Below are 57671 nucleotides of genomic sequence, written 5' to 3'. Positions count from 1 at the left end.
TTTTTATTTCTAAACATAAACTTTCCAGAGGTACTTCCATATGTATATCCAATTTTACGATTCTTATGACTTATCTTCATTTTTTACCTTAAATTTTGTAGCATTTTTATTTAAAAATAATTTATATTATACATTCTTATTCTATATTCTGTAGTATCTTTAATTGAACTATTTTTCATTAATAACCTTTTTATAGTAGTTAATTGTATCACTTTTAATTGAACTTGTCATAGCTACTGATAATTTTATAGATTTTTTAGAAAAAGTAATAAAGTCAAATGATAAAAAAGTATTTATGATAGTAGATAACCTAAGAGTACATCATGCTAAAAAAGTAAAAGAGTGGGAAGAAGAGAATAAAGATAAAATAAAACTATTTTATCTACCACCATACTCTCCTGAATTTAACCCAGATGAATATTTAAATCAAGATTATAAAAGTAATGTACATAAAAATAGTCTGCCAAAGAATCAAAAAGAGTTAAAAGAAAATACGCAAAATTATATGGAGAGTTTACAAAAAAATCCACAAAAAGTTGCAAATTTCTTTTTACATCCTAGTGTGAAATATGCTGGCTAATTATTTATGTATTTTATTGGGGGAGTAATAACATCAATTTTTTTTATCATATATATTCCTATAATTTATTTAATTAGAAAATGTATTTAAATATAGTTTTTCTACTTTTTCTCTAGCCCAAGAAGTTTTTCTTAAAAATTTAAGACTTGAACTTATAGATGGATCAAAATTAAAACATCTAATATTATTACTCCCCCAATAAACAGAGTTAATTTTATCAACTAGCATATTTCACACTAGGATGTAAAAAGAAATTTGCAACTTTTTGTGGATTTCTTTGTAAACTCTCCATATAATTTTGTGTGTTTTCTTTCAATTCTTTTTGATTCTTTGGCAGACCATTTTTATGTACATTACTTTTATAATCTTGATTTAAATATTCATCTGGGTTAAATTCAGGAGAGTATGGTGGTAGATAAAATAGTTTTATTTTATCTTTATTCTCTTCTTCCCACTCTTTTACTTTTTTAGCATGATGTACTCTTAGGTTATCTACTATCATAAATACTTTTTTATCATTTGACTTTATTACTTTTTCTAAAAAATCTATAAAATTATCAGTAGCTATTGAATCATCATAAAGTGCAAACATTGATTTACCTGTATTAGTAATAGCACTTATCATATTAACTTTAAACTTTTTAGCTGTATGAGTTAATATTGGTTTTATTTTACTTCCTATTGGTGCATATCCTTTTAGATTACTTGGCAATGAAACACAAGCTGTTTCATCTGCCCACCAAACATCAGCATTATTTATTTTTGCTTCTTTTTTTATCTTTGGGTACTCTATTTCAAGCCAAGCTTTTGTAGCACTATCTTTTCTCTCATAAGCTCTTTTTATTGGCTTTTTAGATGTAAATTGCCATTTAGCTAAATAATCTCCAACAGTTGATATTGGCATATCAACATCAAGTTCTCTCAAAATCAATTGTTTTACTGCTTCCCTTGTCCATAGGGCAAATTTAAATTTTAGCTGTTCTGGTGTTGTATCTATTAGCATACTAATAATTCTTGATTCTTGTTCATCACTAAGGCGTTTACCACTCTTTTTTGGTCTACCTGTCTTTTGAACTTTAAGAGCTTTTTGTCCATCTTTTTTGTATTTACTATACCATCTTGAAGTTGTAATTTTTGATAAACCTAAAATACTAGCTGTCTCAATATTACTAACACCACTCTCTCTTAATTTTATTGCTCTATCCCGAAGATATTGCAATGTTTTTGAATCTACTTTTCTTGCATCATTTTTATCTAATTTTTCCATTAGAAATTGTACCAACAATATCCATAATATTAGTTTAATTTATCGGTGTAGTAATAATTTTATTCCCTAATTCATTCCAACCATAAAACTCTACTAATTTTACTAAGATAGTTTCTAATTTTAAACCATGAAGGGTTATTGGGATTGTTATTCAAGAGATTTTCCTAATGTGAAATAAGTAATACAGAAGAAGGCGTAAAAAAAAAGCTTACCACTTTACACCGATAAGATGTAAAAAGGTAAGCTTTTGGGAAAAAAACTCAAAGAGCTGGCAGCGACCTACGTTTCCACAAGGGGACCCTGCAGTATTATCGGCGATGAAGTGCTTGACTACCAGGTTCGGAATGGGGCTGGGTATTTCCACTTCTCTTTAACCACCAGCAAATTCGAGTGTTAAAAGCTTGAATAAACTCTTAACACTCAAATTGTGATTTTGAGAATCTAATGTTAAAGTCTTTATTTGTATTTCATATTTGTATCTATATTAATAAACACTAATTAAACATAATAAATATGCTTAATAAGATAGTAAACCAAAGAAAATTGTTTAAAATAAGCCAAACGTTCTATTAGTACTGGTCAGCTAAAGGGCTTACACCCATTACACATCCAGCCTATCAACCAGCTAGTCTTGCTGGGAACTTCAGGGAAAGTTCATCTTAGAGTTGGCTTCGAGCTTAGATGCTTTCAGCTCTTATCACATCCCAACGTGGCTACCCAACGATGCTCTTGGCAGAACAATTGGTACACCAGTGGTTGGTTCATCCCGGTCCTCTCGTACTAGGGACAAATCTCTTCAACTTTCCTACGCCCACGGAAGATAGGGACCGAACTGTCTCACGACGTTCTGAACCCAGCTCGCGTACCGCTTTAAATGGCGAACAGCCATACCCTTGGGACCGACTACAGCCCCAGGATGCGATGAGCCGACATCGAGGTGCCAAACCTCCCCGTCGATGTGAGCTCTTGGGGGAGATCAGCCTGTTATCCCCGGCGTACCTTTTATCCTTTGAGCGATGGCCCTTCCACGCAGAACCACCGGATCACTATGACCGACTTTCGTCTCTGTTCGACTTGTTGGTCTCACAGTCAAGCTAGTTTATGCCATTATACTCAACGATGGATTTCCAACCCATCTGAACTAACCTTTGTAAGCCTCCGTTACTATTTAGGAGGCGACCGCCCCAGTCAAACTACCCACCAGACATTGTCCTGAATGAGGTTAACTCATCGCAGTTAGTAACTCAAATATTCAAGGGTGGTATCTCAAGGATGGCTCCGACTCTACTGGCGTCTAGTCATCATAGCCTCCCACCTATCCTGCACATGAATATCCAAGCTACAGTGTCAAGCTGTAGTAAAGGTGCACGGGGTCTTTCCGTCTTTCCGCGGGTAGGAGGAATTTTCACCTCCACTACAATTTCACTGGATCCCTCTTTGAGACAGCTCCCATCTCGTTACGCCATTCATGCAGGTCAGTATTTAACTGACAAGGAATTTCGCTACCTTAGGACCGTTATAGTTACGGCCGCCGTTTACTCGGGCTTCGATCAAATGCTTCGCTTGCGCTGACATCATCAATTAACCTTCGAGCACCGGGCAGGCGTCACACCTTATACATCCACTTACGTGTTAGCAAAGTGCTGTGTTTTTGGTAAACAGTCGGGAGGGACTCTTTGTTGCAACCTCTTTAGCTTTTTGGAGCAAGTCCATATACCAAAGTAGGCACACCTTATACCGAAGATACGGTGCTAGTTTGCAGAGTTCCTTAAAGAGGGTTCTTCCACGCGCCTTAGAATACTCATCCCACCCACCTGTGTCGGTTTACGGTACGGGCAACATATAATATACTTAGTGGCTTTTCTTGGCACGACAGTATCATCGATTCTCCATCTCCTCCGAAGAGTGTCAAGAGCCTGTAAGATCTCGGTCTAACGTTAAGCGGATTTGCCTACTTAACAACCTACATCCTTCGAGCCACACTTCCATCCGTGACCTCGATTAACTCTATGCGTCCCCACATCGCGCTTATATGTTGGTATTGGAATATTAACCAATTTGCCATCGTCTACCCCTTTCGGACTCGACTTAGGACCCGACTAACCCTACGATGACGAGCATCGCGTAGGAAACCTTGGGTTTTCGGCGAACAGGATTCTCACCTGTTTTAACGCTACTCATGCCTGCATGCTCACTTCTATCCGCTCCAGCACTCCTTACCGGTATACCTTCAACGCTGAATAGAACGCTCTCCTACCACTCAATTAAAAATTGAATCTAAAGCTTCGGTGTACATCTTAGCCCCGTTATATTTTCCGCGCAGAATCACTAGACCAGTGAGCTGTTACGCTTTCTTTAAAGGATGGCTGCTTCTAAGCCAACCTCCTGGTTGTCACAGTAACTCCACATCGTTTTCCACTTAGATGTAACTTAGGGACCTTAGCTGTTAGTCTGGGTTGTTCCCCTCTTGACGACGGATTTTATCACCCACCGCCTGACTCCTGTGATTCCACATATAGTATTCATAGTTTGATAGGGTTTGGTACCGCGGTAAGCAGCCCTAGCCCATTCAGTGCTCTACCCCTATATGCTACAACACAAGGCTATACCTAAATATATTTCGGAGAGAACCAGCTATCACGAAGTTTGATTGGCCTTTCACCCCTATCCACAAGTCATCCCAAGACTTTTCAACGTCAGCGGGTTCGGTCCTCCACTGGCTCTTACACCAGCTTCAACCTGCTCATGGATAGATCACTTCGTTTCGGGTCTGCAGCATCTGACTATGTCGCCCTATTAAGACTCGCTTTCGCTACGGCTTCGCACTTGGCTTAACCTTGCCAGACACCACAACTCGCAGGCTCATTATGCAAAAGGCAGTCCATCACCCTGATAAATCATAGGGCTCTGAATGATTGTAAGCTAATGGTTTCAGGTTCTATTTCACTCTGCTCGCTGCAGTACTTTTCACCTTTCCCTCACGGTACTTGTTCACTATCGATCTGTAAGTAGTATTTAGGATTGGAGGGTGGTCCCCCCAGCTTCAGTCAAAATATCACGTGTTCCGACCTACTCAGGATACTATTAGCGTTATTGAGAATTTTAATTACAGGAGTATCACCTTCTATGCTCTAGCTTTCCAACTAATTCATCTATTCTCTTTAACTACACATTATAGTCCTACAACCCCCAATGCAAGCATTGGGTTTGTCCTAATCCGCGTTCGCTCGCCGCTACTGACGGAATCTCAATTGATTTCTCTTCCTCTGGCTACTGAGATGTTTCACTTCACCAGGTTCGCTCCCCGTAGGGTAATATAATTCTCATTATATTGGGTTGCCCCATTCAGAAATCCCCGGATCAAAGCTCTTTGGCAGCTCCCCGAGGCTTATCGCAGCCTAATACGTCTTTCATCGCCTCTTACAGTCAAGGCATCCACCATTAGCCCTTAATAGCTTATAAACGGAGTCTAAAAAAATCTTACGATTTTATTCAGGTTCCTTTTTTCTTGCCTAAAAGTTATAGTAAACTACAACTTCTAAATTTGATAATATTCTTTGGCTACTATCTTATTAAACATATTGTTCAATAATATAGTTGTGTTATCTATAGTTATATTTAATATCTCTATTAAATTTTTTAGATATGAAATTTTTTTATTTAAATTCAAATATCGCTATTCAAATTTACGAAAAAATTTTAAAGACTTTAACATTATATTTTTAAATATCATTTAGAAACCTATTTTTTTAAGTTCTAATATAAATCTTATAATCATATTATAAAACTTATATTAAAACTTTAAAAGCTCTTACACTCTTAAGTTTAATAGATGGTGGAGAATAGCGGGATCGAACCGCTGACCTCCTGCGTGCAAAGCAGGCGCTCTCCCAGCTGAGCTAATTCCCCAGATTATTTATGGTGGGCCTATCAGGACTTGAACCTGAGACCTCACGATTATCAGTCGAGCGCTCTAGCCAGCTGAGCTATAGGCCCCTTCACCTATTTTTTCAAATAATCTTTATAAACCGAACATATTATCTTAAATCTTCTTTGTTCTTCTGAATAGTTAAGAAACAAATCTTAACTTATTTCTCTGAAAGGAGGTGATCCAACCGCAGGTTCTCCTACGGTTACCTTGTTACGACTTCACCCCAGTCGCTGAATCCACTGTGGAAGGTAGCTACTTTAGCATCCCCGCTTCGAATGAGTTCAACTCCCATGGTGTGACGGGCGGTGAGTACAAGACCCGGGAACGTATTCACCGTAGCATAGCTGATCTACGATTACTAGCGATTCCAACTTCATGTAGTCGAGTTGCAGACTACAATCCGAACTGGGAGATATTTTATAAGATTTGCTCCACGTCACCGTATTGCGGCTCATTGTATATCCCATTGTAGCACGTGTGTAGCCCTGGACGTAAGGGCCATGATGACTTGACGTCGTCCTCACCTTCCTCCTACTTGCGTAGGCAGTCTCCTTAGAGTTCTCAGCCGAACTGTTAGCAACTAAGGACGAGGGTTGCGCTCGTTGCGGGACTTAACCCAACATCTCACGACACGAGCTGACGACAGCCGTGCAGCACCTGTATATAAGTTTCTGCAAGCAGACACCAATCTATCTCTAGAAAGTTCTTACTATGTCAAGTCCAGGTAAGGTTCTTCGTGTATCGTCGAATTAAACCACATGCTCCACCGCTTGTGCGGGTCCCCGTCTATTCCTTTGAGTTTTAATCTTGCGACCGTACTCCCCAGGCGGTACACTTAATGTGTTAACTGCATTACTGCAAGATCAAGTCTCACAACAACTAGTGTACATCGTTTAGGGCGTGGACTACCAGGGTATCTAATCCTGTTTGCTCCCCACGCTTTCGCATCTCAGCGTCAATAATGTTCCAGTAGATCGCCTTCGCAATCGGTATTCCTTCTGATCTCTACGGATTTTACCCCTACACCAGAAATTCCATCTACCTCTCCCACATTCTAGACTAACAGTTTTCAAAGCAGTTCTATAGTTAAGCTATAGGATTTCACTTCAAACTTATTAATCCGCCTACATGCTCTTTACGCCCAGTGATTCCGAGTAACGCTTGCACCCCCCGTATTACCGCGGCTGCTGGCACGGAGTTAGCCGGTGCTTATTCATATAATACCGTCATTATCTTCTTATATAAAAGGAGTTTACGCACCGAAATGTGTCATCCTCCACGCGGCGTTGCTGCATCAGACTTTCGTCCATTGTGCAATATTCCCCACTGCTGCCTCCCGTAGGAGTCTGGACCGTGTCTCAGTTCCAGTGTGACTGATCATCCTCTCAAACCAGTTATGCGTCATAGTCTTGGTAGGCCATTACCCCACCAACTAACTGATACAATACAGGCTAATCTCTTACCAATAAATCTTTCCCTTACTAACTTTAGTTAGTAAGGAGTATAAGGTATTAGCAAACGTTTCCATTTGTTATCCCTTAGTAAGAGGCATATTACCTATACATTACTCACCCGTGCGCCACTTAGCTGACAATTATAGCAAGCTATAACCCGTTCTCGTTCGACTTGCATGTGTTAAGCACGCCGCCAGCGTTCACTCTGAGCCAGGATCAAACTCTCCATAAATTATTGATTAATCTAATTAATCATTATGTAGTGTATGAAACTGACATTTTTGTTTTTTATTACTAAATTACAAAATTATCACTCAAATTTATAGACAAGAATTTGACTTCTTGTTCATTATTTTTTTGTATTGAATATTTAAGATTAACATATTCGGTTTACAAAGATTATTATCTTTACAAACTTACTTCATTTTTTAAAGATCTTAACTTAACCTCTCTCGGTCAAATTGGACGGGAATTATAATAGGATTTTTCTCAGTTGTCAAGAGCTATACGCTTAAATGTCGCTTAAATTTTGGAAATTGTTCTTATTTACCTTTTATTTACCAATTTTATATACTATAATATCTAACTTAATAAGATTTATTAAGTAAAAAAGGTTATAAAACTATAATATAAAAAGGAAGGGAAATGTACAACAGAGATTATTTAACTAATAAATCGTCTGAATATTCACAAGAATCATCTCAAGCATATTTAATGAGCTTTTTAAAAGCTACTTATCAATTGTTTGCTGGTTCACTTTTAGCTGCTACTGCTGGTTCATATATAGGGCTTGGTATGGTTAATATTTTAATGGGTCCTATGAAATGGGTTTTATTTGCAATTGAAATTGCTTTAATATGGTTTGTAATTCCAAGAGTTAAACACACTCCAGGTGTAAACTTAGCTGTTTTATTTGTATTTACATTTATTACAGGTCTTACAATTGCTCCTCTTTTAGCATCAATTTTTGCAATGGCTGATGGAGCTGCTATCGTTGGTCAAGCATTTTTAATGACATCTATTGCATTTGGTGCTATATCTATGTTTGCTATGACAACTAAAAGAGATTTTAGCTCTATGGGTAAATTTTTATTCATTGCTTTAATTATTATGATTGTTGCTGGTATTTCAAATATCTTTATTCAATCATCAATGATGCAATTAATGATCGCTAGTGCTGGAGCTTTAATTTTCTCTGCATTTATTTTGTATGATACACAAAATATAATCAAAGGACATTATGATTCTCCTGTTGAAGCTGCTCTATCTTTATATTTAGACTTCTTCAACTTATTTATATCACTTCTTCAAATTCTTGGTATAGCTAAGAATAATGAATAAGGAATAAAGAGGCTATAACAGTCTCTTTATTTAATAAAATATATGAATAATAACACTTACAGAATAATAGATGCAAACCTTAATAGATTAAGAGAAGGAATTAGAGTTGTAGAGGATGTTTTTAGATATATCTATAATGATAAAGAACTTTCTACAAAATTAAAAAATCTAAGACACCTTTCAAGAGTTGAAAATTTTTATGAAATTTTAGCTTCAAGAGATGTTCAGAATGATGTTCTAAGACAATCAATTAAAAGTGAACAAAATAGAGATGATTTAAACTCAATTTTAATAGCAAATTTTAAAAGAGCACAAGAAAGTGCAAGAGTTTTAGAAGAGTTATTGAAACTTTATTCAATCAAAGATAGTGAAAACTTTAAATATATAAGATATGAACTTTATAATTTAGAAATTGTTTTAACAAAAATAACTTCAAATTCTAAATAGTTTATATTGTACTCTTTATAAAGCTTTTTAGCTTTCTCATATGGTAGTTCACTACTTCCACTAACACCTGATTTTTTTATATAATCAAAAAGTTCTTTTTTGTTAGAGAATTCTAACTTATATAGTATTGTTTCAAATTCACATTTAAAATAAGTAGAAAATGCTTCTTTAATACTATTTTCATCTAAAATAGGAGATTTTGTAGCTGTAATATTTTGAATTGTTTTAAAAGTATTTGATGTAAAAAGTACTGCATTTATCTCTTTCGTTATTTTTGATAAATTTTCTACTACTTTTTTTAAATCTCTTGACCACTGCAAAGCAGAAGATGATATAACCATATCAAAATTTTTATCTTTTATTTCATTAAAAAATTCAACACTATCAAAATTAAAACACTTAATTTCAAGATTTTTTACTTTTGGATGAAGATTACACATCTCTTGAGAACCATCTATTGCCAAATATTTATCGAATTCCCAATTTACATTTGCAAAAATTTGCCCACTTCCACAACCTAATTCTAAAATTCTCTTTGGTTTTGATTTTAACTCTCTAACCAATGACTTTGCGCAAATTTGTTGAATAATATTATAAGACTTATATTCATTAGCATATTTTGAGAATTGATTTCTTTGTTGCATTTATCTCTTCGATTTAAAATTTTAAGTTTTATTTTAGCTAGTTTTTAATAAGCATTCGATAAAATAGAAACCATTTTTTAAAAAGGAATATAGATAATGACATCTACACTTTTAATAGTTCAATTTGTTTTAGCAGTACTTATTGTAATCGTAGTGCTTCTTCAAAAAAGCTCAAGTATGGGATTGGGAGCATATAGTGGAAGTAATGAATCACTTTTTGGAGCAAAAGGTCCTGCTAATTTTTTAACAAAAGCAACTATGTTTTTAGGATTAATCTTTGTATTAAATACTCTTTTCTTAGGGTACACATATAATCAAGAGAGAAATAAAAGTGCTATTGATTCAGTAAAACAAGAGTCTTTAATACCGGCTAGCCCAGTAACTCCTGCTCAATCTGCACCAACAGCTCCAGTTGCACCAACAACTGAAAATAAAGCTCCTGAGAGTAAATAATTAAAATAATATGAAGTATTTATTACTTCTTTTCTTTTTACCTTTGTATCTACTAGCAGATGCAAAGGTTTTTGTTTATCATAGATTCAATGATTCAGAACATCAAAGCACTAACACTAGCTTACAAGAATTAAAAACACAATTTGAATATTTTAAAAAACACAATTATGAAGTTGTAGCTTTAGGAAAAATTCTAAATAAACTAAAAAATGGAGAAGAAATTCCTTCAAATTGGGTTGCTTTAACTATTGACGATGCATATAAAAGTTTTTACGAAAATGGTTTAAATCTTTTCAAAGAATATGCTTATCCATTTACACTTTTTGTATATATTGAAGCAACAAATAGCAAATACAATGACTTTATGACTTGGGATGAACTAAGGGAAGCAAAAAAATATGGGGATGTAGAACTTCATTCTTATTCACATAAATCCTTAGTTAAACTTTCAAATCAGGAGATTATAGAAGATACTAAAAAAGCTATTGAAATTTTTGAAAAGAATATGGGATATAAAGCAAAAATTTATTCTTATCCTTTTGGTGAATATGATGATAGAGTACAAAGTGAGATAGAAAAATTTGATTTTATCTCTATACTAGATCAAAATAATGGTTCAATAAATTCAAAAAGCAATATTTTTGATATAAATAGAATAGCCTTAGTTGGAAATGTAGATATAAAAGAGAAAATAAAATATAAAACTTTAGAAGTTGAATGGATTGAACCAAAAGAATATCCTAAAAATGGTATTTTACAAACTATAAAAGCTAGGGTTAATCCTGAGATTAAAGAAGCTAAAGTATTTGTCTCAACTTACAATTGGCAAGATGTAAAAGTAAATAATGGTATAATAGAAGTTAAATTAAATAAGAAGTTGAATTTAAATAGAAGTAGAGTTGCTATAAGCACTGATTACTACACTATTTCCAACAAATTACTAATCAAATAAAGGAGAATTTTTTATGTTGAATGAAGTTTATTCACAAACAAAAGAGCAAATGGAGAAATCTATTGAATCTTTAAAAAGAGATTACAAAACTTTACGAACTGGTAAGGTAAGTGTAAATATTTTAGATAACATCAAGGTTGATTACTATGGAACAATGACTGACTTATCTCAAGTTGGTTCTGTATTAGCAACTGATGCTACAACTATTACAATTAGTCCTTGGGAAAAAAATCTTTTAGGAACTATTGAAAAAGCTATTCAAACTGCGAATATTGGTGTAAATCCAAATAACAATGGTGAAGTAATTAAACTATTTTTCCCTCCAATGACAGTTGAGCAAAGACAAGAAACTGCAAAGCAAGCTAAAATTATGACAGATAACGCAAAAGTAGCAATTAGAAATATTAGACAAAATGCTAACACAAAAATTAAAAATATGCTAAAAGATAAAGAAATCACTGAAGATGATAACAAAAAAGCACAAGATGAGATTCAAAAAATCACTGATGGTTTTGTAGCAAAAGCTGATGAAACTTTAAAATCAAAAGAGAAAGAAATTTTAACGGTATAAATATGAATATAGAACAAATATATAAAGATGCTAGTGCTTTACTTGAAGGGCATTTTAAACTAAGCAGCGGTAACCATTCAAGATTTTATTTACAAAGTGCAAAAGTTTTAGAAGATCCAAAAACTGCAAAAGTTTTAGCTGAAGCACTGGCTTTAGAGATTAAAAAATCTGGTATTAAAATTGATGCTGTTTGTGCACCTGCACTTGGTGGATTAATTGCTGGATTTGCACTTGCAACAGCTTTAGATGTAAGATTTATCTTTGCAGAAAGAGCTGATGGAGAAATGACAATTAGAAGAGGTTTTGAAGTAAAATCTGGTGAGAAATATCTAGTTTGTGAAGATATTATAACAACTGGAGGAAGTGCTTTAGAAGCTGCTAGAGAAATTGTAAAAGGTGGAGGAGAAGTTGTTGCTTATGCAGCTCTTGCAAATAGAGGTTTCTGCCAAAGAGTTGGAAGTTCTATTGAAAGAAAAGATAACTGTAAATTACCACTTGATAAACCGCTTTTTGCACTTGAAGATTTTGCATTTGAAATGTATAGTCCTGAAGATTGTCCTATGTGTAAAGAAGGAAGTATAGCTATTAAACCTGGAAGTAGAGGGAACTAATGGCTAAATGGAGAGATGTAAAACAAAATAGAGGGAATGAAGATAAAACTAACTCTAACACAGTTTTACAAAACTCTTCAAAATATATGTCTTCGAAACTATCTTCAAGATTCAAAGCTTTTTTAACAGATACTTTTTTAATTACGACTCCAATTTTGTACATAGTTATCTATCTTGTTATGGGTAGTGGTCAAGAATTTGCTGAGAATAGAACTCTTGGTTGGGGAATTATATTTGCTATTCATTTTATAATCATTGCTATTTTTTGGCTAAAAAACGGTCAAACTCCTGGATTAAAAGCTTATGATTTAAAACTTGTAGATAACAAATCATTAGCTAGAATTTCTGTTTTACAAGTAATTATTAGATATGCGGCTACATTAGCTTCTGTAATTTCAATATTCTTTATGTTTACCCCTTATATAAATAAAGAAAGAAAAACTTTCCAAGATATACTATCAAACACAAAAATTATAGACTCCTAAATGCTATTTTTTAATCTATCTGCATTTTACTTTTTCTATTTTGCAGCAACTGGAATTTATGTAATATTTTTACCGAAAGTTCTAAATGATATTGGATATTCATATTTTGATATTGGAATAGTACTAGCAATTGCCCCTCTTATGAGATTTGCAGTACCTTTTTTATTTTTAAAACATATCAAACTTGATAATAAGATATTTATAGTTGCTTTAATAACTTCAATCGTTGGTGTTTCATGCTTTTATCTAACACTTGAACACTTCTTCTTGTTTTTGTTAAACAATGCAATATTAGCAGCTGCTTTATCACTTATTTTACCTTACCTAGAAGTAATTGCCATATCAAACTTAGGAAAAGAAGGATATGGAAAATCAAGACTTTTTGGTTCTATTGGTTTCATGGCTATTGCTATTGTTTTAGCAAAAGTTTTAACTTCTAGCTTTATTGCTATTCATTTTTATTTAGTTGTAATTGTTTTAACTGCTATTTTTTCTATAGTCCTTTTAAAATATGAAGTAAAAAATGAAATTGAAACTCCAGATAATAAGAAATTCTCATTTTTTAAATATTTCCCATTTTGGTTAGCTCTATTTTTTATGCAATTTAGTTTTGGAGGGTTTTATAATTTTTTTACAATATATGAAACTGACCATGGAATGAGTCTTGAGATGACATCATATTTATGGGCTTTTGGTGTTATTTGTGAAATTTTAATGCTCTATTTTCAAGCCCCTATATTAAAAAAGAATTTAGAAAACTTAATAAAAATTTGTTTAGCAATAACAGCATTTAGATGGTATTTATTATATCTTTATCCTAATTCTCTTGAGATTGCTTTCTTCACTCAAAGTTTACATGCATTTTCGTTTGGATTATTTCACACAGCATCAATTATGTATTTATACAGTTTATATGAGAATAAAAAATTGGCTCAACAATTTATGTATGGTTTTGCATATGGATTAGGCGGTTTTTTAGGAGCATTAGTTGCTGGTAAAACTTACGGAGAGAATCTATTTTTATACAGTGCAATATTCGCAATGCTTGCCTTTATTGCAATGTATTTTATAAAAAAAGATAATTAAACCAAAGAATTATATTTATCTTATATCCACTTACTCTTTTTAAATATAAAAAACTGAAATGTAACAACAAATAATAAAACTATAGTAAAAATATAAAATGCATTTTCATTTTCTGCACCTGGAATTCCACCAACATTTATACCTAAAAGTCCAGTTAAAAATGTCAGAGGTAAAAAAATTGCAGAGATTATAGCCATAATATACATTTTACTATTTAGTTCTTGGCTAAGATTATTTACAAGTTCATCTTGAATTAACATAATTTTATCTCTAATAGTATCCAACTCTTCAATATGTCTTATTAATTGGTCATTCGTTTCTCTTAACTCTATCTTTTGATATTCATTTAACCATGAAATTTTTTCGTTATAAAGTTTTATTAAAGCTTCTTTTTGTGGACTAAGATATCTTTTTAATATAATAATTTCTCTTCTAATATTTAGAATTTCAACTCTTTGATTCTTTTTTATAGATTCTAAGATGCTATCTTCTAATAAATCACTTCTATCATGAATTTTATCTATAACACTATCAATTCTATCAATCATTTTGTATGTAAGTTCAACTAAAAATTCTGAAGGACTTTTTATTCCAACTCCTTTTTTTAACTCGTCAATCATCTCAATAACTGATAAAATAGTTCTTCTACTTGTACTTATTATCATATTTTCTGATATATACAATCTTATAGATTTCATATCTTCTGGTTTTGAATTAGGATCTAAATTTACACCTCTTAAAGCAAGAAGTAAATTATCACCTAAAACTATTGTTCTAGGTCTAGTCTCATCAACCAATAATGCATCAACAGCTATATTATCTATACCACTCTTTGTACTAATCCACTCTATTGCTTCTGCTTTTGTATAGTTAAAATGTAACCACAAAAGGTTATCATGTTTCTTATAATTATCAATTTCATTAAAAGCTATCTCTTTAGCAGACCCCTCTTTATCTAGTACAAACCCTATAAAATCTATATTTTTCATCCACTATCCTATTGTGTATACTATCTCTTTTTTTAATTTCTGTTCTTTAATTTCAACAATACTCAAATTTTCTATTTGTAAATTTAATAATTGTTCAAATGTTTTTATATTTTTTAAAGCAAGTAGTTTTAAAATCTCTCCCCTATAAGCTTTTGCAAAATGACTTACAACTTTTCCTTCTTTTATAAATTTCATTGTTAAGTAAGGCTTTTTTATAGTATAAAATTTTTCGTAAAATCCAGCTCTTAAATCTAATATATCTTCATCTAGAAGATAATTATCTAAGGTTTGGCTAAAATTATCACTATAAAACTTATCAATTTTTAGATTTTCAAAACTTTCACCCTGTTTTAACTTATAATCTGGAATCTTATCATCAGCTTTAATAACCCCAAAAATATTAGAAAATATTAGTGTATTTTCATCTATATATTTTTGTGCAGATACTTCCAAACTATTATAATTTAAATAATCATAAGCAACTCCTTCATATCTTTGAATTGCTTTCATTATTGGACTTTTAAAAATATCTTGTTTATATTTTTCAATTACTTCAATTTTTTTTGTTCCAAAAAGTTTTTCCAAATCATTATTTGAAGCATTTTTTAAATAATTATTGTATTTTTCTAAAATTTCTAATCTTTTTTCAAAAAGTTCTGGAAATATAAAACTATTTTTATCAATACACTTAATATCCCCTCCGCCAATTTTTGTCTCACTTGGAGAAAAAAGTATCTTCATTATTATCCTTAAATCTATTCTACTTACAAACCTTATATAATAAAGGTTTACGAAAACTTATTATACAATTTAAGGTATAAAACGTCTATTTTAACTATACTAAAAGCCTACTATTAAAAAGAATTAATACATCTTCAAATCTAAAACTTTTAGTAAATACTATCTATATTGGAACAATATGAAAAAATTTAATTTAAAACAATACATTTTTATAATCCTTGGTTCTTTTTGTTTATCATTTGGAACAGTAACTTTTTTATCTCCAAATGAGATTATTACAGGTGGAGGAATTGGTATATCTTTATTGCTCCATACAGTATTTCCATCTATTACTTTAGGTATTTTTATGGCTATGGTTAGCATTCCTTTTTTAATACTTTCATATATATATTTTGGAAAATACTATTTATTTAAAACTTTTATTGTTGTTATTTTACTATCAAGTTTTACAGATATTTTAAAAGAAGTTATAAAAATTAATGCAATTACACATGATATTTTATTAGCTGCAATTTTTGGTGGAATATTTATTGGTTTAGGTATTGGATTAATTATAAAAGGTAGAGCTTCAACAGGAAGCACATCAGTTATTGGAGAAATCGTTGCAAAGAAAACAAAGTTTAAAGCAGCAGAAGTTTTACTAGCTATTGATGCAATAATAATGTTTGCATCAATTTTTGTTTACAATGATATTGATAAATCTCTTTATAGCTTACTAAGTGTTTATGTAGGAATGAAAGTTCTTGATGTTTTACTTACAGGAAGACCTTCTAAAAAAATAGTAAATATACTATCAACTAATATTGAAGTTTTAAAAGAACAAATAAGAGAGAGAATTGAAGAGCATGGAACAATTCTAAGTGGGATTGGATTGCATCAGGGACAACAAAAAACTGTAATATATGTTGCAGTTGATGTAAGTAAAATTGAACTTTTAAGAGAATTAATTAGAAAATATGATCCAGATGGTTTTATGATTATTGCAGAAGCTTCAGAATTCTTAGGAAGAGAGAATAGTATTTAAATAATACTATTCTAATTGTCTAAAAACTCTCCATCTACATATAACCATAAACCATTCTCCTTTATAAATCTACTTTTTTCTATAAAAGATACATCTTTTTTATTTTGATAAAGTGTTGCTTTAAATGTAACAAAACTTTCTATATCTGCATCTATAAAATCTAAAATTTCTAATTTATCAAAAATTGTATCTGATGAAAAAAGCTCTATTTCCTTTTTCCAAATTTCAGTATTTATGGAGTAATCAATATTATCTTTATGTGTTGTTTTTATAATATAATCACTCTTTTTAAAAGCATATGCACTAAATCTAGATTTCATAAGTTCTAAAGCATTTGATGGATTTTTTATATTATCATGAAAAATTTTACAGCACTTCTTATATTTTATTAAACTTCCACAAGGACAAAGAGAATTCACGGTAAGTTTCAAAATCTTCCTTTAATTTTTGAAAGATTTTATCATAAATTTACAAACTAAAGAGATTTCACTTTAGTTTGTAATTAAAAGATTAGAATTTAAGTTTATTTTGAAGTTTACTATCTAAATCATTTACTTTGTCATCTATTTTTTTATTTACTTGTTTAGATGGCTCTTCTTTTAATTCAGTAGCTTTTTTTGATATATAATCTTTTTCTTTTACATCATTTTGAACATTTTCAACTACACCATCTCCAAAACCTTTTATATTTTTTAAATCTTCAGGTTTTGAAATTTTATTTAATTTTCTATATTCAATAATCTGTTCAGCTTTTTTCTCACCAATACCTTTTATACTCATAAGCTCTTCTTTAGAAGCAGTTTGAAGGTTAACTGCACCAAATAATAAACTACCACTTAAAGCCATAATAGCTAAAATATTTCTCATTTACACTCCTTAAAAATAATGTAAAAAATTATATTATAACTTTATAATTTTAGTAAGAGGTAATAAATTTTTTTAATTCTTCATGTTTTAGTATTTTTATAGAACCTTTTTCATTTTCAATAATTTCTGCTTTTTTAAGTTTTGCTAACTGTCTTGAAAATGTTTCTGGTGTTATATTTAAAATTTGTGCGATTTTTACTTGCCTTAAATTTTTTAGTATCTCTTCATTTTCATATAAAAATTTAGCAATTTTTTCCATACTATTTAGTGTTATGTTGTAATTTATGAAATTTTCTAAAAATTTTATTTTTTTTGTAAGTGATTTTATAAAAAACATTGTAATTTCTGGTTTTAATAAGAATTCTTCCTTGAATTTTTTGTAATCAATCAATAACACATCTGAATCTGTTTCAAATGCACAATTTGCTAAAAAATTTATCTCCTCATAATTTACTATTTCTGCTATTAATGATGGTCCCATTAAATTATGAATTACAACTTCATTATCTTTAAAATCGTGAGTGTATAGCTTAACAATCCCTCTAATTAATAAATGTAAATATTTCGATTCTTCACCTTTGTAAAATAATATTTCGCCCTTTTTATAACTTTTTTTAAAACTTATATCTTTTAACCTTTTTAAATCTTCTTCTTTCAAAAAACTAAAAAAAGCATAATCATCATTTCGTTTAGCTCCTGATGTCATTTTTTCTCCTTCATTGATATTTATCAATTTTATATTAATGATTGTATGTAAATATGCTATAAAATAAAGTAAAAGAAACAAAATGACAAATGATAAATTTGAAATTGAGATAAATACGCTCAAAAAATTTTATGAATTATACTGTAGAGATAAACATACAAATCAAGAATCAAAATTAGAACTTTTAAATTACAAAAATCAAAAGTACTTCTTATTATTAAGTTTATGTACGGAGTGTTATAAGGCTATATCTTACTCATTTAATAAATTAAAAGATTGTCCTCATGATATAAAACCAAGATGTAGAGCTTGCCCTACTCCCTGCTATGAAAAAGAAAAATGGAAAGAAATTGCAAAAGTTATGAAATATTCAGCTATTAAATTATCTCTTGGAAAAATAAAATCAAGAGTTATGAATCTGTTTAATTAAGTTACCAAATAATTTCTTTTTTATTCAATGTTTTTAAAATATCATTCGTTTTTGAGAAGTGTTTGCAACCAAAAAATCCTCTATATGCACTAAGTGGACTTGGATGAGCTGATGAGAGTATATGATGTCTATTTTTATCTATTAAATTGCTTTTTTTAATTGCTGGGCTACCCCACAATAAAAATACAATATCATTACAATTCTGACTGATATATTTAATAATATTGTCTGTAAATATTTCCCATCCTAATTTCTGATGACTTCCAGCTTTTGACTCTTGAACAGTTAAAACAGTATTTAAAAGTAATACACCTTGCTCTGCCCAAGTTGTTAAATCTCCATTTTCACAAACAGATTTTCTTCTTAAATCACTTTCTATCTCTTTTAAAATATTTTGCATTGATGGTGGATTTTTTATATTTGAAGGTGTCGAAAAAGCTAATCCTTGAGCTTGACCAACTCCATGATAAGGATCTTGTCCTAAAATTACTACTTTTAAATTATCTAACTTTGTTAAAGTAAATGCTTTAAAGATATTTTCTTTTTCTGGAAACACTATTGTTTCCTCATATTTTTTATCTATTTCATTTTTTAAATTTTTATAATAATCTTTTTGCTTTTCTAAAGCTATTACTTCTTCCCAAGTCATTTTTATCCTTTTAAATAAAAAAAGCTAAGGCTATAAAAACCTTAGCTTTAAAATATATCGTAAATTCTAAAATTATAAAACTGGAGATTTTATAACCATCATTTTTTGATTTTGCATTTCTGCCATAGAATCAGGAATTCCACCTAAACCTAAACCAGAAGTTTTAGCTCCACCAAATGGCATCCAGTCAACTCTAAATGCTGTATGATCATTTACCATAACTGCTGTTGCATTTAAGCTTTTAACTGCTATTAATGCTGTATCAATATTTTTTGTAAATACTGCTGCTTGGAAAGAAACATCTAATTGATTTGCTCTTGAAATTGCTTCATCTAACGTTTTATATGAATATACAACTACAACTGGTCCAAAAATCTCTTTTTGAGAAATAATCGCATCATCAGATGGGTTAAGAATAACAGTTGGTTGGAAACATGAATCAGAAATTCTTTTTCCACCAGTTAAAATTTTTCCACCTTTAGTAACTGCTTCATTAACCCACTCTTCAACTCTATTTACTTCATTGTGATTAATTAATGGTCCAACTTCAGTTTTAGGGTCTAATTGATTTCCTACAACTAATTTTGAAGCTTTTTCAGCAATTTTAGAAGCTACTAAATCTGTTATTGATTCGTGTACAAAAATTCTTTGAACTGATACACAAACTTGACCTGCATGGTAGAATCCACCTTTTACAAGATCTGGAATCATGCTTTCTATATCTGCATCTGGCTCAACAATTACAGGAGCAACTCCACCATGCTCTAGTGCACTTCTTGTTCCTGGTGATGATTTTGAATTTAAGTACCAACCAACTGGACCTGAACCAATAAATGTAAAGAATGCTGTTTTTGGAGAAGTTACTAATAACTCACCTGCATTTCTATCACAAACAACTGCTTGCGCCCAACCTTTTGGCAAACCTGCTTCTTCTAAAATTTCTACTAGTCTAATTGCACTCATTGGAGTTTGAGTTGCTGGTCTAATAATAACTGGACAACCAACAGCAATTGCAGGAATTACTTGGTGAACTGCTAAGTTAAATGGGTGGTTAAATGCAGAAATTGCAGCAACAACACCTATTGGTTCTTTCATTGTATACGCCATTCTATTTGCAGAACTTACAGTATGACCCATAGCAATTTCATGTCCTTCTTGTAATCCAATTTGCTCAATAGCAATTTTAATTCCATTTATAGCTCTTTGAATTTCAACTTTTGAATCAATATATGGTTTCCCACCTTCGCTTGCACAAAGAATTGTAAGCTCTTCAACTTGAGAAGACATAATTTTCATTACATTTTCTAAAATCTCAATTCTTTTATATTTTGGTAACCAATTAGCTCTATCTAAAAAAGTTTTATGTGCTAAATCTATAGCTGCCTCAACTTCTTCGTAACTGTTAAATTTTACAGTTCCAACTACTTTTCCATCAAATGGTGATGTAACTTCAATAGTACTCATTATATTTTCTCCTTTGAATGTTTTAAATTAAAAAAGGGGCTTTAAATTTAAAGCCCCTTTGAAATGATATTTTTAATTATATCATACAAGTTTTTTGAGGTAATAACTCATTTAAAATTGCATGATTTAAAGAGTAATCAACAGCAAGATCAATTAAATGAACTCCTTTACCATTAACACATTCTTTTAATGTTTTTTCAAATTCTTCTACTGATTTTGGTCTATAACCTTTAGCTCCGTAAGATTCAGCATATTTAACAAAATCAGGATTTCCAAGATCTAGTCCAAATGACTCAAATCCCATACCAGTTTGTTTCCATTTAATCATTCCGTATGCATTGTCATTTAAAATGATTACTGTTAAATCAAGACCTAATCTTACTGCAGTTTCCATCTCTTGAGAATTCATCATGAATCCACCATCACCACAAACACTTACAACTTTTTTATTTGGGTTAATCATTTTAGCCATCATTCCTGAAGGTAATCCTGCTCCCATTGTTGCTAATGCATTATCTAATAATAATGTATTTGGTCTAGCACATCTATAGTTTCTTGCAAACCAGATTTTGTAAACACCGTTATCTAAAGTTACAATATCTTCAGCATCTAAAGTTTGTCTAATTGCTCTTACTGCTCTTTGTGGTAAAATTGGGAATCTATTATCACCAAAATATTTAGATAATCTTGTTCTAATTTCATCTGCTAATCTTGTATAGTAATCAAAATCCCAGTGAGCTTGAACAGTGATTTTATCTGTTAATTTTTTAATATTTCCAGCTATATCACCAACAACGTCCATTTGTGGGAAATACGTATCATCTACTTCTGATGGGAAGAAGTTAACGTGCATAACTTTTGTTGCACCCTCTTTGTTTGACATAAAGAATGGTGGTTTTTCAATAACATCATGTCCAACATTAATAATTAAGTCTGCTCTATCAATAGCACAGTGAACAAAATCGTCTTTTGATAATGCAGCAGCACTTAAACACATTGGGTGGTTTTCATCAACAACACCTTTACCCATTTGAGTAGAAAAGAATGCCATACCAGTTTTATTTACGAAATCTGTTAATGTAGTTCCGATTCTTGTTCTATTAGCTCCAGCTCCAATTAATAATAATGGTCTTTTTGCTTTTTCAATCATAGCAACTGCTTCAGCAATTACTTCATCAACAGCAACAGGATATTTTACATTGTGTACTGGATAAATAGTTGTATCTGCATCTACGTGCTCATCTGCAATATCTTCAGGTAATTCAATATGAACAGCACCTGGTCTTTCAGTTGTAGCAATTTTAAAAGCATCTCTTACAACAGAAGGAATGTTGTGTGCATTTACAATTTGTTTTGCAAATTTAGTCATTGGTCTCATCATTCTAACGATATCAACGATTTGGAATCTACCTTGTTTAGATTTTTTGATTGGTTTTTGACCTGTAATCATCATCATTGGCATTCCACCAAGTTGTGCATAAGCAGCACTTGTAGCAAAATTTGTAGCTCCAGGGCCAAGAGTTGATAAACAAACTCCAACTTTTCCTGTTAATCTTCCATAAGTTGCAGCCATAAATCCTGCACCTTGCTCATGTCTTGTTAATATAAGTTTGATTTTTGATTTTCTCATAGCTTCTAAGAAATCTAAGTTCTCTTCACCTGGAACACCAAAAATGTACTCTACACCTTCGTTTTCTAATGCTTTTATAAATAAATCTGATGCATTCATCTTTTTTTACTCCGTTTATTATGTTTTACTAAATGACTATATTCAAAATATGTAAATTTTGTAATTTTAAATACAAATATTTATCATATTCGATAAACATTTGATATTATAACCATATTCAAACTATACTTTATATAATATTAATTTTATTTTGCAAACTGCTCTTTTTTAGTTAACAAAAAGTTACACTTTTTAAATATGTCCCAATTAATGGCTTTTCTTTTCTACACATAGATAAACTATTTTGTTACGTAACATCCCATAATTTGATTTTGAAGATTTTATTATTTTTCGATAAACTACATAAAAAAGGATAAAAATGAAAGATAAAATTAGTTTGATTTTTGATTTAGATGGAACCTTGTTAAACTCTATAGAAGATATTGCAATTTGTATGAATGAAGTTTTGAAAAGTTTAAATCTAAAATCATATGAAATTGATGAATATAAATATTTTGTTGGTCATGGTATTGATATATTAGTTGATAATGTACTAAAAGACAATACTTCACTTAAAGATGAAGTTTCAAAAAGATTCAAAGATTTATATGAAGATAATCTTCAAACAAATACAAAACCATATGATGGAATTATAGAACTTTTGGATGAGCTAGTAAAAATGAACTGTAATTTAGCAGTTTTATCAAACAAGCCTCACGAAATGACAAGAAAATATGTGAGAGAGATTTTCGGAAATTATCCATTTATTGAAGTACATGGGCAAAAAGATGACATTCCAAAAAAACCTCATCCTGTAGCAGCTATAAATATAGCAAAAGCTTTAAACTCTGAGTATGAAAAAATCTATTTTGTTGGAGATACAAAAGTAGATATGCAAACTGCAAAATCTGCAAATATGAAATCTATCGGAGTTTTATGGGGATTCAGAAATGAAAAAGAGCTAAAAGAACATGGTGCAGACTTTATTGTTTCAACTCCATTAGAAATCTTAGAAATTATAAAAAAATATTGACAAATAGATTTTTTGGTTATATAATGATTTCGCAACATTTTATTAAAAAGGATTAAATTATGTCAAGCGTAGTAAAACAATTAAAACAAATTCAAGCCGATGCAAATGCACTATATATAAAAATTCACAATTATCATTGGAATGTAAAAGGTATGGATTTTCATCCTGTCCACTCATACACTGAGGGACTTTATAATGAAATGTCGGTTTTATATGATGATGCAGCGGAAAGAGCAATCATCTTAGGAGAGAAACCTTATTTAACTATGCAAGAATTAATTGATGCTACAAAAATTGAAACTGAAACTGCTGATAGTTTCAAATCAAAAGAGATTGTAGAAAAAATTGTAAAAGATTTTAATTATCTTTTAAACTCTTTCAAAATGTTAAGTGATTTAGCTTCAAACTCTGGAGATAAAGGAACTGAAGCTTTTGCAGATGAAAAAGTTGCAAAACTTGAAAAAGATTTATGGATGCTAAATAGCATGCTTAAATAAATAAAAAGAGGAGTTATTATCCTCTTTTTGTTACAATCTTCCAAATTATATTAAACTATTTTAAATCCACTTTATTTAGTCATTCCAAAGAGTATCAATGAAAAAATCTATTAACCATGTATATTTAATTATATTAATTTCTGTTTTATCCTCTGTTGCACCTATGGGAGTTGATACTTACTTACCATCTATTCCTGAAATTGCAAAATATTTTGATGTAAATATACATAAAATTGAACTATCTTTATCAATTTTTTTGATAGGTTTTGCAGTAGGACAAATTTTTGGTGGACCAATATCTGATAGATATGGAAGAAGAATCGGTTCTATTGTTGGACTTATTGGTTATGCATTTTTTAGTTTCTTAATAATTTTTAGTTCAAATATATATGAATTATGGGTTTATAGATTTTTAGAAGCATTTTTTGGAGGAATCACTGTTGTAAATGCAGCTGCAGCTGTAAGAGATAGATTTAAAGGACAGGAAGCTGCAAAAGTATTTTCTTTAATTGGAATAGTAAGAAGTTTAGCCCCACTTTTAGCACCTGTATTTGGTGCAGCAATTATTCACTTTTTCCCTTGGGAAGGTATCTTTATATTTCTTACAATTTATGCCCTACTAGTTGCTTTTTTTGTTTATAAAGATTTACCCGAAAGCTTTACAAAAACAGAACAAAATATCATTGAATCATATAAAATAGTTCTTTCAAACTTTACAGCATTAAAAGCTATGTTTGTTTTAGCACTTAGTTTTGGAGGTTTTTTTATTATCATCTCAAGAACTTCATTTATATACATTGAATATTTTAAAATATCAACTGACCTATTTCCATTGTTTTTTGGGATAAATTTCATTATTTTAATGCTCATGATAAAAGTAAATGTAAATTTACTAAAAAAATATAAAGCTCTCGATATAACAAAATTTGCATTACTATTTCAAATAATAGTTGGGATAATTTTCTTATTAGTTCATAAAAATATAACTCTAACTTTTGTAGTAATAATAATTGCATCTTACATGAGTATGATGGCGTTTATTTTTGGTAACTGCATGGCTATGGCTCTTGAACATTTCTCAAAAAATGCTGGAGTTGCTAGTGGAGTTATTGGAGTGTTACAATTTGGTCTTGGAGCGATGATATCTTCTATTGCTTTAAACTTTGAAGATAGTGGTTTTTTTGTGATTGCTTTTAGTATTACAATAATTTCTATTGTAAATTTTCTGATTTTAAAAACATATAGAGCTTGATTTAGATATCAAGCTCAAAAAACTCTTCACAAACTTTTTGATATTTTGCTACTGAACAAGAAATTTTTACAGCATTTGGATAGTCTTTAAACTCTTGTAAAAATAATTTTTTTAATTTATCAACTTCTGCTGTTCTAAATATAAAAAAACCTAAAATTTCATTTTTTCTTTCACCAGCTTTTTCTATTCCAAAACTATCAAACTTCCAATTTACACCTCTTGAAAAGAAAAAAACTTCACTAATTCTTTTTTCAAGTTCATCTCTAACATTTTGATTAAACTCTTTTAAATGTATATAAAATGCAACATTACAATTATATTCAGATTGCACCAAATTATCTAATATTTTATTCATTTTCTACCTTAAGCATTTATTTATTGTTATGTTATCAATATTTGGCTACAATCTTTCTTGTATGAATGCTAACACTGGATTTTGGCATGTTAAATTTTTTAAAATCGAGATTCTCTTTAAGAGGAACCGTACTATCACTTTTTTTTGTTATTGCCTTATTCTTAATATCCGTTGTAGGTATTCAATTATTCTATTTTAGTAAAAAAATATCTCTTGAAATTGTTGATTTAAAACTTCATGGACTAACTCAAAATATTTCTAATGCTATTCAAAATGATGAAAATTCAAATTTTGACACAATAAATATGTTAAGTTTAATGAATGACAAGGCTTCTAATTTAGATTTATATGTAAATGTTCTCAAATCTCACCCTTATATTTATGGTATTTATTCAGGATATGAAGATGGAAGTTTTTTTCAAGTTATAAACCTAAATGCTCATGAATCATTAAAATCTTTTTACAATGCAAAAGAAGAAGATAGATGGTTAAAAATAGAAATACAAAAAAATAGCAAAAATAAAAAAGAGATAGTCTTATTAGATAAAGATTTAAATGTAAACTCTACAAAAATTGAAGAAACTAATTTTGTTCCAAAACAAAGACCTTGGTATAAAGATGCCTTAGTCTCTAACTCGCCAATTAAAACGGATCCTTATAAATTTTATAGTGTTGAGTCTATGGGATTTACTTATGCAAAGAAATTTAATGGTAATAATGTAATAGCATTAGATCTACTTAGTAATTATTTTGGCCATATATCTACAGATCACATTGAAAATAATTATATGGATTTATTTTTATTTAATGAAGATGGATTAGTTATCTATTCTTTAAATAATAATTTATCAATTTTTAACGAATTTTATAAATTAAATAAAAATTTTGATAAATTTCATGAAGCACAAATCATAAAGCTAAATGAAAAGAAATATATAGTTCAAATAAATAAAATTAAATCAGATTATGAGTATAGTTATATTGCAATATTCTGTGAATATGATAAAACTATAAATAATTATGGAAATCAAAGTTTATCACTAATTTTTATTTTTGGATTAACTACATTAGTTATTTTTCCTATAATAATCTTATTTTCAAATATGATTATTAATCCTATATATGAACTTGTTAGTCAAATTAATAAAATAAAAGATAGAAGATATGAAGGAATAGTTGATATAAAAGCTTCAACTCTTGAAGTAAATCTTCTATCAACAGCTTTTAGCCAAATGGCAAAATCAATTCATAAATATCAAAACTATTTAGAAAAAATTGTTGAAGAAAGAACAAAAGAATTAAAAAAGAAAAATGATGAATTAGAAAAATTATCTATCACAGATAAATTAACAAATCTTTATAATCGTACGAAACTTGATGAAGTTTTAAATGCAGAATTTAATAGAAGTAAAAGATACGATTTAAATTTTTCTGTAATTATGCTGGATATTGATTTCTTTAAAAAAGTTAATGATAACTTTGGGCATCAAGTGGGAGATGATGTTTTAATTGAAGTATCAAGAATTGTAAAAAGCTATATTAGAATTACAGATACTCTAGGTCGTTGGGGAGGAGAAGAGTTTTTAATTATTTGCTCAAATACAGATGCAAAAGGTGCAAAAATTTTAGCTTCAAATATAAATCAAGCTGTAAAAATCCATAAATTCTCAAGTTACCCTAATAAATTAACAGTTAGCCTAGGAGTTGCCACTTATTATAATAATTTAGTAAAACCAGAAGATATAATTTCAAAAGCAGATAAAGCTCTATATGAAGCAAAAAATAGTGGTAGAGACAAAGTTGTAGTATTTAATAACTATCTTTAATATTAAAATTTGGTTAATAAAGTTATCATAAAATACACAAATTTTTTATTTAAGGTAAATTAATTGAAATCTGTTAAGACTACTTTTTTACTGTTTTTTATAACACTTTTTCTAAGTTCATGTGAACAAAAAGATCAGACAAATACAAAACCTAAAAATCAAATACCTATTGAAGTTGGATTTATAAATCCTAAAAAAGAGCCCGTAAATTTAGAAATAGAACTTATAGGAAGAGTAAAAGCAAAAGAGCTAGCTCTAATTCGTCCACAAATTAGTGGAATTATAGAAAAACAACTATTTGCTGATGGAAGCTTTGTAAAAGAAGGTGATGTTTTATATAAAATTGAGAATTCTACATACAAAGCAAATGTAAACCAAGCACAAGCTCTTTTAAGTAGTGCAAAAGCAAACCTAATGAGTAGTGAAGCAAAAAGTAAAAGAGCCGATGAGCTTCTAAAATTTGATGGGATTTCAAAACAAGAATATGATGATATAAAAGCCTCTTATATGCAAGCAAAAGCTTTAGTTGAACAAAGAGTTGCTGAACTTGAAAGTGCGAAAATAGATTTAAATAGATGTGAAATAAAAGCACCAATTAGTGGATTTATTGGTATTTCTAATGTAACTGTTGGTGCATTAGTAAATGCAAATCAAACACAAGAACTAGTAAATATAAGAGATACTAAAACTGTTTTTGTAGATTTAACTCAATCTTATAATGAAATATTAAATTTAAAAAATATTATAAACTTACAAGATAATATTGAAGTAACTTTGAGTTTTGACAACGGTTTTGTTTATCCAATAAAAGGAAAACTTGAAGCTAGAGAATTAAATGTTGATGAAAGTAGCCAAACAGTAATTTTAAGAGCTATATTTGAAAATCCAAATAATCTTTTACTATCAGGAATGATGACAAAAGCAACTTTACAAAGCCAAAAAAAAGTTGATGCTTTTTTAATACCTCAACAAGCTGTATTAAGAGACCAAAAAGGAAATCCTATAATTACGCTTATCACAAATGAGAATAAAACTATTCAAAAAGTGATAAAAATACAAAGAGCTATAAATAACAAATGGTTAGTTCTTGAAGGATTGGACCCTAATGACAAAATAATTGTCGAAGGATTAAATAAAATAAATAGTAGAAGTGTAGTTATCCCTAAAGATTTAAGTACACAGTATAAAGATTAGAAAATGATTGCTAAGTTTTTTATTTTTCGTCCAATTTTTGCTTGGGTAATTTCGCTTATTATTATGATAAGTGGAGTTATAAGTCTCTATATTTTACCAATTGAGCAATACCCTGATATTGTTCCACCTCAGATAAATATAAATGCTTCTTATTCAGGAGCAGATGCTAAAACTGTTGAAAATAGTGTAACTCAAATAATAGAACAACAATTAACTGGACTTGATGGCATGCTATATTTTTCTTCTAGTTCTAGTTCATCAGGAAATTCAAGAATAAAAATAACTTTTAGTCAAGAAGTAGATGCTGATATTGCACAAGTTCAAGTTCAAAATAAAGTAAATCAAATCCTATCAAGACTTCCTGAAGATGTGCAAAGACAAGGAGTAAGAGTATTTAAATCTCAAAGTGACTTTTTGATGATGGCAAGTATTTATGATTCAAATAATCTTGCTGATAAAACAGATATTAGTGACTTTTTAGTAAGTAACCTTCAAGATAGTATTTCAAGGATTGAAGGTGTTGGAGATGTTCAAGTTTATGGTGGACAATATGCTATGAGAATATGGTTAGACCCATATAAACTTGAAAAATATAATTTAATTCCAAAAGATATTGAAAATGCTATAAATGCTCAAAATTCTCAAGCAAGTGCAGGAAGACTTGGAGCAATGCCAACAGTTGATAATCAACAACTATCTGTAACAGTAACAGCTAGAAGTATGTTCCAATCTGTGCCTGAATTTGAAAATATTGTTCTAAAATCAAATTTAGATGGAAGTAGTGTAAAAATAAAAGATGTAGCAAGAGTTGAAATAGGTGCTCAAAACTACAATAATGTTACAGCATTAAATGGTTACCCATCTTCTGGTATATCTATTCAACTTGCAAGTGGAGCAAATGCTGTTGCAACTTCAAATAGAGTAAAAGAGTTTCTAAAAGAAGCTGAAAACATACTACCTGAGGGTTATAAAATTGCCTATCCTAGAGATACAACTCATTTCATAAAAGCATCAATAAATGAAGTTGTAAAAACTTTAATTGAAGCAATTATTCTTGTAATTCTTGTAATGTTTTTATTTTTAAAAAATCTAAGAGCCACAATAATTCCTGCAATTGCAGTACCTGTTGTTCTTTTAGGAACTTTTGCAATTTTAAATATATTTGGTTACACAATAAACACTCTTACTATGTTTGCTTTAGTTTTAGCCATAGGACTTTTGGTTGATGATGCTATTGTTGTCGTTGAAAATGTTGAAAGAAATATGAGTGAAAAAGGTTTAGATGCAAGAGAAGCAACTATTCTTTCAATGAATGAGGTAACAGGTGCACTAATAGGAATAACAACTGTTTTATCTGTAGTATTTTTACCTATGGCATTTTTTAGTGGATCAACAGGAATAATTTACAGACAATTTTCAATTACAATTATTTCATCTATGATTTTATCTGTAATTGTTGCTCTTACTTTAACTCCTGCTTTATGTGCAACTATTTTAAAACCTCATAAAGAAAAAACTAGTGGTTTTATCTTCTGGTTTGATACTAAATTTGAGAACTTCACACAAAAATATAAAAATCTAGTTCAAAAAACTTTAATCGTACCAAAAAGATGGGTAATGTTCTATCTAATAATAGTTATATCTTCTGCATATATATTTATAAAACTTCCAACTAGCTTTTTACCAAAAGAGGATCAAGGAAGTTTAATGGTTCAATATACCCTTCCTGTTGGAGCAGTTGCTTCAAGAACTGTTGATGTAGCAGATATTGTTAGAGACTATTTTATGACAGAAGAGAGTGCTGCTTTAAATACTATATTTACAATTTCTGGGTTTAGTAGTAGAAGTAGTGGACAAAATGTTGGAACTGCTTATGTATCATTAAAGAATTGGGATTTTAGAGATAAAAATAACCATGTTGATAAAATAAGTCAAAGAGCCACAAAAGCTTTTAATGACCCAAACAGTAAATATTTCGTAAGAGATGCTAGAGTATTTACTATAAATCCTAGTGTTATTCAAGGTTTAGGTTCAAGCGATGGTTTCGAATTTCAATTACTTGCTAGTTCAAATCTATCAAGAGAAGAGTTAAGAGAAGCAAAAGATAAAATAATCGAAGAAGCTACTAAAAATCCAAAAATAAACTCTGTTAGAGCCGATGGAACAGAAGAATCTCCTCAACTAAAAATATCTTATGATACAAATAAAGCTTTAGCTTTAGGGATTAATCTAAAAGATATAGATACAACACTTAGTGCTGCTTGGGGTGGAACTTATGTTAATGACTATATTGATAAAACTAGAATAAAAAGAGTTTATATTCAAGGTGATGCGCCATTTAGAACAGCTCCTGAAGATTTGTATAAATGGAAAGTTAGAAACAGCAATGGTTCAATGACTCCATTTAGTGAATTTAGCTCTTTTTCTTGGGTTTATTCTCCAGAAGAACTTACTAGATTTAACGGTTTCATGTCTTATGAAATTCAAGGAAGTGCTGCGGCTGGAATTAGTTCTGGGGATGCTATGAATGAAATGGATAAAATATCAACTAATGTAAATAGTGGACTAATGCATGCATATAGTGGAGCTTCATACCAAGAAAAACTTGCAAGTAATCAAAGTTTGATTTTATACTCTATTTCTATTTTAGTTGTATTTTTATGCCTTGCTGCACTTTATGAAAGTTGGAGTGTACCTTTCTCTGTTCTTTTAGTAGTACCTTTAGGAGTTTTTGGAGCTGTTTTAAGTATATATTTTAGAGATTTAAGTAACGATGTATATTTCCAAGTTGCTCTCTTAGCAGTTATGGGACTTGCTTCAAAAAATGCAATTTTGATTGTTGAATTTATAAATAGTGCATATAAAGATGGTATGAATTTAATTGAAGCTGCAATTACTGGAGCAAAATTAAGATTAAGACCAATTGTTATGACTTCTTTAGCATTTATTGCAGGAATCATTCCTCTTGCTATATCCTCAGGAGCTGGAGCAAATAGTAGAATTGCAATTGGAACAGCAATTTTAGGTGGAACTATAAGTGCTACCATACTTGCTATATTTTTTGTACCATTATTCTTTGTAATAATTAAAAAGATATTTTCAAAAGAGGTGAAAAATGTTTAAAAAATCCCTAAGTCTTACATTTTTTACTCTTTTTTTCAGTTCTTGTGTATCAATGGCACCTAATTTAGAACTAAGTAATGATGACTCTATTCCAAAGAATTTTAAAAATTATCAACAAATAGATGAAAAATCAGATATTAGTTTAGATAGTTTTTTAATTGATGAAAACTTAAAATCTATTGTAAATCTTGCTTTAGAAAATAATAAAGATTTAAGAATTGCTCTTTTAAGAGTTGAAGAATCAAAATCTCTTTATAGGATTGAAGAATCAAATTTGTATCCCAAAATAGATGCAAATGGTAGTTTTTCTAGAGACAAAAAAGAAGAAATTATAAAAAACAACTATAAAGCATCGGTTGGAACAGTTTTTGAACTTGATTTATTTGGGAAAAATAGAAGTTTAAATGACGCAGCAAAAAATAGTTTTTTTGCTACTCAATATGCTTTAAACTCTACAAAACTAGCTTTAATTTCACAAACAATAAACTCTTATTTAAGTTTAGCTTCGAATCTTGAAAATCTTAATTTACAAAAAGAGATAAACAAAAATTTAAGTAGTGTTTATGAGCTTACTCAAAAGAAATTTAATGCAGGAGTTATAAATAAAGAGGATCTACTATCTAGTCTTGCTATCTTAAAAGAGAGTGAAAATCAAATTATAGTTTATGAAAATCTTGTCCAAATAGATATAAATTCTCTTGAATTACTAATTGGTTCAAATTTAAATGAAAACTTAATTCCAAAAAATCTAAAAAAAGATGATAGTTATTTAGCTCTTTTAAAATCTGGAATTAACTCTGATATTCTTTTAAGTAGACCAGATATTAAAGAACTTGAATATAAATTAAGAGCAAAGAATGCAAATATTGGTGCAGCACGTGCTACTTTTTTTCCTAGTATTAGTCTAACTGCAAATACTGGATTTGCAAGTTCAAGTTTAAATAACCTATTCTCAAATCCAAATAGTTTCTGGCAGTTAAGTCCTTCTATAAATATTCCAATATTCAATGCTGGTGAAAATAGTGCAAAACTAGATTTGAGTAAAACTCAAAAAGAGATAGCATTAAATGAGTATCAAAAAGGTATTCAAACAGCCTTTAAAGAGGTAAATGATGCTTTAATTGTAAGAAAAAATATATACACTAAATTAGAAAATCAAAAAGAACTTACAACTACTGTTGAAGATGCTTATAAAATTGCGTTAAACTCTTATAAAATTGGTTACGGAAGTTATTTAAATATGTTAATTGCTCAAAAAGCTTACATTAATTCTCAAAAAGCTTTAGTACAAACTTACTTAGAAGAGTTAGAAAATAGAGTTGAGATTTTTAAAACTTTAGGTGGGAATATAGATTAAGTGGGATTTAAATCCCACTTCAACGAAATCTTAAAAAGATTCCCATTCGTCATCGTTTGATGATTTTGACTTTATTGGTTCAACTTTTTTTGAAGTTACTTTATTCTTTACTTCAATTTCACCATTAGAATCGTTTCTTTTAGTATCTGTTTTTAAAACTTTCTTAGATTGTGAAATAATCTCATTTTTACCATCAAAGTTTTTCTCCATTACATCATCTACTATATGTTTAGAAATATTATCTGTATCCATTGCTATTTCATGAGTTCTTGATGCAATTACAGCATTTTGTTGAGTTTGTTGGTCAAGCATTGTTACTGCATCATTAATTTGAGAAATTCCACTTTGTTGCTCTTTTGAAGCATTCGAAATTTCAACTATCATTGAAGCAGATTTTTCAATGTTATTCAATAAATCTTCATAACCTTTTATCATATCATCTGAAATATTTTTCCCTTCTTGTGCTTTTTGTGTTGCAATTTCAACAATGTTCTTAATCTCTTTTGCAGCTTCAGCACTTCTACTTGCTAGATTTCTAACCTCTTGAGCAACAACAGCAAATCCTTTTCCAGCCTCACCAGCAGTTGCTGCTTCAACAGCAGCATTAAGTGAAAGAATATTTGTTTGGAATGCAATTTGATCAATTACAGTTATTGCCTCGTTTATATTTGTTACTTGATTTGTAATTTCATCCATAGCAACAGCCGTATTTCTAGCCATTCCTTGGCCTTTTTTAGCAGAATCACTAACTTGTGCTGAATAATCTTGCATTTTCATGACATTATTTGTGTTATTTACAACTGTACTTGTTATCTCTTCAAGTGCAGCTGCTGTCTCTTCAAGACTTGCTGCTGCTTCATTTGCACTTGTATTTAATTTATTTACATTTTCTATCAATATTTTTGAAGAGTCTTCTAATTTAACTCCATTTATTAAATTATCTTTTAACATCAATGTAATTGCTTTTTGAAGAGTGTTAATTCCTGTAATCATCTTTTCAAGAACACCATCTGCTTCATCATCTTTTCCAAGATTTAAAACTGGTCTATAATCATAATTTGCATAAGATGCTAATACTTCATTTATTTGAACAAATCTCGCTTTTGTATGACTTATCATTTCATTTAATTCATCTTTAAATTCATTTAATGAGGAATTTGGAGTTGACTTATCTATAGTTTGAGAATACCACCCATTTCGTACTCTCACCATTACCATTTTCGCTTCGGCTATTAATTCATTGTCTTTTACTATAGTATCTTTTACTATATTGATATTTTCATTAATAAGTCTTGCCATATCACCAAACTCATCTTTCGCACCATCATCTAAAGTAAGAACATTATTAGTTTTTCTATTTAAAAAGCCAAAAAAGCTTAATAAACCTTCTTTAACATTTACTAAAGATTTCATAATACTATTTGAAATAAATACAGATATTCCTATAAATACTATAATCGAAATTATTCCAATTAAAGCTAACTCTGTACTCAAAAAATTCATAGCTTCTTCTTTTGTTTTATTCACATCACTATTTAAAGATATGATAGAATCTTGAAGTTTCTGTGCAACTTCAACCATATGAGATATAGTATCTTTTAGATTTGTAGTTTTATCTTTTATCATAATCTCTGATATATACTCAAAACCTTTAACATACTCATTTATCATTGCTATTGAATCATCTGCAACTTTTTTATTTCTGTCAGATTGAAATAAATCTTTTAAAGTAAGCATTTGATTACTTAATTTTTTAAATTCATTTATAACTATTGCTTTTTTATCTTGAGTAGAATCTTGCATAAATTGGTATACAGTAATTCTTGCCTCTAGAAGTATTTTAACGCTATCTTGCGTTTTTATAGCTATTTGTGTTCTTTCTTCTATATATTTCATAGAAGTTAAATAACTAACAGCGACAATGATTGAAATTATTACAACCAAGATGGGAAAAACTAAAAGCTTAGTTTTTGTACTAAGATTTTTAAACATTTTATGTTTCCTTTTATTATTTTATTTGTGCTATCATCAGTTATTATTTTATTTAATTAGATATTAACTTTTCATAAATTATTTGAAATAATCAGTAGTTTATAAATTATATTTATACTTAAAAAGTTATTTTATTTGATTGCGATATGTTTTCCTGCCAAATATCCGCTTGCCCATGCAAAGTGAAGATTGTATCCTCCCCTATTTCCAACAATATCTAAAACTTCTCCAGCAAAATATAAATTCTTTACTATTTTACTTTCATAAGTTTTATTATCTATTTCTGGTGTTCTAACTCCTCCACCACTTGCTTCTGCATGTGAGAAACCTTGTGTATCAATAACTTTTAATCGCCAAGAGTTTAATTGATGTGATAATGCTTTTATTTGTTTCATATTTATATCACTTGATTTTGTATCTTTATCTATTTTACAAATATCCAATAATACTGGAGCTATTTTGTTTGATACAAGTCCTGTTAATATATCTATTGCTTTTTGATTACTTAGTGTTTTAAATAAAGTTTGAATTTGATTTGCTAAATCATTTACATTTATCTTTGGAAAGAAATTTATTCTTAGTTCTACATCAGAAAAATTAGTTAATGCCAAAACTGCTCTTTGAGAGATATCTAATATTGCAAACCCAGAAACTCCATAAGCTGTAAATAACACATCTCCAAATATTTCTTGTTCAAAGTTACCATTTACATATAAACTTACATTACACTCTTTTTTTACACCTTGAAGCTTTCCGTTATATGTATTTTGTGTTTGAAGTCCAACCAAAGAAGGATATGTTGGATTAAAAGTATGTCCAAAATTTGAAGCAATTTCTAAACCTTTTTCACTTGAGTTTAGTTGTGGAGCAGCACCTAAACCAGAAGTAATTACAACTTTATCATAATCTTTAAACTCTTTTTCTTTACAAATAACTATAAATTTATTATCTATTTTTTTTATATCATCTATAAAATGTTCATAATAAATATTAACTTTGAAATCCTCCAAAGCTAAAGATAAAAGATTTGTTACAGATTTTGCTTCATTTGACAAAGGATATACTTTTCCACTCTCTTTCTCATCCAATAACAACCCTATACTTTTACAAAACTTTTCAAAGACTTTAAAATCAAACTCTTTTAATGCAAAATCAACAAAAGATGGATTTTCTCCTAAATAATTTTTTGAAGAAATAGAACTATTTGAGATATTACATCTTCCATTTCCACTTGCTAATATCTTTTTTCCTACAGTTTTGTTTGCATCAAATATATCTATGTCTAAATTTTTATTTACTCTTTTAGCTGTAATTGCAGCCATTATTCCTGCTGCTCCTGCTCCAATAATTGCTATTTTCAAAATCTTCCTTTAATAAAAAATTGCAAACCAAATAGTTGGTTCATCTAAAGATGTAAATTTCACTCTATGTTTTTGCATAGCTTCTATATTTAAACAATCACCCTTTTTTAACTCTACTTCAAAATCTTCAAATTCCAAAATTGCATTACCACTTAAAAGCAAAATGTATTCATTTTCTACTTGTTCATACCAAAAATCTTCAGGAGATTTTTGCCCATTTGAAACAATTCTTTCTACTCTTATGCTCTCATTTTTGAAGATTTGGAAAAAATTCTCTTCATTTTTATCGATGATTACTTTATCAAAAATATTATATTTTTTCAACAATTTCTTTCTCGTTTACTGATTTTATGGTATTCTATCAGAATCTTACTTAACTAGTATTACAAAGTTGATTAAATATATCAACTTTAACTACAACGCCTATAAATAGTATATTTATATAAATTTGATTAAAAGACTTGACATTTCAAAAAAAATTGTTTATAATTCCAATATATTTAAACTTGATTAATTTATAAAGGATTTAAAAATGCAAAAAGATACAATTGCTATCCACACAGGATATGATAAAAAAAATGGAAATGGAGAGATGGCTGTTCCAATTTCTCAAACAACAGCTTATGCATTTAGAGATAGCGAGCATGCAGCAAATCTATTTGCACTAAAAGAACTTGGATCAATCTATACAAGATTAAACAATCCAACAACTGATATTTTAGAACAAAGATATGCTCAACTTGAAAATGGAGCTGCTGCTATAGCAACTTCTAGTGGAGCTGCTGCTATTTTTTATGCAGTTGCAAACGTTGCTGAAGCTGGAGATAATATTTTAATCTCTGACAAACTTTATGGTGGAAGTGTGACACTTTTTCACTTCACATTAAAAAGATTTGGAATTAGTGTAAAAGTATTTAATAGTGATGATGCTTCTAATCTAGAAGAGTTAGTTGATGATAAAACAAAAGCTATTTTCTTTGAATCATTATCAAACCCACAAATAGCAATTCCAGCTATTGAAAAAATTGTTGAAGTTGCAAAAAAATATGGAATTATCACAATTTGTGACAATACAGTTGCAACAGCTTCTTTATTCAATCCAATTTCATGGGGAGTTGATGTAGTTGTTCACTCTACAAGCAAATATACAAGTGGAAATGGAACAGCTCTTGGTGGAGTTATAGTTGAAAGAGATAATTTAGCAGAATTTTTCAAAACAAATAGCGCTAGATATCCACAATTTACAACTCCAGATGCATCATATCATGGATTAGTATATACAGAAGTTCCTCTTCCAAACTTTTGTTTAAGAGTTAGATTATCTCTCTTAAGAGATATTGGAGCTACTCCAGCACCATTTAACTCATGGCTTTTAATTCAAAGTTTAGAGACATTAAGTCTAAGAGTTGAGAAACATTCACAAAATGCTCTAAAAGTTGCTGAGTTTTTAAAATCTCACAAAAAAGTGAAAAATGTTGCTTATCCTGGATTAAAAGATGACAAATATTATGCAAAAGCACAAAAATATTTCAAAGGTGGTTTAGCAAGTGGTCTTATCTCTTTTGAAGTAGAGAGTTTTGAAGAAGCTAAAAAAGTTATTGATAGTGTAAAACTGTTTAGCGTTGTTGTAAATATTGGGGATAGTAAATCTTTAATTACACATCCTGCATCTACGACTCACTCTCAAATGAATGCAGAAGAGTTGAAGAAAGCAGGTGTAAATCCAGTTACAGTTAGACTTTCAATTGGTTTAGAAGATACAGCTGATTTAATTGAAGATTTAAATCAGGCGTTAAATTAAGGTTATGAAATGCCTTTAATTTCAACAAAGGGAGTTTATGGTTTGGCAGCTATGTATGAACTTAGCCGCCATAATGATGAAACTCCCATGCAAATAAAAGATATTTCGGCAAATGCATCTATTCCGCAAAATTACTTAGAGCAGCTGTTAAGTAAACTTAGACGTGCTGAATTGGTAACTAGTATAAGAGGTGCAAGGGGTGGTTATCTTTTGGCTAAAAAACCAGAAGATATAAAAATAGTAGAGATTTTAGTTGCTCTTGAAGATGATATAAAAATAGTCGATTCAAAGGTTGATAACCCTATATTAGATCTATTTTTTGATGAATCAAAAGAGAAGATGAAAAAGATTTTTGATTTAAGCTTATCAAATTTAGATGAGTATCAAAACAAATACAATGAATTTTTACATTATAATATTTAAATAAAATTTGAAAGGGAAAATATGAATTTTGCAAACAATATAACAGAATTAGTAGGAAATACTCCATTAGTTAAACTTCAAGATGCAAGTGATGCAAGTGGAGCAACAGTTTTAGGAAAATGTGAATTTATGAATCCAAGTCACTCTGTAAAAGATAGAATTGGAACAAATATGATAAAAGTAGCTTTAAGAGATGGTCTTATAAATAAAGATTCAACTTTAATTGAGCCAACAAGTGGAAATACTGGTATTGCTTTAGCATCTGTTAGTGCAGCATTAGGATTAAAATTAATTCTTGTAATGCCAGCATCTATGAGTATAGAAAGAAGAAGACTTTTACAAGCTTTAGGAGCGAAATTAGTTCTTACTCCAGCTGAAAAAGGTATGAAAGGTGCTATTGAAAAAGCAAATGAATTAAAAGAGCAAACGCCAAATTCAATAATTTTACAACAGTTCCAAAATCAAGCGAATCCAGAAATTCACAAAACAACAACTGCTAAAGAGATTTTAAAAGATACAGATGGAAAAGTTGATTTCTTTGTTGCAGGTGTTGGAACTGGTGGTACTTTAACAGGTGTTGGAGAAGTATTAAAAGCTCATAATCCAAATATTAAAATAATTGCTGTTGAGCCTGAAGCATCTCCTGTTTTAAGTGGTGGAGCTCCTGGTCCTCATAAAATTCAAGGAATCGGAGCTGGATTTGTACCAGATGTTTTAAATACAAAAATTTATGATGAAGTTATCAAAATTGCAAATGATGATGCAATTGAAAGTTCAAGAGCATTAGCAAAAACTGAAGGTCTTCTTGTTGGAGTTTCAGCAGGTGCAAATGCATTAGCAGCAAAAATAATTGCTTCTAGACCAGAGAACGAAGGTAAAACAATAGTTACAATTTTATGTGATACAGGTGAGAGATATTTAAGCTCTGGTTTATATGACTATATAGAAGAATAATTCTTCTATATGGCTTGAATTTAGGAAATTTATGCACGAAAAACCATATAGGTCGGTTGTAAAAACAATATCATGGCGAACAGTTGGAACACTAGATACAATAATAGTATCTTACTTTGTAACTGGAAATTTAGTTATGGCGGCTTCAATTGGATCAATTGAAGTTATTACAAAAATGATTTTATACTATTTTCATGAAAGAGCTTGGAATAGATTAAAATTTGGAACTGTAAAACAAGTAGAAAACGATTATCAAATTTAAGGTATTTTATGAGTATAGAAATAGTAAAAAATATTGAAGAAAAAATTTTATCTTTAAATACAACTGATTTAATCAAATATATATTAGAAAATTACAAAAATGTAGCATTAAGCTCTAGTTTAGGTGTTGAAGATCAAGTTTTAACTGATATGATTTTTAAAGTAAATAAAAATAGTAGAGTATTTACTCTTGATACAGGTAGACTTCATAGTGAAACTTATAAAGTTATGGATGAGACAAATTTAAAATATGGTGTGAAACTAGAAGTTTTTTTTCCAAAATTTGATGATGTTGAAAAACTGTATATTACTCAAGGAGTAAATGGTCATTTTGAAAGTATTGATAATAGAAAAAACTGTTGCAATATTAGAAAAATTGAACCTCTAAAAAGAGCTCTTAAAAATGTTGATATCTGGATAACAGGACTTAGAGCATCACAAAGTATCACTAGAACTAATCTTCCAGTTATTGAATGGGATGAAAATTTTAAAGTAATCAAATTAAATCCTCTTATAAATTGGAATGAAGATGATGTTTGGGAATACATAAGAGCAAATAAAGTTCCTTACAACAAACTTCATGATCAAGGATATCCAAGTATTGGATGTGAACCTTGCACAAGAGCTATAAAAGCTGGTGAAGATATAAGAGCTGGACGTTGGTGGTGGGAAGACCCAGAACATAAAGAGTGTGGTCTTCATAAAAAATAACTCTTCTTAGAGTTTCCAAATTATTAAATAAAGAAGGAAAAATGTTAGATACAAAACAATTAACGCATTTAAAACAGCTTGAAGCTGAATCAATTCACATTATTAGAGAAGTTGTTGCAGAGTTTGATAATCCTGTAATGATGTATAGTGTTGGAAAAGATTCTGCTGTTATGTTACACCTTGCTATTAAAGCTTTTGCTCCTGCAAAATTACCATTTCCCCTACTTCACGTAGATACTTTATGGAAATTTAAAGAGATGATTGCTTTTAGAGACCAAAGAGCTAAAGAAGAAGGTTTTGAACTTTTAGTTCACACAAATCCAGATGGAATTGCTCAAGGAATTGGACCTTTTACACATGGTAGTGCTGTTCACACAGATATTATGAAAACTCAAGGTTTAAAACAAGCGTTAAATAAATATAAATTTGATGCTGTTTTTGGAGGAGCTAGAAGAGATGAAGAGAAATCTAGAGCAAAAGAGAGAATCTATTCTTTTAGAGATAAGAATCATAGATGGGATCCAAAAAATCAAAGACCAGAACTTTGGAATATCTACAATGCAAGAGTTCACAAAGATGAAAGTATTAGGGTTTTCCCACTTTCAAATTGGACAGAACTTGATATTTGGCAATATATCTATTTAGAACAAATACCTATAGTTCCTCTATATTTTGCAGCAAAAAGACCAGTAGTTGAAAAAGATGGTGTAAAAATCATGGTGGATGATGAAAGAATGCCAATTGGTCCAGAAGATGTTATAAAAGAAGAGATGGTTAGATTTAGAACTTTAGGATGTTACCCACTAACAGGAGCTGTAAATTCAACTGCAACAACTCTTGAAGAGATAATTGAAGAGATGCTTTTAAGTAAAACAAGTGAAAGACAAGGAAGAGTTATAGACAATGACAGTGCTGGGTCTATGGAGAAGAAAAAAATAGAAGGGTATTTTTAAAATGGAAAAAATTGACGATATAAAAGCTTATTTAAAAGAGCATGAGAATAAACAACTTCTTAGATTTATTACTTGTGGAAATGTTGATGATGGAAAATCTACTTTAATTGGAAGACTTCTTCATGATTCAAAAATGATTTTTGAAGATCAACTAGCAAGTATAAAAAAAGATAGTAAAAAAAATAATACAACAGACAATGAATTTGATTTATCTTTACTTGTAGATGGTCTTCAAAGTGAAAGAGAACAAGGTATCACTATTGATGTTGCATATAGATATTTTTCAACAGATAAAAGAAAATTTATCATAGCTGATACTCCAGGACATGAGCAATATACAAGAAATATGGCAACGGGAGCTAGTACTGCAAACTTAGCAATTATTCTAATAGATGCTAGATATGGAGTTCAAACTCAAACTAAAAGACACTCTTTTATTAATAAACTATTAGGTATTAAACATATCGTTGTAGCAGTTAATAAAATGGACTTAATGGATTTTAGAGAAGATATTTTTAACAAAATTAAAGAAGATTATTTAAAATTTGCAAAAGAACTAGGTCTTACAAATAATATTACATTAATTCCATTATCTGCACTAAATGGTGATAATGTTGTTGAAAGAAGTGATAAATCTCCTTGGTATACAGGTGAAACTTTAATGCAACATTTAGAAAATGTTCAAATTGATAGTGATAGAGATTTAACACATTTTAGATTTCCAGTTCAATATGTAAATAGACCAAATCTTGATTTTAGAGGATTTTGTGGAACAATCGCAAGTGGAGTTATAAAAGTTGGAGATGAAATTACAGTTCTTCCTTCTAAAAAAAGCTCTAAAATAAAAGAGATTGTAACTTATGAAGGAAATTTACCTTATGCCTACGCAGAACAAGCAGTTACTCTAACGCTAGAAGATGAGATAGATATTAGTCGTGGTGATGTAATTGTTAAAAGTGATGAACAAGCAGATGAAGCAAACAATTTTGATGTTGATTTAGTATGGCTTAGTGAAGATCCTTTAATAAAAGGGAAACAATATTTTATAAAAAGAGCAACTACAACAACAGTTGGAACAATTAGTCAATTTTATTATAAAACAGATGTAAACACATTGGAAAGAAGTGCAACAAATACTTTAAATTTAAATGAAATTGCTAGAGCGAAACTTGATTTAGAACAAATAGTTGCTTATGATTCTTATGATAAAATAAAAACGATGGGTAGCTTTATTATTATTGATAGAGTAACAAATAATACTGTAGGTGCTGGAATGATTAGAGCAAAATCAAGTGATCAAAGCAAAAAAGATAGTTCTTATAGTGCTTTTGAGATTGAATTTAATGCTCTTGTTAGAAAACATTTTCCACACTGGGAGTGCAAAGAGATTTTTTAAAGGTTTTTTATGTCGCATAAATTAAATATAGAAAAAATAAAAAGTGATAAATCAAGCAATGATATTATTGCTGATATTTTTTACTATTGTGTTACAGCTGAAAGAGTTGATTTAGAGGATTTAGAAAGATTTAAATGGCATGGTATTTATGCTCAAGATGAAGAACAATCATTTTTTGCTCTTAAAGTTCCTCTAAATTTAGGGGAACTAAATCTAGTACAATTAAAAGCTATTTTAAATATATTAAATGAGTTTAACATTGATGAAATAAGTTTTAAAGAAGGTCAAAAATTAGAGTTTAGAAATCTAAAACTTTTCTCTCTTCCAAAAATTTTCAATCTTCTAAAAGAGGTTGAATTATCAAGCTTTTTTGAATCAGGACATAGTATAAAAAAAGTTATTACGTGTCCTGTTAATGGTTTAGATAGTACTCAACTATTTGATGTTGAAGATATTGCAAACAAATTAAATGATACCTTTGTAGGAAATAAGAACTTTTTTAATCTTCCAAACTCTTTACAATTTGCAATAAGTGGTTATAGAGAGGGTTGTGATGCTGGTTTTTTACCAGATGTTAGTTTTAATGCAACAAAAAATCTAAAAGATAAAATAGTATTTGAAGTAAAAATTTTAAATACTTGTATTGGAAATATAACAAGTTCACAAATAATTCCAACAGCTAGAGCTATAGCAAATATTTATAAAGATTTTGGACAAAGAGAAGATATAAAATTCAGTGATTTTAAAAGCTTTTTAGATGAAATTGAACTTGTAAATTTTTATAATATTTTATCATCTATGTTAGATTTTAAAATTCAAGATTCTTGTTTTATAAATACAAATATAGAACCAAAGAAACCTAGAATGGGAATAAATGAAAGTCTAATTGAAGGTTTTTCATACATTGGATTAAAATCAAAAGATGCAAAATTATCAAAAAATGATTTAGAAAAATTAGTTTTTAATTTAAAGCGTTATGGTGCTTCAAAAATAAAAATTACACATAAATCAAATATTATAATTCTTGATGCTCCTACAAAAAATAGTCAAGATTTAGCTTCAAATCTAAAAGATATAGGATTAATTCTTTAATCTATATCTTTTGGCTCAAACTTCTTAGCCATTAACAGTAAAACAGCCCCTCCAACAACTATAACAGCCGTTAAAATAAGAGAATAATCATAATTTCCATATTTCTCAATGAAATATACACTATATAATGGAGCAATTACCTGCCCTATTCCATAGGAAGATGTCATAGCTCCCATTAGAACTACAGGATTTCCTTTTGATAACTGTCCACCTAAATTCATAAAAAGTGCTACTAGACCAATAAATGTTCCACCATATAAAACTCCACTCAATAAATTTAGATACATATTTGTTGAAAAAACTGGAATTAAAATACCAACTGCTTGAAGTAATAATGCAATTATTATTATATTAGAACTTCCAAATCTATGTGCTAAAAACATCCAAATAATACAAGAAGGTATTCCAGCAACTCCAACTAAAGTCCAAGTAATACTACCATACCCTTCTAACCCTGGAAGATTATTTATAATATCTGGCAAGAATGAGGCTTGAACAACAAATCCAACTCCTTCAGCAAAATATGCCATAATTAATATTATTACAAATGGTGTAAAAATAGAAAAATCAAATTTAGTTTTTACTGCTTTTTGTTTTACCTCTTTATCAAAAGATAAAATATACATACTATAAAACGATAATATTATTGCAAAAATTGCTAGTACACTCCAAGAATCTCTCCAAGTATTACCTAAGCTCATTACAAATGTTGCAATTAAATCTGTTGTTAAAATTGAAAATCCAATACCACTAAAATGAATCCCCATAGCTTTTGTTTTACTTTTTATTGTAAGTTTTTGCATAACAATTGCTGTTCCTACAATCAAACACATAGCCCCTGCAAAACCTGCTAATACTCTTGATATTGACCAAAGTGTATTATCATCGCTATAAGCCAAAATAAAAGTAGTAAGAATTGCTAAAACAATTCCAAATCTATATAGATAAACTTTTATATTTATATCTTTTATAAATATTGAAAATATAGATCCACTTAAATATCCAGCAAAATTTAAAGAAGCTAAAATCCCTACAAATTTAATACTCAAATAATCATCAAGCATAGCAGGAATTAAACCTGTAAAAGCAAATCTAGCAACTCCTAAACCAATTATTATAGAAAAAATACCAGCTATTAAAATAGCTACATTATTATTTCTATCAAAAAGTTTCAACATTATCTCATCCTCGTCAAAATTTCGTTATCATATCACTAAAGGTTATTTTGTGTCAAATAATTAATAATGATATGTGATATAAGGAAAAATGATATGGATTTAAATTTATTAAAAGTTTTTGTAAATGTTGCTAATAAAAAAAGTATCTCTATGGCTGCAAGTGAATTAAAATGTGCTCAATCAAATGTAACTTCAAGAATAAAACAACTTGAAAAAAATCTTGGGGTTGAACTATTTTTTAGAGTTCCAAAGGGAGTAATTTTAACTAAAGAGGGCGAAAAACTTTATCCTCAAGCTCTTGAATTAATTCACAAAATGCAAAATTGTATTGATTCTATTTCTAATAATAGTGTTGAGATAAGTTCATTAAAAATTGGTTCAACAGATTGTAATGCAGCTGTTAGAATTTCTCCATTTTTATTAAAATTACATCAAGATTTTCCAAATATGCACTTAGAATTATTTACAGGAACAACAAAAGATATCTATGAATTAGTACTTGATTACAAAGTTGATATTGCATTTATAAGTGGTGAGCCAACAAATGATTCTTTGATAGTATTAAAAAAGTTCGAGGAAGAAATAGCCATTTTAGAACCTCAAAAAGACGATTCACCAAATGTAGCACTAACTTTTAAAGAGGGTTGTGTTTATGATGAATTTTTAAAAAGTTATTATCAACAAAAAAATATTTTTGTAGAAAAGAGTTTACCTTTTGGGAATTTAGAAACTATTCTTTCTTGTATAAAAGTGGGAATGGGAAAATCTTTACTTCCTATGAGTATAGTGAAAAAAATGGGATATGACAAAGATATAAAAGTAACTATCCTACCAAAAGATGAAGCTTATATTCCAACTTGTTTAGTTTGTAGAGCGGACAATATTCCAAAAATCAGTGATTATTTAAAAAGTTTACAGATAGATTAATAAGCGATGAGTATAGTTGTTTTAGTTAAACTTCTGCTGTAAGTTTTATACTCATCGGTTATTAATTGTTTGTGATTATAGCAATTTTTTATTTATTTACTATTAGTTTTACTATTTAATATATAAATTTTAAGAGGAATGTAACTTTTAGTAGAATTTATAAAATAAATCCTACTAAAATTGTCAATATCCCTAAAATAAATAAAATAATTGAAGACTCTTTTGCATTATCTTTTCCAAACCATATTGTGTAAACGGCTTTTAAAATATTATTACTTCCAGCAGCAATTATAACAGCAGATGCAACTGCAAAACTATCAATATTATATTTTCCTGCTAATAATGATAAAACAAATGGATCAATATCTGTAAAACCAATTATTAAAGATAAAATGTTTAAACCTGTAGCTCCAAAGTTATCAACTACAAAATTTGTAATCATCATAGTTACTATAAACAAAAATGAAAATAAAAATGCTGTTCCCAACTCTAAAGGATTTGAATCAGCTAATTCTATTTTATTTGGAGAACTTATAGCTTTTTTATAATAAACAAATACTATTATCAAGCATAAAATAGAAAATGCCAAAAATGGAAATAGAATTATTTTAAAAACTTCTATATTAAAAATAGCTGCAATTACTATTAATCTAAGATACATCATCAAAGTTGCACCAATTATCGAAGCTGTAAAAATTTTATTTTCTTGTAACGTTTGAGACTTCTTTGATAAAACTACTGTTACAGCAGTTGAAGAATATAATCCTCCCAATATTCCTGTTAAAAGCATACCTTTTGATGGAAAAATATATTTTTGAACCAAATAACTAATATATGAAATTGTAGAGATAACAACCACTGTAAACCATATCTTATATAAAGATATTCCTAGATATGGAATATTATTATCTTTTGGAAGAAGTGGTAAAACAACAGCTGAAAGTAAAACTATTTTTCCTAAAGTCTCTAATTCATAAATATTAACTTTTAGATTAAAACTTAAAAGTTTATTTTTTGCATTTAATAAAAATATAACCATCACAAAAATTAATGATGCCAACCAAAGTGGATATAGATTTACAAGAGGACCAAAGCTATAAACAATCATTGAAACCAAATACAAAATTATGCTAGTTTTGTCACTTTCAAGTAATTTCTTAAATAATAGGGTGTAAAGAATAGTTATTGCTATAAAACCAGCTATAAAAACTGAAAAGTTTTCTGGCTCTATTTCATAAAAAATAAAACCAACAATACCTAAAAAAGCATATGTCCTAGTTGTTCCAAAAAACATTTTGTCATCATTTTCATGAAATTTAGCCAAATAAGCTCTAACTTCAAGACCTATTAAAAAACTAAAAACTATTGTCGGTATAAAATACGTTAAAAGATCATTTAAATTCAAATAGCTTCCTTGTCTATAATTAATTTCATAATAATATAATAAATTTAAGAAATTTCATAAACTGCAAAAATAAATATTATATCATTATATATTAAGGTATATAAAGCTAGAATTTTTATTGCTATATATTAAAAATACAACCATAAAAAGGTCTTCTAGAATGTCTATTTCAGCTAATTTAACTTTAGAATTATTTAATAAACCATTTCTACTTGAAAAAAGAATTGATTTGCTAATTGCTATAAAAAAATTTGGCTCAATTAATAAAGCAGCAAAAGAAGTTCCTCTTAGCTATAAAGCTGCTTGGGAAGCTATTGAAGATATGAATAATCTATCAAATACTCCAATAGTAATAAAAGAGACTGGAGGAACTGGTGGTGGAGGAACAAAACTTACAAAATATGGAGAAAATCTTTTAAATACATACTTAATATTGAAAGAAGAACAAAAAAAGTTTTTGGAAAACCTAAACCGAATTACAGATATAAATAGTGGAACTCTAAAAACAATTAGGAGATTGTCTATGCAACTTAGTGCTAGAAACCAAATTATTGGAAAAATTGTAGATATAAATCTTGGAAGCGTTAATGCTCAAATCTCTTTAGAACTTAAAAATGATAAAAAATTAGTATCTATTATCACTTTAAACTCTGTAGAAAATCTTGACTTAAAAATAGGTGATGAAGTTGTTGCTTTAATTAAATCAAGTAATGTTCTAATATCAACGGATACAAATATAAAAATTAGTGCCAGAAACAGTTTAAGAGGTAAAATAGAGTCCATAAATAAAGGAGATGTAAATTCTGAAGTTATTATAGATATTCTAAATGGTGATAAGGTGGTTACTGTGTTAACAACTAACTCTTTAGAAGATTTAGGACTTGAAGTTGGACTTGAAGTAGATGCAATAATAAAAGCATCTGATATTATGATTGGTAAATAAGAGAAAAAACAATTATGATTGCAAGAGTTAAAAATATAAAATCTATTGATAATCTAAATATTGTAGAGTTTGATTTCAACGATACAATACTAAAAATGATGAGTTTAGAATTGAATAAAGATATTGTTGTTGGAACAAAAGTTGAGTTATCGGTAAAACCAACAAATGTAATAATATCAAAAAAACCAATTGAAAATATTAGCTTATCAAACCAAACTCTTGCAAAAATTGTAGATATCAACGATGGTGAACTTTTAAGTAGTATAACTTTAAATACAAATGATTGCTACCTAGAAAGTATAATTACTAAAGATTCTTTTTTACGATTAAATCTTCAAAAAAATGATTATGTAAATATCTTAATAAAAGCTAGTGATTTATCAATTTTAAGAGTTTTAAATGATTGATTACTTACTAAATATAGACTTTACACCATTTTTATTATCATTCAAATTAGCATTTATCACTACTTTAATTTTATTTATTCTATGTTTACCACTTGCATGGTATTTGTCTCAAACAAAATCAAAATTAAAACCTTTTTTAGAAGCTCTTTGTACAATGCCTCTTGTCGTTCCTCCTACTGTTTTAGGATTTTATCTTCTTTGGGGATTATCTCATAACTCAATTGTTGGTCAATTTTTCCAAGAACAATTTGGAATAAGTTTAGTTTTCAATTTTTATGGAATTATTATTGCTAGCTGTATTTACAGTCTTCCTTTTATGGTTCAACCTCTACAAAGTGGATTTGAAAGTCTAAATAAAAATATGCTTGAAGCTAGCTATATTAGCGGAAAAGGTAAATTTAAAACTATTTTATTAATTGCATTACCAAATATAAAACCTTCTTTATTAACAGCTCTAATCATAACTTTTGCACATACTGTTGGAGAGTTTGGAGTTGTATTAATGATTGGTGGAAGTATCCCAAATGAGACAAGAGTTGCAGCAATTGCAATTTATGAATTTGTTGAAATAATGGATTATAAAAATGCCCATATATACAGTTTGATTATGATAATTCTTAGTTTCTTAACTCTACTTTGTGTATATATTTTCAATAATAAACAAAAAAAGATAGGTTTTTCTAAATGATAAATTTAAATATAAAAAAAGAGCTTCATGGTTCGAATGGAAAAATGAATTTAGATATTAATTTATCTTTGGAAAATCAAGAATTTGTAGCATTAAGTGGAATTAGTGGAAGCGGTAAAACTACAATTTTAAGAGTTTTAGCTGGCCTTGAAGAAGCTAGTGGAAAAATAGTTGTAGATAATGAGATTTGGTTAGATGAAAAAATCTCAATGCCCATTCAAAAAAGAGATATTGGATTTGTGTTTCAAGATTATGCTCTTTTCCCAAATTTAAATATATTTGATAATTTACTTTATGTAAAAAAAGATAAAGAACTTGCAAAATATCTTTTGAATGTAACAGATTTATATGAACTTAAAAATAGATATCCAGACTCTTTAAGTGGTGGTCAAAAACAACGTGTTAGTTTATGTAGAGCTTTAATGAAAAAACCAAAAATACTTCTTATGGATGAACCTCTTTCAGCTCTTGATCCAAATATGCGAAATAAACTTCAAAATGAAATATTAACTCTACATAAAGAGTTTAAAACTACTACAATTATGATAAGCCATGATCCAAGTGAAATATATAAATTAGCATCAAGAGTTTTAGTTCTCTCAAATGGTAAAATTACCAACGATGGAACACCTAAGGAGATTCTTTTAAAGACTCAAGGTAGCCAGAAATTTAGTTTTGAAGGTGAACTACTTGATATTATAAAAGTTGATGTTATATATATAGCAATTGTTGCAATAGGTCAGCAAATTGTTGAAATTGTAATATCAAATAATGAAGCAAAAAATCTAATTGTAGGACAAAAAGTAAATGTTAGTACAAAAGCATTTACTCCAATTATAAAAGCTATATAAAGGAAATAAAATGCCTCTAATAAAAACAAACTTGGATAAACTAGATTTTTCAAAGCTATATAAACAACAGATGAAAAAATCTACTTTTAAAAGCAAAAGTAGTACCGATTGGGATAAAAAAGCAAAAGAGTTTAATCAAAATATAAAAACTAGTTCATATACAAAAGATTTTATAGAAAAAATTGATATTATTGATTGTGAAACTTTACTTGATATTGGAAGCGGACCAGCAACTATTAGCTTAGCATTAGCAAATAAGTTAAAAGTAGTTTATGCTCTTGATTATTCAAGTTATATGTTAGACCTAGCAAAAGAAAACGCAAAAGAACAAAATATTGAAAATTTAGTAACCATTCATAAATCATGGTATGATAATTGGGAAGATGTTCCAAAAGCTGATATAGTAGTTGCTAGTAGATCTATGGAAGTTAAGAATATAAAAAAAGCTCTAAAAAAATTAAATGAAAAAGCAAATAAAAGAGTTTATATAACTACAAAACTTGGTGGTAGTTTTATAGATAAAGAGATATTAACTCAAATTAAAAGAGATATTATTCCACGACCTGATTATATCTACATTTTAAATACTCTTCATAGTATGGGAATTTTTGCAAAAGTTGATTTTATAAAAACAAATAATAAAAGATTTAAAACTTTAAATGAAGATGATTTTATTCAAAGATTAAAATGGAGTTTAGAGAAAATATCAAAAAAAGAAGAAAAGAATCTAAGAGAATATTTTAATTCAACTTATAGATTTAAAGAAAAAAATGAATATTTAACTTGGGCATTTATATCTTGGGATATTGAAAAATAGAAATTTAAATTATTAAAACTATAAAAAAATATCTTGAAAATTTTGAAATGATAACTAAAATAAGAAATTTTCTAAAATTGTATTTCAAAACACCTGCTATAAAAGTAATTGGATCACCAATTATTGGTAACCATGCAAATAAAATAGAAATTGAACCAAATTTATCAAAATATTTTTTTGAACTATCTATATATTTTTGTTTTACAAGTTTTTTTTCTATTAAATACTCTTCTCCTTTTAATCCCAAATAATAGTTAAAAACTGAACCTAAAACATTTCCAAAAGTTGCAACAAATAAAAGAATATAAATATTTAACCCTTCTTTAATATTGTAAATTAGTAATGCTTCACTTCCAAGTGGAAGTAAAGTTGCAGAAGCAAATGCTGAAATAAAAAGTATTAAATATGACATATCTCTCTTTTTTATAATAGATTAATTTTATCTTAGTTATAATCAAAATTCTTAAAAGTAGCATTGAGAACACAAAGGTGTTTTGAATGCTCCTTTTTAGACCCTTTCAAGTTCTACTAAAGACAACGCCCCAGGATGGGAACATAGCAAGGCACCTTTTTTAGGGTTGTGATTGGGTATCTGAAGAGGAGTACTTAGCTAATATTCCTATTTAAATTAAATCCTCAAAACTATCATTTAAAATCAAAAGTTTTTTATCTATTTTATTATAAATAAATCTTTTATCACCTTTTTTTATTGCATTAAAAATAATACTTTTTATCTCTATTTCACTTTTATTAGCTCTTTTTAAAATAGCAAAAAATTCTTTTATTGTAATAAATTCACTACTTTTTTCACATTCTTTTTTATCTTCAATTTGTGGCTTATATATAGCTCTCATTTCATTAAATGCACTTTGAAGAAGTTTAATTTCACTATTAAAAACTTCGATTATTCTTTTTTGATTTTTTTCAAGTCTTTCTATTTCAGAAATATATTGTCTTCTCATCCATTTTATTGACTTTTTTAATAGAGAAATTTGTTCATCTTTTGATTCAAGAATTTTATCAAAACTACTTTGTATATTAATTGTATTTTGAGTGATTTGATTTGTATTAAACTGTGGTTTTTCATCAGTTATATATACAAAAACTTTTCCATCTTGTTTTACTGATTTTAGTTGATTTTTTTTTATACGATAGTGTATACCTTGTAAAGAAAGGCCTAAAATTTCGGCTGCTTCAGCTGTACTAACCAATCTTTCCAAGTTTACTCTCGCTTATATTTTAGAACTATCTATTTCGATAATTGTATGAACATTTCCTCTAGGTTTAAAATCAGCTATAACTTTAAGCCATTTTGGTTCTAATTTGTTAAATAGTGTATCAAATATTTCATTTGCAGAATTTTCATGAGAAATATATCTATTCATAAAAGAGTTAATATATATTTTTAAAGCTTTTAATTCTATAACTCTTTTATTTGGAATATATTGAATTTTGATTGTTGCAAAATCTGGATAACCACTTCTTGGGCATTTTGCCATAAATTCAGGTAATTCAATATCTATTGTATAATTTTTTTCATGCTCATTTGGCCAAAAATTTTCAGAATTATTTATATCAAATTCTAAAATTTCTTTTTCACCATATTTTATTTCCATTATTTTCTTCTCCTTTTATACATCAAGATGTTCAACATCTTTAGCATGCGACTCAATATAATTTCTTCTAGGTTCTACTTCATCACCCATAAATAGTGTAAATGTATCACTAGCTGTTTCTGCATCTTCAATTTTAACTCTTAAAAGCCTTCTATTCTCAGGAGTCATTGTTGTTTCCCAAAGTTGTTCTGGGTTCATCTCTCCAAGACCTTTATATCTTTGAATATATGCACCTTTTTTTGCAAGACTTTCAATTTCTTCAAGAAGTTCAATTAAATCTTTTCCTTCAAATAGTGTTAAATCTCTCTCTTTTAATTTATTAAAAATAAATGTAGATTCACTAAAATATGGAGATGCAAAAAGTTCATCATCAATAATTAACTCTTCTAAACCTTCATTTGTTTGAACAAAAAGCTGAATTTTATCTTCTGTTAAAGTTTTAGAAAGTATGTTATAACCTTTTGCTTCTAAAAATTCTTTTACTTTTTCATATAAAGTGCTAAATTCTAAATTTACTAAATCACTATTTTCAATTAAATGTTTTAATACTTCAAGTAAAGAGTATCTTTTTCCTAACTGTTCAAGCATAGATCTATATCTTGCAACTTGTTTGAATAGATCTAATAAGTCATTATATCCCATTCCCTCAAATTCAAAATTTTCAAGACCATTTTCAATTAAATATGCAGATAATGCTCCATTATCTTTTAAATATATTTCATTTTTACCTTTTTTATATCTATATAAAGGTGGTTGAGCAATATATAAATACCCTTTTTCAACAACTGGTCTTAAGAATCTAAAGAAGAAAGTTAAAAGCAGTGTTTGAATATGACTACCATCAACGTCGGCATCGGTCATAATGATGATTTTATGATATCTAATTTTTTCTTCATCAAAATCTTCACCAATTCCACATCCTAAAGCTGTAATAATATTTCTAATCTCATCTGATTTTAAAATTTTATCAAGTCTAGATTTTTCAACATTTAAAATTTTACCTTTTAAAGGTAAGATTGCTTGATAAACTCTATCTCTTCCTTGTTTTGCAGAACCTCCTGCAGAGTCACCCTCAACTAAATATAATTCTTTAATTGTTGGATCTTTACTTTGACAATCTGCAAGTTTTCCAGGAAGTGTTCCTACACTCATTGAATCTTTTTTTCTAGTCAATTCTCTTGCTTTTTTAGCAGCCTCTCTACCTCTTGCTGCCATTAAAGCTTTTTCCATTACTGCACGTGCATGTGTTGGATTTTCTTCAAAATATTTATCTAAATTATCACTTGTAAGTTTTTGTGCGATTGGTCTTACATAAGAACTTCCTAATTTTCCTTTTGTTTGACCTTCAAATTGAGGTTCTGGAACTTTTACAGAAACAACTGCAATAAGACCTTCTCTTACATCATCACCTGTAATTTTTGCATCTTTTTCTCTAGCTGCTGCATTTTCACTTAAATATTTTGAAATACTTCTTGTAAGTCCTGCTTTAAATCCAGCTTCATGAGTTCCCCCATCTATTGTTCTAATATTATTTACAAAAGATAAAGTTTTTTCAATGTATGTATCGTTATACATCATAGCAATGTCAACTTCAACACCATCAACTTTGTCACTAAAATGCATAACTTCACATAAAGCTGTTTCTTTATTTAAATCAGCAACAAATTGTTTGATACCACCTTCAAAATGGTAAACTTCTTTGATTTTTGCTGCTTCATCTTCTAATGTTATAGAAATAATTGGATTTAAATATGCAACTTCTTTGAATCTTTTTTTAAGAATATTAAATTCATATTTTGTAACTTCAAAAATTGAATCATCAACTAAAAACTCTATAGTCGTTCCAGTTTTTCTAGGACTATCTCCAATTACTTCTAAAGTTCCTTGTGGAATTCCTTCTTTAAACTCTTGATAATGAATTTTTCCTTCTCTATAAACTGTCATTTTTAAATGTTTAGATAAAGCATTTACAACTGAAACACCAACTCCGTGAAGTCCTCCAGAAACTTTATATGTATCTTTATCAAATTTTCCACCAGCATGTAAAACTGTAAGAGCAACAGTTGCAGCACTTATTCCTTCAGTTGGGTGAATTGCAGTAGGAATACCTCTTCCATCATCTTCAATTTTTGCCCATCCATCTTTTGTTAAAGTTACTTTAATATTTTTACAAAATCCAGCCATTGCTTCATCTATTGAGTTATCAACAACTTCATAAATTAAGTGATGAAGACCGTTTGTATTTGTATCACCTATATACATTCCAGGTCTTTTTCTAACTGCTTCAAGACCTTTTAAAACTTTAATATTACTAGCACCATACTCTTGTTGTGACATTTTTATAAATCCTTATTTATTATTATTTTTCTAAAACTATTGGCATTACAACTGTATAAAATTTATCATCTTCTAAATAAAATGGTAAATTCGATTCATTGAATCCTATTTTTATTTTTTCACTATTTGATGTACTTAAAAAATCAAGTAAATATTTTGCATTAACAGCTAAATAAAACTCATTAGGAATATTTATATCAATATCTATTTGAGTTGTAGCTACACTATCTTCATCTAATGATTCAAAAATTATATATTTTGGGTTAAATGTAATTTTTATATTTGAAAATAATGAAGTTACAAGTTTAATTGATTCTATCAAAATGTTTTTTGGTAATGGAAAACTATATTTTAGTGTTGAAGGAATAATTCTTTCATAATCAGGGAATTTTCCATTTATTAATTTAGTAAAGAATTTTGTATTGTTATTTGAAACAATTAAATTTGTTTGATCACAATAAATTTTTGCATTATCTAAAAATAGTTTTTGAATTTCTATAATAGCTTTTTTTGGAATAATTAATTGCATTTCATCATTAGAAATATTTTCTAAATAAGATAGTGCTAATCTTCTTGTATCTGTAGAAACGAAGTTTATTTTTTGACTTTTGATATCTAATAAAGCACCATTTAATTCAAATTTTGGATTGTTATTGTCTATTGAAGGAGTTATTTTTTTAATAGAGTTTATGAAATTTATAGTAGAAATTGATAATTCTTTTAAATTTTCATATTTATTTATATTTGGATATTCATTAGCATCATAAGTTGGTAATTTAAATACAGATTTATTTTGTTTTATTATAAGATTATTTGAATCAGCTTCTAAAGTAATGTTTTCATTTTTTAATCTTTTAATAATTCCTAATAGATTATTACCATTAACTGTTGTTTTTCCATTTTCTATATCAGAGATATTTTCTACAGTAGTTTCTAATCCAATTTCATAATCAGTTGCTTTTACAATTAATTTATTATCTTTTGTTTCTAAATATACATGTGATGTTATTGCACTAGAATCTTTTTTTTCTAAAAAAGGTTGCATTGAAGCTATAACATTTTCAAGTATATTTTTTGTAATTACAAACTTCATTTTTTCTCCTATGTTTTTGTTTATTTTTAGTAAAAGTAGTAGGTGTATGTGAAAAGATGAAAATATAGTTTAAAGCCTTGTAAAATCGAAACTTTACTCAGTGATTAAACTTATGTTTATATTCACATCTTTTCACATAACAGTTTAAAACTTCTACTCCTTATTTATAATTTTATTCTTTAAATTTTGAATTACAAGTTTAAAATTCTCGTCTTGTTCCATTAATTCATTTGCTTTTTTTATATTGTGAGAAATTGAACTATGATCTTTCATTCCAAGTACTTTTGCAATGTCTGGCATAGAATTGTGTGTTAATTCTCTCACAAGATAAATAACAACTCTTCTTGCATTTGCAACAGCAGCTGTTCTTTTTTTTGATTTTATGTCACTAGGTTTTATATTTAATTCACTAGAAACTATATTTATAATATCAGGAAGTTTGATATTTTCTTTGTTTTCTTTAATTTGTTCTTTTAAAAGACCTTGAACCATTGCTAAATTTATTTCTTGATTTAATAAAGATGCACTAGCATTTATTCTAATGATAACACCCTCTATTTCTCTTATTGAATTATCTAAAGATGTAGCAATAAAATTAATAATCTCTTTACTTAATTTGATTCCATTTAAGTCAGATTTTTTTTCAATAATAGCTATTTTTGTTTCAAGACCAGGGATTTGTACATCAGCTGTTAATCCCCATTCAAATCTTGATCTTAATCTATCAACAAGTCCAGCAATTTGTGAAGGTAATCTATCACTTGTCATTACTATTTGTTTTTTAGCATTATGAAGTTCATTAAATGTGTGGAAAAACTCTTCTTGAGTTTGTTCTTTACCACTTAAAAATTGAACGTCATCTATTAGTAGAACATCACAATTTCTATATTTAGCACGGAAATGTTCCATGTTTTTATTTTTTATAGAAAAAGTAAAATCGTTCATAAATTGTTCAATAGTAACATATATAACAGTTTTACCTTTTTCTAGCGCATGGTTTCCAATTGCTTGTAAAAGGTGAGTTTTACCAAGACCAGTTCCCCCATAAATAAATAGTGGGTTATATTGAATACCTGGTTTATTGGCAACAGCTAGTGAAGCATTATATGCCATTTGATTTGATGGTCCAACAACAAATGAATCAAAAGTGTAAGATGGATTTAAAATAGTACTTTCTGAAGTTTCATTTTCAACTTGTTCTTTTAAAATCTCTTTTTTAGTTTTTTTTTCACCAGCTAGTCTTATCTCAATTTTTGGTTTTGAACCATTGTATATTTCAAAGCAGTGTTGGATTAAATCTGTAAATTTACTTTTTATCCATGAAGCTATATATTTATTATTTACTTCAAAAATAGCAATATTCTCATCTGATGATACTTTTTTATAAACTAATTGTTTTAAGTATCTATCATAATCGCTTTTATTTGACTCTTTTTGAATAATTGTTAAAAAATCTTTGCTTGTCAT

General features: G+C 28.8%; 56 protein-coding genes, 2 tRNA genes, 3 rRNA genes and 1 pseudogene (1 of these 62 running past the window's edge). 32 read left to right on the top strand and 30 right to left on the bottom strand.

Annotated features, from left to right (window positions below; translation table 11 throughout):
* A protein-coding gene (locus ACBT_RS00310; protein WP_024776272.1) for a TnsA endonuclease N-terminal domain-containing protein crosses the window boundary here: on the bottom strand, positions 1-80 show its start. 430 nt of this gene lie to the left of the window's left edge; 80 of the gene's 510 nt are visible here — the first part of the coding sequence; the start codon lies at positions 78-80; the stop codon falls past the left edge of the window.
* A gap of 122 nt (positions 81-202) precedes the next feature.
* Here ACBT_RS00310 and ACBT_RS00305 point away from each other — a divergent pair, with 122 nt between their 5' ends.
* Positions 203-580, top strand: a complete 378-nt coding sequence (locus tag ACBT_RS00305) for a transposase (RefSeq protein ID WP_084031379.1) — start codon at positions 203-205, stop codon at positions 578-580.
* A gap of 69 nt (positions 581-649) precedes the next feature.
* On the opposite strand, the gene ACBT_RS00300 is transcribed toward ACBT_RS00305, so the two are convergent.
* The 8 genes from ACBT_RS00300 to ACBT_RS00265 form a co-directional block, all read right to left on the bottom strand.
* The gene (locus tag ACBT_RS00300) at positions 650-808 is read right to left on the bottom strand and encodes a VF530 family DNA-binding protein (RefSeq protein ID WP_084031380.1); all 159 of its coding nucleotides are present in this window, start codon (positions 806-808) and stop codon (positions 650-652) included.
* Positions 798-1847 (bottom strand): IS630 family transposase, encoded by a 1050-nt coding sequence (locus tag ACBT_RS00295; RefSeq protein ID WP_151029452.1) that lies wholly within the window; start codon positions 1845-1847, stop codon positions 798-800. Before ACBT_RS00295 ends, ACBT_RS00300 begins: the two co-directional genes overlap by 11 nt.
* Positions 1848-1881: 34 nt before the next feature.
* Positions 1882-1986, bottom strand: coding sequence for a VF530 family DNA-binding protein (locus ACBT_RS11845; protein ID WP_407647539.1), 105 nt, complete (start codon positions 1984-1986; stop codon positions 1882-1884).
* 127 nt (positions 1987-2113) lie between these two features.
* Positions 2114-2229: ribosomal RNA gene (rrf, locus tag ACBT_RS00285) — 5S ribosomal RNA — on the bottom strand.
* A gap of 166 nt (positions 2230-2395) precedes the next feature.
* Positions 2396-5309 (bottom strand): 23S ribosomal RNA (locus tag ACBT_RS00280).
* A gap of 371 nt (positions 5310-5680) precedes the next feature.
* Positions 5681-5756, bottom strand: a tRNA-Ala gene (locus tag ACBT_RS00275).
* Positions 5757-5766: 10 nt separating this feature from the next.
* Positions 5767-5843 (bottom strand) — tRNA-Ile (locus ACBT_RS00270).
* A gap of 103 nt (positions 5844-5946) precedes the next feature.
* A 16S ribosomal RNA gene (locus ACBT_RS00265) occupies positions 5947-7464 on the bottom strand.
* The 16S, 23S and 5S rRNA genes sit together here with 2 tRNA genes alongside, the layout of an rRNA operon.
* Before the next feature lie 413 nt (positions 7465-7877).
* Between ACBT_RS00265 and ACBT_RS00260 the strand changes: the two genes are divergently transcribed.
* Both ACBT_RS00260 and ACBT_RS00255 read left to right on the top strand, forming a co-directional pair.
* Positions 7878-8573 (top strand): Bax inhibitor-1/YccA family protein, encoded by a 696-nt coding sequence (locus tag ACBT_RS00260; protein ID WP_024775720.1) that lies wholly within the window; start codon positions 7878-7880, stop codon positions 8571-8573.
* Positions 8574-8615: 42 nt separating this feature from the next.
* Positions 8616-9020: a hypothetical protein gene (locus tag ACBT_RS00255; protein ID WP_024775721.1), complete on the top strand. Its 405-nt coding sequence runs from the start codon at positions 8616-8618 to the stop codon at positions 9018-9020.
* Here ACBT_RS00255 and ACBT_RS00250 read toward each other — a convergent pair.
* Positions 8972-9664 carry a methyltransferase gene (locus tag ACBT_RS00250; RefSeq protein ID WP_024775722.1) on the bottom strand — a complete coding sequence of 231 codons (693 nt, stop codon included), beginning with the start codon at positions 9662-9664 and terminating at the stop codon, positions 8972-8974. The two genes, ACBT_RS00255 and ACBT_RS00250, sit on opposite strands and share 49 nt — an antisense overlap.
* 96 nt (positions 9665-9760) lie before the next feature.
* Here ACBT_RS00250 and secG point away from each other — a divergent pair.
* The 6 genes and pseudogenes from secG to ACBT_RS00220 all read left to right on the top strand — a co-directional run.
* Positions 9761-10108 (top strand): annotated as a pseudogene (gene secG, locus ACBT_RS00245) (preprotein translocase subunit SecG); the annotation flags it as partial.
* 19 nt (positions 10109-10127) lie between these two features.
* Positions 10128-11069, top strand: coding sequence for a polysaccharide deacetylase family protein (locus ACBT_RS00240; RefSeq protein WP_024775724.1), 942 nt, complete (start codon positions 10128-10130; stop codon positions 11067-11069).
* Between the two features lie 13 nt (positions 11070-11082).
* Entirely contained in the window at positions 11083-11640 is a 558-nt protein-coding gene (frr, locus tag ACBT_RS00235) for a ribosome recycling factor (protein ID WP_024775725.1), read from the top strand.
* Positions 11641-11642: 2 nt separating this feature from the next.
* Positions 11643-12251, top strand: coding sequence for an orotate phosphoribosyltransferase (gene pyrE / locus ACBT_RS00230; protein WP_024775726.1), 609 nt, complete (start codon positions 11643-11645; stop codon positions 12249-12251).
* Positions 12251-12736 carry an RDD family protein gene (locus ACBT_RS00225; RefSeq protein WP_024775727.1) on the top strand — a complete coding sequence of 162 codons (486 nt, stop codon included), beginning with the start codon at positions 12251-12253 and terminating at the stop codon, positions 12734-12736. The genes pyrE and ACBT_RS00225 overlap by 1 nt, the downstream gene beginning before the upstream one ends.
* Positions 12737-13822, top strand: a complete 1086-nt coding sequence (locus ACBT_RS00220; RefSeq protein ID WP_024775728.1) for an MFS transporter — start codon at positions 12737-12739, stop codon at positions 13820-13822.
* Positions 13823-13842: 20 nt separating this feature from the next.
* Here the strand turns inward: ACBT_RS00220 and ACBT_RS00215 are convergent, their stop codons facing one another.
* Entirely contained in the window at positions 13843-14811 is a 969-nt protein-coding gene (locus tag ACBT_RS00215) for a zinc transporter ZntB (RefSeq protein ID WP_024775729.1), read from the bottom strand.
* A 3-nt stretch (positions 14812-14814) separates the two neighbouring features.
* Entirely contained in the window at positions 14815-15552 is a 738-nt protein-coding gene (locus ACBT_RS00210) for a YaaA family protein (protein WP_024775730.1), read from the bottom strand.
* Between the two features lie 178 nt (positions 15553-15730).
* Here ACBT_RS00210 and ACBT_RS00205 point away from each other — a divergent pair, with 178 nt between their 5' ends.
* The gene (locus ACBT_RS00205; protein WP_024775731.1) at positions 15731-16576 is read left to right on the top strand and encodes a YitT family protein; all 846 of its coding nucleotides are present in this window, start codon (positions 15731-15733) and stop codon (positions 16574-16576) included.
* Positions 16577-16587: 11 nt separating this feature from the next.
* On the opposite strand, the gene ACBT_RS00200 is transcribed toward ACBT_RS00205, so the two are convergent.
* The 3 genes from ACBT_RS00200 to ACBT_RS00190 all read right to left on the bottom strand — a co-directional run bounded on the left by ACBT_RS00200 (position 16588) and on the right by ACBT_RS00190 (position 18149).
* Positions 16588-17007, bottom strand: a complete 420-nt coding sequence (locus ACBT_RS00200; protein ID WP_024775732.1) for a YchJ family protein — start codon at positions 17005-17007, stop codon at positions 16588-16590.
* A 79-nt stretch (positions 17008-17086) separates the two neighbouring features.
* Positions 17087-17443, bottom strand: coding sequence for a ComEA family DNA-binding protein (locus ACBT_RS00195; RefSeq protein WP_024775733.1), 357 nt, complete (start codon positions 17441-17443; stop codon positions 17087-17089).
* A 49-nt stretch (positions 17444-17492) separates the two neighbouring features.
* Positions 17493-18149: a Crp/Fnr family transcriptional regulator gene (locus tag ACBT_RS00190; RefSeq protein WP_024775734.1), complete on the bottom strand. Its 657-nt coding sequence runs from the start codon at positions 18147-18149 to the stop codon at positions 17493-17495.
* A gap of 82 nt (positions 18150-18231) precedes the next feature.
* Between ACBT_RS00190 and ACBT_RS00185 the strand changes: the two genes are divergently transcribed.
* On the top strand, positions 18232-18579 hold the full coding sequence (locus tag ACBT_RS00185; protein WP_024775735.1) for a nitrous oxide-stimulated promoter family protein: 348 nt from the start codon (positions 18232-18234) through the stop codon (positions 18577-18579).
* Between the two features lies 1 nt (position 18580).
* On the opposite strand, the gene ung is transcribed toward ACBT_RS00185, so the two are convergent.
* The 3 genes from ung to ACBT_RS00170 form a co-directional block, all read right to left on the bottom strand.
* Positions 18581-19228, bottom strand: a complete 648-nt coding sequence (gene ung / locus ACBT_RS00180) for a uracil-DNA glycosylase (protein WP_024775736.1) — start codon at positions 19226-19228, stop codon at positions 18581-18583.
* Positions 19229-19300: 72 nt separating this feature from the next.
* Positions 19301-20692: an aldehyde dehydrogenase family protein gene (locus tag ACBT_RS00175; protein WP_024775737.1), complete on the bottom strand. Its 1392-nt coding sequence runs from the start codon at positions 20690-20692 to the stop codon at positions 19301-19303.
* A 76-nt stretch (positions 20693-20768) separates the two neighbouring features.
* Complete coding sequence (locus tag ACBT_RS00170) at positions 20769-22421, bottom strand: acetolactate synthase large subunit (RefSeq protein ID WP_024775738.1); 1653 nt, start codon at positions 22419-22421, stop codon at positions 20769-20771.
* 319 nt (positions 22422-22740) lie between these two features.
* Here ACBT_RS00170 and ACBT_RS00165 point away from each other — a divergent pair, with 319 nt between their 5' ends.
* From ACBT_RS00165 to ACBT_RS00155, 3 genes are all read left to right on the top strand, one after another.
* The gene (locus ACBT_RS00165) at positions 22741-23394 is read left to right on the top strand and encodes an HAD family hydrolase (RefSeq protein ID WP_024775739.1); all 654 of its coding nucleotides are present in this window, start codon (positions 22741-22743) and stop codon (positions 23392-23394) included.
* Between the two features lie 59 nt (positions 23395-23453).
* Complete coding sequence (locus tag ACBT_RS00160; RefSeq protein ID WP_024775740.1) at positions 23454-23891, top strand: Dps family protein; 438 nt, start codon at positions 23454-23456, stop codon at positions 23889-23891.
* Between the two features lie 97 nt (positions 23892-23988).
* On the top strand, positions 23989-25143 hold the full coding sequence (locus tag ACBT_RS00155) for a multidrug effflux MFS transporter (protein ID WP_084031361.1): 1155 nt from the start codon (positions 23989-23991) through the stop codon (positions 25141-25143).
* A 1-nt stretch (position 25144) separates the two neighbouring features.
* Here ACBT_RS00155 and ACBT_RS00150 read toward each other — a convergent pair whose 3' ends face one another.
* A complete protein-coding gene (locus ACBT_RS00150; RefSeq protein WP_024775742.1) occupies positions 25145-25498 on the bottom strand; it encodes a hypothetical protein in 354 nt (117 codons plus the stop codon).
* Positions 25499-25584: 86 nt separating this feature from the next.
* Here ACBT_RS00150 and ACBT_RS00145 point away from each other — a divergent pair, with 86 nt between their 5' ends.
* The 4 genes from ACBT_RS00145 (at position 25585) to ACBT_RS00130 (ending at position 32998) form a co-directional block, all read left to right on the top strand.
* Positions 25585-27324, top strand: coding sequence for a diguanylate cyclase (locus ACBT_RS00145; protein ID WP_034218768.1), 1740 nt, complete (start codon positions 25585-25587; stop codon positions 27322-27324).
* Positions 27325-27387: 63 nt separating this feature from the next.
* Entirely contained in the window at positions 27388-28518 is a 1131-nt protein-coding gene (locus ACBT_RS00140) for an efflux RND transporter periplasmic adaptor subunit (protein ID WP_024775744.1), read from the top strand.
* A gap of 3 nt (positions 28519-28521) precedes the next feature.
* The gene (locus tag ACBT_RS00135) at positions 28522-31641 is read left to right on the top strand and encodes an efflux RND transporter permease subunit (protein ID WP_024775745.1); all 3120 of its coding nucleotides are present in this window, start codon (positions 28522-28524) and stop codon (positions 31639-31641) included.
* Positions 31634-32998, top strand: coding sequence for a TolC family protein (locus ACBT_RS00130; RefSeq protein ID WP_024775746.1), 1365 nt, complete (start codon positions 31634-31636; stop codon positions 32996-32998). Before ACBT_RS00135 ends, ACBT_RS00130 begins: the two co-directional genes overlap by 8 nt.
* A gap of 30 nt (positions 32999-33028) precedes the next feature.
* Here the strand turns inward: ACBT_RS00130 and ACBT_RS00125 are convergent, their stop codons facing one another.
* The 3 genes from ACBT_RS00125 to ACBT_RS00115 all read right to left on the bottom strand — a co-directional run bounded on the left by ACBT_RS00125 (position 33029) and on the right by ACBT_RS00115 (position 36675).
* The gene (locus ACBT_RS00125) at positions 33029-34990 is read right to left on the bottom strand and encodes a methyl-accepting chemotaxis protein (protein ID WP_024775747.1); all 1962 of its coding nucleotides are present in this window, start codon (positions 34988-34990) and stop codon (positions 33029-33031) included.
* Between the two features lie 131 nt (positions 34991-35121).
* Positions 35122-36351 (bottom strand): BaiN/RdsA family NAD(P)/FAD-dependent oxidoreductase, encoded by a 1230-nt coding sequence (locus tag ACBT_RS00120; protein ID WP_024775748.1) that lies wholly within the window; start codon positions 36349-36351, stop codon positions 35122-35124.
* Between the two features lie 9 nt (positions 36352-36360).
* On the bottom strand, positions 36361-36675 hold the full coding sequence (locus ACBT_RS00115; RefSeq protein WP_024775749.1) for a cupin domain-containing protein: 315 nt from the start codon (positions 36673-36675) through the stop codon (positions 36361-36363).
* Positions 36676-36883: 208 nt separating this feature from the next.
* Here ACBT_RS00115 and ACBT_RS00110 point away from each other — a divergent pair, with 208 nt between their 5' ends.
* The 8 genes from ACBT_RS00110 to ACBT_RS00075 are packed head-to-tail and all read left to right on the top strand — an operon-like array spanning position 36884 to position 43942.
* Positions 36884-38152, top strand: a complete 1269-nt coding sequence (locus ACBT_RS00110; protein ID WP_024775750.1) for an O-acetylhomoserine aminocarboxypropyltransferase/cysteine synthase family protein — start codon at positions 36884-36886, stop codon at positions 38150-38152.
* A gap of 9 nt (positions 38153-38161) precedes the next feature.
* A complete protein-coding gene (locus ACBT_RS00105; RefSeq protein ID WP_024775751.1) occupies positions 38162-38575 on the top strand; it encodes an RrF2 family transcriptional regulator in 414 nt (137 codons plus the stop codon).
* Positions 38576-38596: 21 nt separating this feature from the next.
* On the top strand, positions 38597-39529 hold the full coding sequence (gene cysK, locus ACBT_RS00100) for a cysteine synthase A (protein ID WP_024775752.1): 933 nt from the start codon (positions 38597-38599) through the stop codon (positions 39527-39529).
* 31 nt (positions 39530-39560) lie between these two features.
* On the top strand, positions 39561-39791 hold the full coding sequence (locus ACBT_RS00095) for a DUF2061 domain-containing protein (protein ID WP_024775753.1): 231 nt from the start codon (positions 39561-39563) through the stop codon (positions 39789-39791).
* 8 nt (positions 39792-39799) lie between these two features.
* On the top strand, positions 39800-40501 hold the full coding sequence (locus tag ACBT_RS00090) for a phosphoadenylyl-sulfate reductase (RefSeq protein ID WP_024775754.1): 702 nt from the start codon (positions 39800-39802) through the stop codon (positions 40499-40501).
* A 41-nt stretch (positions 40502-40542) separates the two neighbouring features.
* A complete protein-coding gene (gene cysD / locus ACBT_RS00085) occupies positions 40543-41454 on the top strand; it encodes a sulfate adenylyltransferase subunit CysD (protein ID WP_024775755.1) in 912 nt (303 codons plus the stop codon).
* Between the two features lies 1 nt (position 41455).
* A complete protein-coding gene (cysN, locus tag ACBT_RS00080; RefSeq protein ID WP_034218772.1) occupies positions 41456-42850 on the top strand; it encodes a sulfate adenylyltransferase subunit CysN in 1395 nt (464 codons plus the stop codon).
* Positions 42851-42859: 9 nt separating this feature from the next.
* Positions 42860-43942: a sulfite reductase gene (locus tag ACBT_RS00075; protein ID WP_024775757.1), complete on the top strand. Its 1083-nt coding sequence runs from the start codon at positions 42860-42862 to the stop codon at positions 43940-43942.
* Here the strand turns inward: ACBT_RS00075 and ACBT_RS00070 are convergent.
* Positions 43939-45120, bottom strand: coding sequence for a YbfB/YjiJ family MFS transporter (locus ACBT_RS00070; RefSeq protein WP_024775758.1), 1182 nt, complete (start codon positions 45118-45120; stop codon positions 43939-43941). The genes ACBT_RS00075 and ACBT_RS00070 overlap by 4 nt on opposite strands.
* A gap of 93 nt (positions 45121-45213) precedes the next feature.
* Between ACBT_RS00070 and ACBT_RS00065 the strand changes: the two genes are divergently transcribed.
* On the top strand, positions 45214-46047 hold the full coding sequence (locus ACBT_RS00065) for a LysR family transcriptional regulator (RefSeq protein WP_024775759.1): 834 nt from the start codon (positions 45214-45216) through the stop codon (positions 46045-46047).
* A 157-nt stretch (positions 46048-46204) separates the two neighbouring features.
* On the opposite strand, the gene ACBT_RS00060 is transcribed toward ACBT_RS00065, so the two are convergent.
* The gene (locus tag ACBT_RS00060) at positions 46205-47452 is read right to left on the bottom strand and encodes an MgtC/SapB family protein (RefSeq protein WP_024775760.1); all 1248 of its coding nucleotides are present in this window, start codon (positions 47450-47452) and stop codon (positions 46205-46207) included.
* Between the two features lie 160 nt (positions 47453-47612).
* Here ACBT_RS00060 and ACBT_RS00055 point away from each other — a divergent pair, with 160 nt between their 5' ends.
* From ACBT_RS00055 to ACBT_RS00035, 5 genes are read left to right on the top strand one after another with little or no spacing between them, the layout of a single operon-like run.
* The gene (locus tag ACBT_RS00055; RefSeq protein ID WP_024775761.1) at positions 47613-48395 is read left to right on the top strand and encodes a TOBE domain-containing protein; all 783 of its coding nucleotides are present in this window, start codon (positions 47613-47615) and stop codon (positions 48393-48395) included.
* 14 nt (positions 48396-48409) lie between these two features.
* A complete protein-coding gene (locus ACBT_RS00050) occupies positions 48410-48802 on the top strand; it encodes a TOBE domain-containing protein (protein WP_024775762.1) in 393 nt (130 codons plus the stop codon).
* Positions 48795-49490, top strand: a complete 696-nt coding sequence (gene modB / locus ACBT_RS00045) for a molybdate ABC transporter permease subunit (protein WP_024775763.1) — start codon at positions 48795-48797, stop codon at positions 49488-49490. The genes ACBT_RS00050 and modB overlap by 8 nt, the downstream gene beginning before the upstream one ends.
* Positions 49487-50341, top strand: coding sequence for an ABC transporter ATP-binding protein (locus ACBT_RS00040; protein WP_024775764.1), 855 nt, complete (start codon positions 49487-49489; stop codon positions 50339-50341). The genes modB and ACBT_RS00040 overlap by 4 nt, the downstream gene beginning before the upstream one ends.
* Positions 50342-50351: 10 nt before the next feature.
* The gene (locus ACBT_RS00035) at positions 50352-51158 is read left to right on the top strand and encodes a class I SAM-dependent methyltransferase (protein ID WP_024775765.1); all 807 of its coding nucleotides are present in this window, start codon (positions 50352-50354) and stop codon (positions 51156-51158) included.
* 4 nt (positions 51159-51162) lie between these two features.
* Here the strand turns inward: ACBT_RS00035 and ACBT_RS00030 are convergent, their stop codons facing one another.
* The 6 genes from ACBT_RS00030 to dnaA all read right to left on the bottom strand — a co-directional run bounded on the left by ACBT_RS00030 (position 51163) and on the right by dnaA (position 57671).
* A complete protein-coding gene (locus ACBT_RS00030; RefSeq protein ID WP_024775766.1) occupies positions 51163-51570 on the bottom strand; it encodes a YqaA family protein in 408 nt (135 codons plus the stop codon).
* Between the two features lie 211 nt (positions 51571-51781).
* Positions 51782-52378 carry a hypothetical protein gene (locus ACBT_RS00025; protein ID WP_024775767.1) on the bottom strand — a complete coding sequence of 199 codons (597 nt, stop codon included), beginning with the start codon at positions 52376-52378 and terminating at the stop codon, positions 51782-51784.
* A gap of 12 nt (positions 52379-52390) precedes the next feature.
* Positions 52391-52768 (bottom strand): preQ(1) synthase, encoded by a 378-nt coding sequence (queF, locus tag ACBT_RS00020; RefSeq protein WP_024775768.1) that lies wholly within the window; start codon positions 52766-52768, stop codon positions 52391-52393.
* 21 nt (positions 52769-52789) lie between these two features.
* The gene (gyrB, locus tag ACBT_RS00015; RefSeq protein WP_024775769.1) at positions 52790-55111 is read right to left on the bottom strand and encodes a DNA topoisomerase (ATP-hydrolyzing) subunit B; all 2322 of its coding nucleotides are present in this window, start codon (positions 55109-55111) and stop codon (positions 52790-52792) included.
* A 22-nt stretch (positions 55112-55133) separates the two neighbouring features.
* Positions 55134-56204, bottom strand: a complete 1071-nt coding sequence (dnaN, locus tag ACBT_RS00010; RefSeq protein ID WP_024775770.1) for a DNA polymerase III subunit beta — start codon at positions 56202-56204, stop codon at positions 55134-55136.
* Positions 56205-56357: 153 nt separating this feature from the next.
* Positions 56358-57671 carry a chromosomal replication initiator protein DnaA gene (dnaA, locus tag ACBT_RS00005; RefSeq protein WP_024775771.1) on the bottom strand — a complete coding sequence of 438 codons (1314 nt, stop codon included), beginning with the start codon at positions 57669-57671 and terminating at the stop codon, positions 56358-56360.

The organism is Aliarcobacter cibarius (assembly GCF_013372265.1).
Taxonomy (GTDB): domain Bacteria; phylum Campylobacterota; class Campylobacteria; order Campylobacterales; family Arcobacteraceae; genus Aliarcobacter; species Aliarcobacter cibarius.
This window is presented reverse-complemented; position numbering and strand designations above follow the sequence as displayed.

Excerpts from the sequence above, each read along its gene's own strand:
- ACBT_RS00170 (WP_024775738.1), bottom strand. The coding sequence starts at position 22,421 with ATGAATGCATCAGATTTATTTATAAAAGCATTAGAAAACGAAGGTGTA.
- ACBT_RS00095 (WP_024775753.1), top strand. The coding sequence starts at position 39,561 with ATGCACGAAAAACCATATAGGTCGGTTGTAAAAACAATATCATGGCGA.
- ACBT_RS00205 (WP_024775731.1), top strand. The coding sequence starts at position 15,731 with ATGAAAAAATTTAATTTAAAACAATACATTTTTATAATCCTTGGTTCT.
- ACBT_RS00195 (WP_024775733.1), bottom strand. The coding sequence starts at position 17,443 with ATGAGAAATATTTTAGCTATTATGGCTTTAAGTGGTAGTTTATTATTT.
- frr (WP_024775725.1), top strand. The coding sequence starts at position 11,083 with ATGTTGAATGAAGTTTATTCACAAACAAAAGAGCAAATGGAGAAATCT.
- ACBT_RS00110 (WP_024775750.1), top strand. The coding sequence starts at position 36,884 with ATGCAAAAAGATACAATTGCTATCCACACAGGATATGATAAAAAAAAT.
- ACBT_RS00035 (WP_024775765.1), top strand. The coding sequence starts at position 50,352 with ATGCCTCTAATAAAAACAAACTTGGATAAACTAGATTTTTCAAAGCTA.
- modB (WP_024775763.1), top strand. The coding sequence starts at position 48,795 with ATGATTGATTACTTACTAAATATAGACTTTACACCATTTTTATTATCA.
- ACBT_RS00125 (WP_024775747.1), bottom strand. The coding sequence starts at position 34,990 with ATGTTTAAAAATCTTAGTACAAAAACTAAGCTTTTAGTTTTTCCCATC.
- cysN (WP_034218772.1), top strand. The coding sequence starts at position 41,456 with ATGGAAAAAATTGACGATATAAAAGCTTATTTAAAAGAGCATGAGAAT.
- ACBT_RS00190 (WP_024775734.1), bottom strand. The coding sequence starts at position 18,149 with ATGACATCAGGAGCTAAACGAAATGATGATTATGCTTTTTTTAGTTTT.
- ACBT_RS00155 (WP_084031361.1), top strand. The coding sequence starts at position 23,989 with ATGAAAAAATCTATTAACCATGTATATTTAATTATATTAATTTCTGTT.
- ACBT_RS00150 (WP_024775742.1), bottom strand. The coding sequence starts at position 25,498 with ATGAATAAAATATTAGATAATTTGGTGCAATCTGAATATAATTGTAAT.
- ACBT_RS00300 (WP_084031380.1), bottom strand. The coding sequence starts at position 808 with ATGCTAGTTGATAAAATTAACTCTGTTTATTGGGGGAGTAATAATATT.
- ACBT_RS00030 (WP_024775766.1), bottom strand. The coding sequence starts at position 51,570 with ATGTCATATTTAATACTTTTTATTTCAGCATTTGCTTCTGCAACTTTA.
- ACBT_RS00065 (WP_024775759.1), top strand. The coding sequence starts at position 45,214 with ATGGATTTAAATTTATTAAAAGTTTTTGTAAATGTTGCTAATAAAAAA.
- ACBT_RS00240 (WP_024775724.1), top strand. The coding sequence starts at position 10,128 with ATGAAGTATTTATTACTTCTTTTCTTTTTACCTTTGTATCTACTAGCA.
- cysD (WP_024775755.1), top strand. The coding sequence starts at position 40,543 with ATGTTAGATACAAAACAATTAACGCATTTAAAACAGCTTGAAGCTGAA.
- cysK (WP_024775752.1), top strand. The coding sequence starts at position 38,597 with ATGAATTTTGCAAACAATATAACAGAATTAGTAGGAAATACTCCATTA.
- ACBT_RS00295 (WP_151029452.1), bottom strand. The coding sequence starts at position 1,847 with ATGGAAAAATTAGATAAAAATGATGCAAGAAAAGTAGATTCAAAAACA.
- ACBT_RS00075 (WP_024775757.1), top strand. The coding sequence starts at position 42,860 with ATGTCGCATAAATTAAATATAGAAAAAATAAAAAGTGATAAATCAAGC.
- ACBT_RS00160 (WP_024775740.1), top strand. The coding sequence starts at position 23,454 with ATGTCAAGCGTAGTAAAACAATTAAAACAAATTCAAGCCGATGCAAAT.
- ACBT_RS00220 (WP_024775728.1), top strand. The coding sequence starts at position 12,737 with ATGCTATTTTTTAATCTATCTGCATTTTACTTTTTCTATTTTGCAGCA.
- ACBT_RS00130 (WP_024775746.1), top strand. The coding sequence starts at position 31,634 with ATGTTTAAAAAATCCCTAAGTCTTACATTTTTTACTCTTTTTTTCAGT.
- ACBT_RS00145 (WP_034218768.1), top strand. The coding sequence starts at position 25,585 with ATGTTAAATTTTTTAAAATCGAGATTCTCTTTAAGAGGAACCGTACTA.
- ACBT_RS00070 (WP_024775758.1), bottom strand. The coding sequence starts at position 45,120 with ATGTTGAAACTTTTTGATAGAAATAATAATGTAGCTATTTTAATAGCT.
- ACBT_RS00040 (WP_024775764.1), top strand. The coding sequence starts at position 49,487 with ATGATAAATTTAAATATAAAAAAAGAGCTTCATGGTTCGAATGGAAAA.
- ACBT_RS00215 (WP_024775729.1), bottom strand. The coding sequence starts at position 14,811 with ATGAAAAATATAGATTTTATAGGGTTTGTACTAGATAAAGAGGGGTCT.
- dnaN (WP_024775770.1), bottom strand. The coding sequence starts at position 56,204 with ATGAAGTTTGTAATTACAAAAAATATACTTGAAAATGTTATAGCTTCA.
- gyrB (WP_024775769.1), bottom strand. The coding sequence starts at position 55,111 with ATGTCACAACAAGAGTATGGTGCTAGTAATATTAAAGTTTTAAAAGGT.
- ACBT_RS00105 (WP_024775751.1), top strand. The coding sequence starts at position 38,162 with ATGCCTTTAATTTCAACAAAGGGAGTTTATGGTTTGGCAGCTATGTAT.
- ACBT_RS00250 (WP_024775722.1), bottom strand. The coding sequence starts at position 9,664 with ATGCAACAAAGAAATCAATTCTCAAAATATGCTAATGAATATAAGTCT.
- pyrE (WP_024775726.1), top strand. The coding sequence starts at position 11,643 with ATGAATATAGAACAAATATATAAAGATGCTAGTGCTTTACTTGAAGGG.
- ung (WP_024775736.1), bottom strand. The coding sequence starts at position 19,228 with ATGACTTGGGAAGAAGTAATAGCTTTAGAAAAGCAAAAAGATTATTAT.
- ACBT_RS00050 (WP_024775762.1), top strand. The coding sequence starts at position 48,410 with ATGATTGCAAGAGTTAAAAATATAAAATCTATTGATAATCTAAATATT.
- ACBT_RS00255 (WP_024775721.1), top strand. The coding sequence starts at position 8,616 with ATGAATAATAACACTTACAGAATAATAGATGCAAACCTTAATAGATTA.
- ACBT_RS00225 (WP_024775727.1), top strand. The coding sequence starts at position 12,251 with ATGGCTAAATGGAGAGATGTAAAACAAAATAGAGGGAATGAAGATAAA.
- ACBT_RS00210 (WP_024775730.1), bottom strand. The coding sequence starts at position 15,552 with ATGAAGATACTTTTTTCTCCAAGTGAGACAAAAATTGGCGGAGGGGAT.
- ACBT_RS00165 (WP_024775739.1), top strand. The coding sequence starts at position 22,741 with ATGAAAGATAAAATTAGTTTGATTTTTGATTTAGATGGAACCTTGTTA.
- dnaA (WP_024775771.1), bottom strand. The coding sequence starts at position 57,671 with ATGACAAGCAAAGATTTTTTAACAATTATTCAAAAAGAGTCAAATAAA.
- ACBT_RS00055 (WP_024775761.1), top strand. The coding sequence starts at position 47,613 with ATGTCTATTTCAGCTAATTTAACTTTAGAATTATTTAATAAACCATTT.
- ACBT_RS00185 (WP_024775735.1), top strand. The coding sequence starts at position 18,232 with ATGACAAATGATAAATTTGAAATTGAGATAAATACGCTCAAAAAATTT.
- ACBT_RS00090 (WP_024775754.1), top strand. The coding sequence starts at position 39,800 with ATGAGTATAGAAATAGTAAAAAATATTGAAGAAAAAATTTTATCTTTA.
- ACBT_RS00135 (WP_024775745.1), top strand. The coding sequence starts at position 28,522 with ATGATTGCTAAGTTTTTTATTTTTCGTCCAATTTTTGCTTGGGTAATT.
- ACBT_RS00260 (WP_024775720.1), top strand. The coding sequence starts at position 7,878 with ATGTACAACAGAGATTATTTAACTAATAAATCGTCTGAATATTCACAA.
- ACBT_RS00175 (WP_024775737.1), bottom strand. The coding sequence starts at position 20,692 with ATGAGTACTATTGAAGTTACATCACCATTTGATGGAAAAGTAGTTGGA.